This is a genomic window from Streptomyces griseorubiginosus, from assembly GCF_017614965.1.
GTDB lineage: Bacteria > Actinomycetota > Actinomycetes > Streptomycetales > Streptomycetaceae > Streptomyces > Streptomyces griseorubiginosus_B.
On record NZ_WVUG01000042.1, the window covers coordinates 1 to 41,608 of the forward strand.

Sequence of the window (41,608 nt, forward strand, 5' to 3'; positions counted from 1 at the left end):
CCCCCGAGCTCGTCCCCGTCGCCCACTCCCTCGGTCTGGCTGTCCCCCAGGGCGACGTACCGCAGATACCCGCTGTCGGTCATGAAGCCCCCGTCGATGCGTCATCAACCATGCGACTAGTCACCTATTCGCATTGTTGACTATAGCGTCGGTCGGCCCGCTCCGTCGGTCCGGGATTCCAAGGCGTGCAGCACGGCCACCATGTCCTCGCCGCCGTGCCCCTGCTCGACGGTCTCGCCGAAAAGCGTGTGGCAGATGTCGAGAAGGGGCGAGGCCAGGCCGGCCTTGCGGGCGGCCTCGGCGATCAGACGGTTGTTCTTCAGTACGTCGGAGGCGCCCGCCTGGACCGCGAAGTCCCGGGCCAGCAGCTTCGGCGCCTTCATCCGGGAGACCGCGCTGGCCATCGGACCCGCGTCGAGGACGTCCAGGAACAGCCTCCGGTCGAGGCCGTTCCGGTCGGCGAAGTGGAAGGCCTCCGTCAGACCGGTGACCAGGGTGATCAGGAACAGGTTCACCGACAGCTTCATCAGCAGCGCGTCCGGCACGGCACCGCAGTCGAACGTCTCACGGCACAGGGGCGCCAGCAGCGGCCGTACCGCCGCCACGGCCTCGCCGTCGCCGGCCAGCATCGCGACCAACTGCCCCTGTTCCGCAGGGACTCGGGAGCCGGACACCGGCGCCTCGACATAACGCCCGCCCGCCGCCCGCACGGCGTCCTGCAGACCGCCCGAGTACTCCGGCGCTGTCGTCCCCATGTGGACGACGGTGCGCCCCGCGACCCGCGCGGTGAAGTCCGGTGTGCCCCGGCCGAGGACGGCGTCGGTCGCGGCCTCGTCGGCGAGCATGAGGAAGACGACGCCCGCCCGGGCGAAGACCTCGGCGGGCTCGGCGGCGACCTCGGCTCCGGCGGCGCGCAAGGGCTCGCAGCGGTCCGGCGTGCGGTTCCAGACGAGGAGCGGTGTTCCCGCGCGGGCGAGGTTGAGCGCCATCGGGCGGCCCATCACCCCGAGACCGACGAATCCCACGTAGTCCACGATGCACCGCCGTTTCCGAGCCGCAGCTGCCACCTATGACCACGGTCACAGTCGAGCCGCAGCTGCCGACTATGACCGCGGTCATAGTAGCCGTCCCTATGACCGCGGTCATAGGGTGACCACCAAGACGCCGAGGGAGGTCGAGGGAGGTCGGGCATGGCGGAGTCCGAACGCGGGCCACGCGAGCGCATGGTCTTCAGCGCGGCCCAGCTCATCCGGCGCGAAGGCGTCGGGGCCACCGGCATGCGCGAGGTCGCCGCGCACGCCGAGGCCCCGCGCGGCTCGCTCCAGCACTACTTCCCGGGCGGAAAGGAGCAGTTGGTCAACGAGGCGGTGGGCTGGGCGGGCCGTTACGCCGGCAAGCGGGTCGCCCGTTTCCTCGCCGCGCTCGCGGAGCCGACGCCGAGCGGGCTGTTCGCCGAGATGGTGCGGCAGTGGACGGACGAGTACCGGACCGAGGGCTTCGCGGGCGGCTGCCCCGTCGCCGCCGCCACCGTGGACTGCGCCGAGTCCAGCACGTCCACCCGGGAAGCGGCGGCCACCGCGTTCGCCACCTGGACCGGGCCCGTGGCCGAGGCCCTGAGGGACATGGGCGTACCCGGCGAACGGGCCGGTGCCCTCGCCACGCTCATGATCAGCGCGCTGGAGGGCGCCATCCTCATCTCCCGGGCAGAACAGGACACCCGCGCCCTGACGACCGTGGCCCGGGAGCTGGGCCCCCTCCTCGACGCCGCTACCCACACCACCGGTTGACCGCTGCTCTCAACTGACCCTTACGCCACGGTCGTTGACCGGACTTCGGTTCCGCCAGCAGAATGGGCCCGCACCGTCTGAGAGCGCTCTCAGACGCGACCGTCACCTGCCCAGGGAGACCCATGACCGGCAGCCAAGGCCCCGGAATCAGCCGCCGTTCGCTCATCGGGACCGGAGTCGGCGCGGGCGCCGCCCTCCTCACCGCCGGGACCGGCACCGCCGAGGCGGCGAGCGGCCCCTCCGCCCCTCGCCGCGCCCTCTCCTTCCTCGCCACGGCCATGGACGCCTACCCGGACCACGGCACCGTCCGGCTGGCCCAGAGCTACACCGACCAGGCGGGCCTGTTCAGTACGGCGTTCACCTATGACAACGCCCTGGTGATCCTGGCGAACCTGGCCTCCGGCACGGCGGACGGCCGCACTCGCGCCACGGTCCTCGGGGACGCGCTGCTGTACGCGCAGGCCCATGACCCCGGCTACGACGACGGCAGGCTGCGCCAGGCCTACAACGTGGGCCCGTACACCTTCTACGACGGCTCGGCCCAGCCGGACGGGTTCGTCCGGGCGGACGGTACGGCCAACGTCGGCACCCAGTTCGGCTTCACCGGCACCGCGGTGGGCGACATGGCGTGGGCCGGCATCGCGCTCGGCGCCCTCGCCGGGCGGACCGGGGAGCGCCGGTTCCTGACCGGTGCCGTGCGGATCGGGGAGTGGATCGAGCGCACCGCCCGCACCGACGAGCCGCTCGGCGGCTACACGTTCGGGGTGAACGGAGCGGACGAGAAGCAGCCGTTCAGCTCCACCGAGCACAACACCGACCTGGTCGGTCTGTTCGGCAGGCTCGCCCGGCTGACCGGGGACCGGGTGTGGCGGGAGCGGCGGGCCTGGGCGAAGGCCTTCGTCGAGCGGATGTGGGAACCCGCCGGGGGCTTTTTCTACACCGGTTCCAACGACGGCGTGACGATCAACAGGTCGCCCGTCCCCGAGGACACCCAGACCTGGACCCGCCTCGCCCTCCCCTCCCCTGCCCACGCGCGCTCCGTGGACTGGGCGGCCACCCACCTCGCCGTGCTGGACACCGCCGACCGGCCCAACAGCACGGTGGGGGCAGGGCAGTCGTACGAGGGCGTCACCTTCAGTTCGGCCGGTCTGGTGGCGAACGAGGACGCGCCGATCGCCAGTGGGCAGCCGAAGCCCGACCGCAACGGCGTGTGGTTCGAGGGCACGGCCCATCTCGCGCTCGCCCTGCGCGACCGCCGGGCTCCCGGCGACGAGGCGCGCGCCCGGGGCCTGATCGCGTCCGTCGAGCGCGCCCAGGACCTGCTCGGCGCAGGTCAGACCCTCGGGTCGGTGGCGGTGGCCGAGCGGTCCGGGGTCGTCTCGGCCAGCAGCCCCCTCGACACCGGTTTCGGGTTCGGCTACTACCCCTACCGGCACACGGGCGCCACCGCCTGGTACCTGCTGGCCGTCGCACGCGCCAACCCGCTGCGGGCCTGAGTCAGTTCGCCGCCACGGTGCGCCCGGCCCGCGAGCGCATCAGCGGCTGGATACGGGTGCCGAAGTTCTCGATGCCTTCGAGGAAGTCGTCGAAGACGAGCATGATGCCCTTGGTGCCGGGGACTTCGGCGATCTCGTCGAGCATCCGGGCGACGCTCTCGTACGACCCGACGAGTGTGCCCATGTTGAAGTTGACGGCGCCTTCGGGGGCCACGATGGTGCGGGCGGTGGAGGAGTCGTCGGCGGTCGTGTCCGTGGCCGACTCCCCCGCCATGTAGGCGAGGGCCGCGTGGTCGGCGTGGTCGTGGTAGTCCTGCCACTTGGCCCGGGCCGCCTGGTCCGTCTCGTCCGCGATGACCATGAACAGGGAGAGCGCGCCGACGTCCCGGCCGCTGTCGCGGGCCGCCTCCGCCAGGGCGGCCGTGGTGTCGGCGAAGGCGAGCGGGGTGTTGACGCCGCTGCCCAGGACGAAGTTGTAGTCGGCGTGCTCGGCGGCGAAGCGGATGCCGGTGCCGCTCTGGCCGGCGGCGACGATGTCGATGTGCCCGTCCGCCGGGCGCGGGGAGAGCACGCAGTCGTCCATCTCATAGAACTCGCCCTTGAAGTTGCTGACGCCCTCGCGCCACAGCTCCCTCAGCACGGTGACGTACTCGACGGCCCGGGCGTAGCGGTTGCCGAAGTGCTCGTCGCCGGGCCACAGGCCCATCTGGCCGTACTCGCCGGGCGCCCAGCCGGTGACGATGTTGACGCCGAAGCGGCCGGGGGCGATGGAGTCGACCGTCACGGCCATGCGGGCGACGATGGCCGGCGGCAGGGCGAGGATCGGTGTCGAGGCGTAGAGCCTGATGCGGTCCGTCACGGCGGCCAGGCCCGCCATCAGGGTGAACGATTCGAGACAGTGGTCCCAGAACTCCGTCTCGCCGCCGAAGCCCTTGAGTTTGATCATCGACAGGGCGAAGTCGAGGCCGTGTTCCTCGGCCTTGCGCACGACCGCCTTGTTCAGCTCGAACGTCGGCATGTACTGCGGCGAGCTCTTGGATATGAGCCAGCCGTTGTTGCCGATGGGGATGAAGACACCGATGTCCATGCCGCTCCTCATGATCGGAAGCCTGCCCGTGCGAGGGCACGGTACACGGCCGAAATTTCAACAACTTGCCGTTGTCCGTTGGCTGTTGAGGAAGCAGAGTTGCGGGAGGCGGCCGGCCGGAATCCGTGAAGCAGGTTTCGATCGGAAACAGGAACGATAAGTTCCCACCATGAACGCGCGGCTCGCTCTTCTCGGCACGGTGTCTCCCGGTGTGACGGAGAGCGAGGTCTTCAGGCTGGCGCTCGGGCAGGCGGTGGGCGAGCTGAGCGGGCTCGGCGGCACCATGCACCTGCGCGGACCGATGTCGGCGCTGCGGCTGGTGTCCTCGGTGGGGTTGCCGCCCGCGCTCACCCGTTCCTGGGAGATCGTCGACCAGGAGGGCCCGCTGGCCCCGGCCCGCGCCCTCCAGCAGGGCGAGGGCGTCTGGGTGCCGCACTCCGCTCCCGGCACCCCGCCCGGACCGGTGTGGCCCGGCACGGGGCTCGCCGCCCTGCCGGTGTTCAGCGGGCGGCGCAGCATCGGCGCGCTGACGGTCCTGGCGGGCGACGAGGGCGAACCCACCTCGCGGCACTGGGACTTCCTGCGGGACGTGGTCGCCTGGACCGAGGACCGTATGGCCCAGGCCCCGCCGCCGTCCGGACCCGCGCAGCCCGAGCTGAACGGCGAGCGCCTGCGGCACGCCCTCAAGGAGGTCCAGGTCGGTTCCTGGGACTGGGACATCCGGGGCGGCGAGCTCATCTGGGACGAGGCGGCCCTGGAGCTGTACGGCACCCGGCCCGCCGACTTCACCGGGAAGATCGAGAACTGGATGCGGATCGTCCACCCCGACGACCTGGCACCGACCCTGGCGGCGGCCCAGCGGGCGATCCTCGACCACACCGTCTACGAGGCCGAGTACCGGGTACGGCGGCTGGACGGCACCTGGGGCTGGACCCAGGCGCGCGGCCGGGCCACGTACGACGAGAACGGCGAGCCGCTGCGGATGATCGGCGTGGGCTGGGAGAGCAACGAGTCGCGCACCGCCCGCGACGCGCTCAGCCGGGCTCTGCGGCACATGAGCGACGGGTTCATCGCGGTGGACGACGAGTGGCGGATCACCTTCGTCAATCTGGAGGCGGAACGTTTTCTGGGCTTCTCCGAGGAGGAGTTGTTCGGCCGGCTGCTGTGGGACCTGCCGGCCGCCCGGGACATTCCGGGGCTGCGCGCCGGATGCCTGGAGGCGGCGGCCGAGGAGCGGCCCGCCGGCTTCGACGTCCCCGTCCCGGACTGCGGGCGGCGGCTGCACCTGCGGCTGGTGCCCGGACCCGACGGACGCACCCTCTACTTCCAGGACGTCACCGAGAAGCGGCGGCTGGCGGAGGAACAGCAGGCGGCCGAACGCGACGCGGCCGAACGCTCGGCCCGGCTGGCGGAGCTGACCGCGGAACTGGCCAAGGCGACGACCTCCCAGGACGTGGTGGACGTGGTCGCCCGGCGGGTGCTGCCGGCGTTCGCCGCCGCGGGTCTGCTGGTTCAGGTCATCGAGTCGGACCGGCTGCACCACGTCGGGGCGGTCGGCTTTCCCGACGGCTTCGTCGACAGGCTCGACACGCGCCCCCGGACGGGACGCGGCGACCCGGCGTGGGACACGATCACCGCCGGGACACCGCTGTTCCTGTCCTCGTCGTCGGAGTTCGCCGCGCGCTACCCCGAGACCGCGCACCTGGCGGCCGTCGGCGGCAAGCGGTCCTGGGCCTTTCTGCCGCTGACGGCGTCCGGGCACACCTTCGGTGTCTGCGTGGTCGCCTTCGACCGGCCCAGGCTGCTCACCTACCAGGAGCGCGACCTGCTGACCACCATCAGCGCCCTGGTCGCCCAGTCGCTGGAACGGGCCCGTCTCTACGACGCCGAGCACACCCGGTCCCGCGAGCTCCAGCGCAGTCTGCTCCCCCAGGCCCTTCCCGACCTGCCGGAGTGCACGGCCGCCGCCCGCTATCTGCCCGCCGGGCCGGGCACGGACGTGGGCGGCGACTGGTACGACATCATCCCGCTGTCCGGCGGACGGGTCGCGCTCTGCGTCGGCGACGTCATGGGGCACGGTCTGCCGGAGGCGGCCACCATGGGCCGGCTGCGCACCGCCGTGCACACGCTGGCCGACCTGGAACTGCCGCCCGACGAGATCATGGGCCACCTCAACGACATCGTCGACGGCATGGGTGAGACCTCGTACGTCACCTGCCTGTTCGCGGTGTACGACGCCACCACCCGGGTCTGTTCCATCGCCCGCGCCGGACATCCGCCGCCCGCCCTGGTCCGCCCCGACGGCACCGTGCACTTCCCCGACCACGAGGCCGATCCGCCGCTCGGCGCCGCTGAACCGCCTTTCGACACCGTGGAGTTGGAGGTGCCGGAGGGCAGTCTGCTGGTGTTGTACACGGACGGTCTGGTCGAGTCGGCGAAGCGGGAGATCGACGAAGGGACGGCGGAGCTGGCACGGCTCCTGGGCACGGCCCACGCGGACGGCACGGCCCTGGATCTGGAGCGGCTGTGCGACACGCTGACGGCCGGTCTGCTGCCCGCCGGCCAGCGGGCCGCCGACGACGCCGCGTTCCTGGTCGCGCGGCTGCACGCGCTGCCCGCGGACCGGATGGCGTCCTGGTCGCTGCCCCTGGACCCTAAGGCGGCGGGCCAGGCCCGCCGCCATGTACGCGAGCAACTGGCCGCCTGGGACCTGGACGGCCTGACCGCCACCACCGAGCTGCTGGCCAGCGAACTCGTCGGCAACGTGGTGCGCCACGCCAAGGGCCCGGTGCGACTGCGGCTGCTGTACCGGGCGGGACTGGTCTGCGAGGTCTTCGACGGCAGTCAGACGATGCCGCGGATCCGGCGGGCGACGGAGACGGACGAGGGCGGCCGGGGGTTGCAGCTGATCGCGGCCCTGTCGGCGCGCTGGGGAGCGCGCTACACACCGACGGGCAAGTGCATCTGGGCCGAACTTCCGCTGCCGGACGGCTCGGACGAGGAGCCGGCCGACGCGATGGAGCTGATGTTCCTCGGCGGGGGTGACCTCGAGACGGACTGGGACGCGCTGCTGTGAACTCGGCGTCCACGAGACCGTTCCGGGCCGGCGCGGCACAATGGCCGTATGGTCGCCGAGGTCGTGGACGAGGCGGTACGGGTGCTGCCGGCGCCGCCGCTCAGGGGACTGGTCGGCTGGTACTCCGGCTACCGGCAGCGGGGCGTCCCCGCCGCCACGCACCGCGGGCTGCCCTCGCCCTGGCTGACGCTGATCCTGACCCTGGACGAGCCGCTGAGCATCGCCGCCCACCCCGACCCGGGCGCCGCGCCCGGCGACTACCCGACGCTGCTCGGCGGTCTGCACACCTCGCCCGCCCTCATCCGGATCCCCGGCCGGCAGTCCGGCATCCAGCTGGCGATCAGCCCGCTCGGCGCCCGCGTCCTGCTGGGGCTGCCCGCGGGCGAGCTGGCCGGGATCGACGTCCACGCCGACGACGCCCTGGGGCCGGACGTGCGCGAGGTGCACGGCAGACTGCGCGAGGCACCCGACTGGCCCGCCCGCTTCCGGGTCCTCGACGACTGGCTGCTGACCCGGCTGACACGCCACGACGGCACCCGCACGGCCGCGGCGCCCCTCACGGAGGCCTGGCGGCGGCTGCTGGCCACCGGCGGCCGGGTGCGCGTCGAGGAGCTCGCCGCCGTGACCGGCTACAGCGACCGCCACCTGCGCAACCGCTTCCGCGCGGAGATCGGCCTCACCCCCAAGGCGGCCGCCCGCGTCGTCCGCTTCGACCTGACCCGGCGCCGCCTCGCGCGGCGGCCGGACCGGCCCGACCTCGCCGCTCTGGCCGCCGACTGCGGTTACGCGGACCAGTCCCACCTCGACCGCGAGTTCGCGGCGCTGGCCTCGTGCACGCCGAGCGCCTGGCTGGCCCAGGAGTTCCGAAACATCCAATCCGGGCACCATCCGCCCGCGTGACGCTGAGGGGGTACGGCCGACTCAGGCTCCCCGCACCGAAAGGCACACCGTCATGACCGAGACCGCCAAGCAGCCGCCCGCCCCGCAGGTCTGGCCCACCCTGCGCGCCCGCGACGCCCGGGCGCTGATCCGCTTCCTGGTCGACGCCTTCGGCTTCGAGGAGACCGTCGTCTACGGCGACGGCGATCTCGTCGAGCACGCCCAGCTCAGCTGGCCCGAGGGGGGCGGGGTGATGCTGGGCTCGGTGCGCGAGAACCAGGATCCCGGCGAGGGCCCGACCCCGCCCGGCGCCTTCAGCGCCTATGTCGTCACCGCCGACCCGGACGCCGTGCACGCCCGTGCCAAGGCGGCCGGCGCCGACATCACCACCGGCCTCCACGTCACCGACTACGGCTCCCGCGACTTCGCCGCACGCGATCCCGAGGGCAACCGCTGGTACTTCGGCACGTACCGGGGCGAGCCGCGCTGAGTGGCGGTCTCAGGTCGCGGTGTAGCCGAGCTGGCGTCGCATGTACGGCGTCATCAGGGTCTTCGCCTTGGCCAGCACCGAGGTGCGGCCTCCCAGGACGGCGGTCTCACCGCCCGGGATGGGAACCGCCGTGACACCGTCGGCGGAGCCGAACGGGACGATCACCGGGGTGCGATGGAAGGGCCGGTACAGGCGCAGGTCCCTGCGGTGGCGTCCGGCGTCGTTCAGGTAGGTGCGGATGTTCCAGGCGGCGAGGTCGGCCTGGGCCAGCGCGGCCGGGGTGATCTTGAGCTCGGTGGCGTCGTTGACGTCGCCGACCGCGAAGACGTCCAGGCGTCCCCCGACGCGCAGCGTCCGGTCGACCTTGATGTGTCCGGCCTCGTTCAGCCAGTCGCCGTGGCCGCCCAGTCGCAGCCAGAGCGTGTTGGGCGTGGTGCCCGTCGCCCAAAAGGACAGGTCCGCGGCGATGACGTTGCCCCGGGCGTCGCGGTAGGTGCCGAAGTCGTTGCCGGGCGACATGAACGAGTCGAGGCGGACCTCGACGTCGTGCGACTCCAGCCAGGCGCGGGCGCGCCGGCCGGCGCGTGCGATGCCGGTCGAGTGCAGCAGTTCGGTGCCGGAGTGGGCGAGGGTGACCCGGGCGTCCGGGCGGGCCAGGCGTATCTCGGCGCTGAGTTCGACCCCGGAGGGCCCGCCGCCGACGACCAGGATGTGCTCGGCGTCGGCCACCTTGTGCTGGTGGCCGGCGAAGGCCTCGACCGCCTCGTCGGCGGTGCTGCCGACGAAGCGGGCCGGTTCGGGGTAGTCGGCGCCGGTGGCGATCACCACCACGTCGTACGGCAGCCGCTCCCCCGTGCCCAGCACCACCTGCCGCTCGGCGGTGTCGACACGGATCACCTTGCCCACGACGAACCGGCCGTGCTGCAGCAGCCGGTCGTAGGGGATGAACGGCGTCACGGACCACTCCGGGCGGACTCCGGCCCGCAGGGAGGCGATCCGGTGGAAGAACACCTCCTTGCGGTCCACGAGCGTCACCCGCGCCGTCCCGTCGAGTCGTTTCGCCACGCGCACGCCCGCGTAGCCACCGCCTATCACCACTACGTCGCCGTGCAGCACGCCGGGTCTCCTGTGCAAGTGGGGGGTGACGAGCGGCGCCCTCCGTCGGCTCCCCCGGCCACTCGAACTCGTGAGCAGACTAGCGCTTGAACTTTTGAGCAAATGGGGGGAATGTGTGTGCGTCGCGTGAAGTGATGGGGCGGGCTCGCCGCCGAACTCATCGTACGAGACAGGGGCGTTGGGCGTCGAAGGTCCAGCCGTCGATGAGATAGCGCATGCCGATCGCGTCGTCGCGCCCCGACAGCGCCTTCGCCCGGTACAACTCGTGGGCCGCCATGAGCCGTTCCCGGTCGAGGCGTACGCCGAGGCCGGGGGTGTCCGGCACGGCGACCTCGCCGCCGACGATCCTCGGCGGCTCGACGGTGAGCCGCTCCTGTCCCTCCTGCCAGATCCAGTGCGTGTCCAGCGCGTTGTACTCGCCCGGGGCCGCGGCTCCGCAGTGCGCCATCATCGCGAGCGAGATGTCGAAGTGGTTGTTGGAGTGGCAGCCCCAGGTCAGTCCCATCGCGTCGCACAACTGGGCCACGCGCACCGACCCCTGCAGGGTCCAGAAGTGCGGGTCGGCGAGCGGGATGGAGACGGACTGCAGCGCGAGCGCGTGGGTCAGCTGCCGCCAGTCGGTGGCGATCATGTTGGTGGCCGTGGGCAGCCCGGTGGCCCGGCGGAACTCCGCGAGGATCTCGCGGCCCGAGTAGCCGCCCTCGGCTCCGCAGGGATCCTCGGCGTAGGCGAGGGTGCCGACGAGCGGGCGGCACAGCTCGACGGCCTCGCGCAGGGACCAGGCGCCGTTCGGGTCCAGCGTGACGCGGGCTTCGGGGAACCGGTCCTTCAGCGCCCGTACGGCCTCGACCTCCTCGGCGCCGGGCAGGACACCGCCCTTGAGCTTGAAGTCCCGGAAGCCGTAGCGGTCGTAGGTGGCCTCGGCCTGGCGGACGATCGCCTCGGGGGTCAGCGCCTCCTCGTGACGGAGTCGGTACCACTCCACCTCGGCGTCCGGCGCGCGGTGGTAGTCGAGGTCGGTGCGGTCGGGGTCGCCGACGTAGAAGAGGTAGCCGAGGACGCGTACGGCGTCGCGCTGCTTGCCGTCGCCGAGGAGTGCGGCGACCGGGACCTCCAGGTGCTGGCCGAGGAGGTCGAGGAGGGCCGACTCGATCGCGGTGACGGTGTGCACGGTGGTGCGCAGGTCGAAGGTCTGGGCACCGCGGCCGCCCGCGTCACGGTCGGCGAACCGGGCCCGGACGGACCGGAGTACGCGTTTGTAGTCGCCGACCTGCGCGCCCAGCACGAGGTGTTCGGCGTCGCGCAGCGTCTGGGTGATCCTCTCGCCGCCGGGCACCTCGCCCAGTCCGGTGCGCCCTTCGGAGTCCTCGATGACGAGGACGTTGCGGGTGAAGTAGGGGGCGTGGGCGCCGGAGAGGTTGAGCAGCATGGAGTCCCGGCCGGCGACCGGGTAGACGGAGAACGTCGTGACGACGGGCTGGGGCATGGGCAAGTGCCTTTCTCGTGCGGGAGGTTGGCGATGAGGTGTCACACGTTGAGTGCGTCGAGCACCTGTTCAAGGACGAGCACGCCGCCCAGGCCGAGTATCGCGAGCACCGTCGTGTAGGTCGTCCGTGCCTTGATCGCGTCGATGACGGACAGGTTGAAGTACTCCTTGAACATCCAGAAGCCGGGATCGTTCACATGGGAGAACGCGATCGAGCCGCAGGAGACGGCGAGCACCATGACCTCGGGGTGGACGCCACTGCCGGCGAGCAGGGGCAGCGCGACACCGGAGGCGGTGACGACGGCGACGGTCGCGGAACCGAGGGCGACGCGGAGGATGGCGGCGATCAGCCAGGCCAGGATGATCGGCGAGATGGACCAGTGCTCGGTGGAGTCCCTGATGTAGTCGGAGATGCCGCCCTCGACCAGCACCTGCTTGAAGGCGCCTCCCGCGCCGATGACCAGCAGGATCATCGCCATGGCCTGGGCGGCCTCCCGGCAGGATGCGGCGACGTCCGCGAGGCTGCGCCCGATGCGCGGGCCGAGCGCCCAGATCGCCAGGAGCAGGGTGAGCAGCAGGGCGATCGGCGCCGAGCCGATGAACGCGACGAAGTGCAGCCACGGGCTCGATCCGGAGGTGGCCAGGTCGGTCACCGCGGCGCCCGCGATCAGCACGACGGGCAGCAGCGCCACGGCGAGCGACCAGCCGGTGCCGGGCAGTTCCTCCTCCTCGAAGACGCGCTCGCTGACCAGACCCTTGGGGACGGTCGGGTTCATCGCGCGCACGAACGGCAGCCGCGGCCAGACCAGGGCGACGAGGGCACCGGCCGGGACGGCGACGAACAGGCCGTAGAACAGGGTGAGTCCGACGGAGGCGTGGAAGGTGGCGGCGACGGCGGTCGGGCCCGGGTGGGGCGGCAGGAAGCTGTGCATGGTGGACAGCGCGATCGACATCGGCAGGCCCACCCACAGCAGGTTGGAGCGGGTGACGCGGACCAGGGTGAAGGCCACCGGCACGATGATGACGAAGGCCACCTCGTAGAACATGGTCACGCCGATGAGCATGGCGGTCAGCACCATGGCGACCTGGACCCAGCGCGGGCCGCAGACGTCGAGGATCCTGGTGGCGATGCGCTGGGCCGCGCCGGAGTCCCCCATCACCCGCCCGACCATGGCGCCGAGCCCGATGGTGAGCATCGTGTCGCCGATCTGGCCGCCGATTCCCTCGGACAGGACGTCCGAGATCTTCTCCAGGGGGATGCCCCGGACCACGGCCACCCCCACCGCCACCAGGAGCAGCGCGGCGAAGCCGTTCAGCCGGAGCTTCGTCATCAGGAACAGGAGGATCAGCACGCTGACCCCGACCACCACGAGCGGCATCTGTCAGTTCTCCCTTGAACTGCCGTTCATTCACTTGAACGAAGTCCTCGCATGAGGACGTCGTCTACATATGAGGACGGAGGCTAGGTTGATCGACACGGCCGGGTCAATGGGTGCGCACCGGTCGGCTCGGGCTGACGTGTCGTCAGCCGGTCCGGTACCAGAGGGATACGGCCAGACCGAGCCCCGCGAGCGCGATGGCGATCCGCAGCGGTTTCTCCGGCAGCCGCCGTACGACCACCGGGCCCACCCGGCTGCCGATCAGACAGCCGAGGCCGAGTGCCGCCGCCGCCCTCCAGTCGACCGGCGCGAGGAAGGCGTAGGCGACCGCCGCGGTGACGTTGGCGGCTCCGGTGGCGACGTTCTTCACGGCGTTGGTCACCCGGAGCGGCTCGTCCGCGGCGAGGGACAGCACCGCGAGCATCAGGACGCCGGCCGCGGCCCCGAAGTAGCCGCCGTAGAGCCCCACGAGGAGGACCGCGAGGATCAGCGGGAGCCGGCCGCGCAGGCCGTCCCGTGGCGGGCGTCGGTCGGCGAGCCGGCGCAGTGGTTCACGTACCAGAATCAGGACCGAGCCCAGGGCGATCAGCCACGGCACGACGTGCTCGAAGGCCGACGACGGCGTGCCCAGCAGCAGTGCCGCGCCGATGGAGCCGCCGACCGCCGAGAGGAGCCCGAGCCGGACCAGACGGCGGCGCTGTCCGCGCAGCTCCTCGCGTGAACCGGCCGCGGTTCCCAGGGTGTTGGTGAACAGCGCGACCGTGTTGGTGACGTTGGCGGCCACCGGCGGCAGACCGGCGGCCAGCAGCGCGGGATAGCTGAAGAGCGAGGCCAGTCCCGCGATCGATCCGGCGAGCCCGGAGGCGACGCCGGCCACGGCGAGCAGGAACACGGAGCCGGCCGACACGGGGCCCCCTCTCCAGTCGGTGAGCACGGAGGCCCCATCCTGCCCGGCGGACGTCCCATATGTAAGACGGTGTCTACATAGGGAGACGGCCTTGGGCTCCCTTCCACATCCACGCCGGAGTCAGCGGGACCGGCTCGGGTCGCTCCACGGAGGTCGTCAGCGTGATGCGCCTGCCCTCGGCCGCGGAGCGCAGCAGCGCGGTCATCGTCTCCAGGACGTGCAGGGCGACGTCCCCGCCGGCGCGGGGCGGGCGCCGGTCGTCGGCCCTGAGGAAGTCGAGCAGGCCGATGCCGCGGGCCGCGTCGGCGTAACCCGCCGAGGGTTCGAGGGTGCGCCAGTCGGTGCCGCCCAGCTCGAAGAGCCGTACTTCACCGTCGAAATGGTTGGGATCGGGGACGGCCAGGGTCCCCCTCTCGCCGTGGACCTCGATCGGGGCGGCGGTCGTGGTGACGCCGTCGAAGCTCGTGGTGAGGGTGGAGAGGGCGCCGCCGGCGTGTTCCAGGACGCCGGAGACATGACTGTCCACCTCGACCGGGATCCGCTCCCCCTGACGCGGCCCGGAGCCGATGACCCGCTCACCGCGCAGCCGGCTGGACGCGCCGGTCACCGTCCGCACCGGGCCCAGGAGTTGGACGAGCGCCGAGATGTAGTACGGCCCCATGTCCAGCAACGGGCCGCCGCCCGGCGCGTAGTAGAAGTCGGGGTTGGGGTGCCAGCGTTCGTGGCCCGGGGTGACCATGACCGCCGACGCCGCGAACGGCCGCCCGATCAGCCCGGCGTCGACGGCCGCGCGCGCCGTCTGGGTACCGGTGCCCAGGACGGTGTCCGGTGCGCAGGCCACACCGACTCCCGCCGCGGCGGCGGCGTCGATGACCGCTGTGCCGTCCTCGAAGGCACTGGCCAGCGGCTTCTCGGTGTAGACATGCTTGCCGCGGCCGATCGCGTCGAGGGCGATATCAGCGTGCGCGGCCGGGGTGGTGAGGTTGAGGACGGTGTGGAGATCGGGAGCGGCGAGCAGGTCCTCCACGCCCAACGCCTCGGTACCGGGCAGCTGTTGGGCGACCTCGGCCGCGCGGGCGGCGTCGAGGTCGGCGACCGCGGCGATCTGCACGTCGGGGTGCTCCGCGAGGGTGCCGAGGTAGGCCCGCGATATGACGCCGAGCCCTACGATGCCGATGCGGTGCGCGTCGCCCACAGCATTCCCCTCTCGATGACGGTACGCACGGCGGCGTCCTCCAGGACGTCGAGACTGTGTCCCGGCGTGGTGACGACGATGCGTCCCTCGCCCCAGCGCCGGGTCCAGATCGCCGGCGAGGTCACCGGACGGTGCCAGGGCTGCCAGGGCCGTACCGGATGGGTGGTGGTGGCGAGGACGTCGATGAGGTCGTCGTGGAGCACCCAGTACTGCTCGGTCTCCAGCTCGAAGTCCTCCAGCCCCGCGGTCACGGGGTGTTCGCGGCCGAGCTCCGTGAAGTGCACGGTGTGCGGCAGGAAGTTGTCGTCGGCCTCCCCGCGCCGAAGACAGGGCTCCTTGCCGGGGTGGGTCGCGAACTGGCCGCCGACCAGGTGGAGATAGTCGGAGGAGTCGCGGAAGGAGTCGGCGATCCCGCCGTGCCAGCCGGTGAGACCGGTCCCCGCGGCGACCGCCGCGCCGAGTCCGGCCACCTGCTCGTGAGTGATCTCCGCCATGGTCACGCATTGCACGATGAGATCGGTGACCCCCAACTCCTCGGCGTCGCCGTACACCTCGGTCGACTCCTCGACGCGCACGGCGTAGTCGTTGTCCTCGAGGAAGGGGATGAACAGCTCGGTCGCCTTGACCGGTTGATGCCCCTCCCATCCTCCGCGCACCACCAGGGCCCTCTTCCGCGCCACGTGCCGCTCCCTCTCCGGTAGTTGCCTTCGACGCAATGGGGCCTGCCCAGTCTGAACCACGGATGAACCGAAGATAGACTCGGGCGGCATGACCGTCTCACACCCGTTCACCCGCTACGTCGCGATCGGCGACAGCCTGACGGAAGGCGTCGGTGATCCCGCCCCGACGGGCGGGCCCCGGGGCTGGGCCGACCGGCTCGCCGAGACCCTCGCGCGGACGCAGCCGGGTCTGACCTACGCCAATCTGGCCGTGCGCGGAAAGACCAGCACCCAGATCAGGGCCGACCAGCTGTCCCCGGCGCTGGCGCTGCGTCCCGACCTGGTGACGGTGACGGCGGGCATGAACGACGTCGTACGGCGGCGCCACGACCCCGAGGCGGTCGCCGCGAACATCGAGGAGACGTTCGCCCGGCTGACCGCGTCGGGTGCCCACGTCGTCACGATGACCTTCCCCGACCTCGGCACGGTCTCCCCGGTCGCGCGCCGGGTGCGACCGCGCATCATCGGCCTCAACTCCCGGGTGCGCGAGATCGCGGGACGGTACGGCGTGTCGGTCCTGGACGTCTTCCCGCACTCCTTCACCGCGGATCCCCGCCTGTGGAGCGACGACCGTCTGCACGCGAGCCCGCTCGGGCACGCCCGGATCGCCGCCGGCATGGCCCACACCCTGGGTCTGCCGGGCCACGAGAACTGGGCGGAGCCGCTTCCCGCCCTGACCCCCGTGTCGGTGTTCCGCGCCCTGGGAGCCGATGTCCGCTGGGCGGTGGACCATGTCGGCCCCTGGGCATGGCGGCGCCTGCGCGGCCATGTACCCGGCGACGGTTTCGTGGCCAAGCGACCCGTGCCGAGCCCGGTGCTCCCCCAGCACGCGGGCTGAACCGCCCGGCCGGCTTCAACGGGAGCCGGTTCCGTCGCGCCGGGGCCGGGCCGCCAGGACCGCCACGTCGTCCTCGGCGTGCCGCGCACCCAGGCCGGTGAGGACGGTGTTCAGGATGTCCTCCACGCCGTCGCCGGGCCGGAACCGGATCCGGGCGAGCCGTTCCAGGGACACGTCGATGTCCTCGCCCCGCCGCTCGACGAGGCCGTCGGTGAACATCAGCAGCGTCTGCGTCTCGTCCAGGGCGCAGGTGGTGGGTTCGTAGCCCCCGAGCCCGGTGCCGAGCGGCGGTCCGACCGGCATCGGCAGAGCGACCGTCCCTCCGCGGCCACCGATCACCGTGGGCGGCAGATGCCCGGCACCGGCCAGCGTCACCCTGCCCCGGGCCGGGTCGACGCGGGCGATCAGACAGGTGGCGGGCCTGCGGTCCGGTGCGGCTGCGGCGATGTCGTCGAGCTGGCGCAGGATGCGCTGGGGCGGCAGATCGGCCGCGGCCAGGGAGCGCAGATCGGAACGGTACGCGGCCATGTCGACGGCGGCCTCCACGCCGTGTCCCATGACGTCGCCGACCACCAGCAGCGTGCGCCCGAAGTTCAGCCGTACCGTCTCGCACCAGTCACCGCCGACCAGGGCGCGCCGGCCGGCGGGCAGATAGCGGGTGGCCACGTCGAGGTTGGGGTGTGGACGTCCCGGTTCGGCACGCAGGGCGCGCTGCAGGTCCCCGGCGGTACGGCTGACACCGGCGTGGTCCCGGGCATGCCGGAGATGGGAGGCGGCCCGCTCCGCGAGAAGGGCGAGCAGCCGGGCCTCGGTCGGGGTGAAGGGTGCGCGCTCCCGGGCGCAGACGAGGGTGCCGTAGCGCAGCGCGCCGGTGGCCACGGGCACGCACAGCGCTGGACGTGACAGCCCGGGCGCCGTGGGACCGACCGGCGAGCAGGCCGGTGCTTCGGCCCACGAGTCCACCGTTTCCCGGGCGATCGCCGTGGCCCACCGGACGTCCGGCAAGGCGTCCGCCTCACCGGCGATCGCCCCGTACCCAGAGACCGTCGCGCCCTCGACCCGGACGACCGCGGCCGAGCAGCCGAAGCGGTCGGCGACCGCCCGGGTCAGCTCAGCGCAGGTCGTCTCCTCGTCGAGGGTCGTGCCGATGCCGGCCACCGCTGCCCGCAGCGTCTCCAGCACCTCGCCGACGGTGCCGCACGAGTCCGCCGCCGGGGACGCGTCCACCGGCGTGGCGGTGCGGAGCGACCGGATCAGCCGCACGACTCTGGACACCTTCAAATCGTGACAAACAGCGGCGCCACCCGCACAGCACTCGGCCCCACCGTCACCGCCGCCGCACGCTCCAGTCGAAGCTCCCCCGGCACACCGGCGCTCCGGACGCATCGACGACCTCGACCTCGGTGGACAGCCGGACCCTGTCGGTCTCACGCGTCCACAGCGGGCGCAGGGCGTCGCGGGCCTCGTCCGTCAGACGACAGGAGGCCAGGAGCCGTCCGCGCGCCGGGGCGAGGAACTCCAGGGAGGCGGCTCTGCCGAGCGGCACGACGCCCTCCATCTCACCGTCGTCGCCGCCGGCCGCGATGATCGCCGCCAGGCCGGTCGCGTCGATCAGGGCGACGAGCCCACTGGAGTGCAGCGAGCCGATGACGTTGGCCAGCTCCGGAGGCGTCCGCAGCGCCACCTCGGCCGCGGCGTCGGCGGCGCGGACGACCTCGATACCGGCGGTGCGATGCGCGGGTATCGGCTCCAGCAGCGTGCGGGCCAGCGCGGTCCTGTCCATGGCCGCAGCCTCGCACGGGCCGCTGGCCGGGAGGTGTCCACGAGGACAACAGCCCCCTCGTCGCGTCACGTGATCGACGCCACACGGGCATCGATGTTCAAAATTTGAAGCATATCGGCTATGGTCTGTCCATCAGATTCAAATTTGAACAAGCCGTCGCCCTCGGGAGATGCCATGACCGCCCACGCCCCAGCCGCCTCCGTCCGCACCCGCGTCACCATCCCGCTGCGCTTCCCCGACGGCTACGAAGTCACCACCGAGACCGTCACCTTCCACGGGCTCGTCGACGGCAAGGAACACGTGGCGCTTGTCCTCGGTGATCCCGCCGCGGCCCCGGCGCCGCTGGTACGGATGCACTCGGAGTGCCTGACCGGGGACGTCTTCGGCTCCGCCCGCTGCGACTGCGGACCCCAGCTGCGCGAGGCCGTCGAGCGCATCGCCGAAACCGGCGGCGTCCTGCTCTACCTGCGTCAGGAAGGCCGCGGCATCGGCCTGTACAACAAGCTCGACGCCTACGCCCTGCAGGACGCGGGCCTGGACACCTACGAGGCCAACACCGCCCTGGGCCTGCCCGAGGACGCACGCGACTACACCGCCGCCGCCCAGATGCTCGGCGCGCTCGGCGTCACCGGACTCGACCTGCTCACCAACAACCCCGACAAGGCGGGCCAGTTGCGGGCCCTCGGCGTCGACGTCCGCCTCGTGCGGCCCACCGGCGTCCACACCACCCCCAGCAACCTGCGCTACCTCGACGCCAAGGTCCGCCGTACCCACCACACCCTCGACCTGCCCCTGGTCGCCGGCCTCGCCGGCTGACGCCCTCACCCCGGAGGCACACCATGCCCACGTCCCACGGCCGCGCCGCCACCGACGCCGCCCCGCGCTACGCCAAGCAACTCGCCTCGCACTTCGGCCGGAAGATCCCCACCGAGGAGCTGCCCGAAGGGCGCCACCGCCTCACCTTCCAGCAGACCGACGTCCTGCTGGAGCCCGCGCAGGACCACCTGCTGATCCGGGTGACCGCGCCCGACGCCTCCACGCTCACCACCATCCAGGACGTCGTGGCCGGCCACCTCGAACGCTTCGGCCGCCGCAACGAGTTGACGGTCGTCTGGGAGCAGTCATGAAGGCGGTCACGATCGACGGCTTCGGCGCCGAGCCGCGCCTCACCGACCTGCCCGTGCCGCAACCGGGCCCGGGAGAGCTGCTGGTACGCCTCCACGCGGCCGCGCTGAACCCCTTCGACTGGAAAGTGGCCGACGGCGCCCTCAAGGACGCGGTCGAGCACCACTTCCCCCTCGTCATGGGCTCCGACGGCGCCGGAGTGGTCGAGCGCATCGGCGAGGGCGTCAACCGCTTCCGCCTCGGCGACACCGTCTACGGCCAGTTCATGGACGTGGCCCGGGGACACGGCTCGTACGCGGAGTACGCCCTGGTCCCGGAGGACGGCAGGCTGGCCCGCATACCCGAGGACCTGCCGTTCGGTGTCGCCGCTGCCCTGCCGACCGCCAGCGCCACCGCCTACCAGGCCATCGAGGCGGCCCGGCTGGACACGGGGCAGATCATCCTCGTCAACGGCGCCTCCGGGGGTGTCGGTCAGTCGGCGGTCCAGTTCGCCGTCCACGAGGGCGCACGGGTGCTGGCCACCGCCGCCCCCGACATCGCCGGCCACCTCCGCGACCTCGGCGCCCACGAGACCCTCGACTTCACCGCGGCACCCGTCGCCGAGCAGGTGCTGGCCGCGCACCCGGACGGCATCGACGCCGTCCTGGACCTGATCACCCACCCCGGCGGAGACATCGACGCCTTCGCCGCCCTGCTCAAACCCGGCGGCCGGCTGATCAGCACCAACCACGCCGCCGACCCCGAGGCCCTGGCCGCCCGTGAGATCCACGGCGTCAACCTCTCCAGCAGTCCGAGCCAGGCCGAACTCGCGGCCCTCGCCGACCTCGCGGCCGCCGGAAAGCTCCGCGTCACCGTCGACGCGGAGATCTCCCTGGCCGACGCCCCCGCCGCCGTGGCCCGCGCCCGCTCCGGCCACGCCCGCGGCAAGACGGTCATCCTGCTCTGAGCCGTACGGTCACCCTGCTCTCAGCCCCACGGTCATCCGCGGCCCGGCTCCGCGTACTCGCGGTCCTCGCACTCCCCCTCGACGACGTCCCGCCTGTTCCGCCACCGGGGCACAGGAGTCGAGGTCCCGCGCGGGACGTAGACGTCCCCGCTCAGGCGGCGCAGCGGTGTCACCCGGCTGCGGATCCGTGACGTTCCACTGGTGTTCATGGTCCCACCCTGCGTCGCGGGAGCCGGCGCAACCAGGTCCCTCCCGCACGCAGGATCACCGGTCCCGGTAGCGGCACCACCACCGTCAGCGGGAATACGCGGGCTCCCGGCGCACGACCCAGCCGTACACGACCACCGAGCACAGGGCCGCGAACGCGCACCACGTCGACACGAACTCCAGCCGCCAGAGCGCCCAGCACACCAGCGCCCCCACCCCGGCCAGCAGACCGAGTCCGCGCACCCATCGGTCGGTGGCCAGCAGCAGCGCGCCCACGGTGGCCAGCAGATACCCCGCCACGAGCACACCCCCGTGCGTCAGCCCGAGCACGTAACCGACGGTGTGGCCCCGGATCTCGGCGCGGACGGGACGGGTGGCGATGGCGTACGACAGCGCTGCGGCGGTCGCGACCCCGCTCGCCACGGGAACGGCGAGCCGGGCCCGGGCCTGTCGCGGACCCGCGCACAGCACGGCGAACGGCACCCACACCGCCAGCAGCGGAAAGGCGATCACCGCCCAGGCGACGGTGGCCGGACCGGTGCCGCCGCCGGCATGCCAGACCCACGCCTCGACCAGCTGATGGCCGCCCAGCAGCAACGGCAGCGCGGCCAGCGGCAGTTCACGCAGCCGACGTACCCGCGCCACACAGACGGCGCCGACGCCGGCGATCCCGGCGCCGGCGACGAGATCGGCCGTCGCGCTCCAGCACATGGCTCCACTCTGACCTCGACCGTGCCGCGCCGCCACGGCGGGACACCTGTGTGCGTACCGGTGCTCAGTCCGCCGGCGGCGGCCCGCTGGTCCCGCGTACCACCAGCTTCGGGTCCAACACGGCTTCCCGGGGCTCCAGTTCGGGTTCCTCCAGCCGCTCCACCGCGAACCGCACCGCGTGTTCGGCCATCAGCACCGCGTCCTGCCGTACGGTCGTCAGGCCGATCGGCATCAGATGCGAGAGGTGGCTGTCGTCGTATCCCACGACGGACATGTCCCGGGGGACCTCGACTCCGGCCCGGGTCAGCGGCATCAACAGGCCCATCGCGCACCGGTCGTTGCCCGCCAGGACGGCGGTGGGCAGGGGCAGGCCCCGGTCGCGCTCCTGAAGCAGCAGACGTCCGGTCTCGATGCCGGACTCCTCGGTGTGGTCGCCGGGCAGGACCCGCGCCTCCTCCTCCAGCCCGTGCCGGCGCATCGCCGCCCGGTAGGCACGCCGCCGTTCGGCCGACCCCGGTCCCCGGCCGCCGTCGATGTGCAGGATCCGGCGGTGGCCGAGTTCGACCAGATGGTCCATGGCCTGACGGACGCCCTTGCCCTCGGCGGAGTGGACGAAGTCCACGTGGGCGTGCGGGACCCGGCGGCTGACGGAGACGGCGACCGTGCGGCGCCCCAACTGGGCCAGGAAGGCGGGCTCGGCGAAGGAACCGAGGAGGATCACCGCCTCGCAGCGGTGACTGAGCAGCGCCTCGACGGCCTTCTCCTCGCTGCGGCCCCGGGTGGCGCCGGAGAGCAGGACCTCGTAGCCGAGCCGTTCGGCCTCGGGGTAGATGCCCTCGATCAGGTTCGTGTGGAAGGTCTGCTGGACGGTGAACATGACGCCGAGCGTGCGGCTGCGGCCACGCGCCAGCAGCCGGGCCGCGCTGTCGGGCCGGTAGCCGATCTCGTCGGCCACCCGCAGCACCCGCTCCCGGGTCTCCTCGCTCGCGCCCGGCTGGTTGCGGAACACGATCGAGACGAGCGCCCGCGAGACGCCGGCCTTCTCGGCGACGTCCGCCATCGTGGGCCGCTGCTTGCCCGATGCTTCCACCTGTGACCACCCTCCGACGCCGCCCACCCTATTGGCATGACCTTGGGCTGAGGACATCGTACCCGGCTAGCGCGCACTAATAGAGCGCGCGAGTGAAGGGTCGGACCATCGCCTGCACCATGAAGAGCGTCACCATCTTGACCGGTGACGCACCTCATGCGAGTCTGAGTCCCACGGCGGACCGAAGAACTCGATCCGCCAAGCGAACAGCGGAGGTTGACCGTGGAGATCCAGAGCACCCCGGACAGCGCTGCGGCCGCGCGTCACGCACGGTTCGGCACATTGCCCGAGCGCATCCGCTACGAGGACATGACCGAGGAGAAGGCGGCCACACCGCACGACCCGGCGCGGGAGGCCTACAACCCCGAGGGCGCCTGGATGTCCTTCTCCTGCCTGGCAGCGGACCTCGGCCTGTGAGACGCCTGCGCCGACCGGGGATTCATCACCTGTCAGGACGGTGATGTCGATGCACTAGTGCCAGTTGCTGATCCTGACGTCCTGGGGTGCCGGGTCGCCCTTTCCCGTCTCGACGAGCTTCTTGAGGCTCATCAGGAAGGTCGCCCACTTGGTGCTGCAGTGGTACATGAACTCCACCGGCTCCCGCCAGCCTTCGTGCCGGAAGAGGACGATCGTGTAGCCGCCCTCCTGCTTCAGGTCGAAGCGGATGTGGGTGCCGACCCATTCCTCGGGACCGTCGACGACCTCCCAGCGCACCAGCTCGCGGGGCCGGGCCTCCAGGACCTTGATGTCGAAACCGCCGGGCTCGAAGCGGAACCGGACCACTCCCCCGGTCTCGGGGTCGCCGTCGGTGTCCTGGGTCCACCAGTTCGCCAGCCCGTCGATCGTGGTCAGGGCCGCGTAGACCTCGTCGGGAGACGAGGTGACGCCGATCCTGTGCAGGATGTCCACCATGTCGATATCTCCTTCTCGGATGCTTCTCGGGCGCCCTCCGCGCTCGCGCGCGGTCAGCGCTCCTGGTTACGGCGCTGGATCGCCTCGGCGATCCGCTTGATGCGTTGGAGGCGGGCGTCCCAGGCGGCGCCGACCGCTGACAACTGGGCGACGGCCCGGGCGAGTTGGGCTTCGTCGACCCGGTAGAGACGCTCGCGTCCGGACGGGGTGACATGGACCAGTCCGACCCGGCCGAGCACGAGGAGGTGCTTGGCCACGGCCTGCCGGGTGACCGGCAGTCGCTCGCTGAGCGTGGTCGCCGTACCGCCGCCGTCGGCCAGCAGCAGATCGAGCATCCGCCGGCGTATGGGGTCGCCCACCGCCGACCAGAGTTCGTCGTCGACGGCGGCGCTCACGGCGTCGACACCACCCGGTCGACGTAGGTGACGAGCCGCGGCAGGAAGTGGTCCCAGCCCGTGACGTGCTCGCGGTAGCGCTCTTCGAGTACGGCGGCCTCCCAGCCGTTCTCCCGGAAGCCGCCCTCGGAGAACCGCAGCAGCGTGCCCGTGCCGGAGGGGACCAGGTCGAAGGTCACCAGCAGCGAGTTGTCGACCGACGCGACCTCGCCCTCCTCGTACGCCCACCGGAAGGAGAAGCGCCGGGGCGGGTCGGCCTCCAGCACCGTGAGAGGTACGACCTTCGCCGCCGGGGTCGTTCGGTCGCCGAACACGACGACCCCGGTGGCCCCCGGCTCCGGCTTGAGCTCCGCCTCGTCCGGCCACCACTGCTGGAGGTGTTCGGGCGTGCTGATCACCTCGTAGACGACCTCGGGTGCGGCCTCCACGTAGATCTCGCGCTCGATGCTGCCGTACTCCATCCGCCCTCACTCCATTCGCAACCTTTGGTTGCACATCAGCGTACGCCCGGAGCGACGAACACGCAACCATTCGTTGCGCGACGGCCCCGTCAGGACAGCGGGGGCGGCGGCAGTTGGAGGTGGCGCACATCCTCGGGGACGGGCCCGCCGGGGCGGAACAGGGGGGCCGACTCGCCGTCCGCGGCCGTGGCCGGCGCGTCGGTCAGGCGCATGCGGTCGCGCAGGCGGCCGTAGAAGTCGGCGGGGCTGAGCCTGACCAGGCGCAGCGGCTCGGGTGCCGCGATCACGCCGATCCAGTCCCCGGGTTCGAGGACGCCGCGCGGCTGGCCGTCGACGCTGACGGCGGCGCGCCCGGAATGGGGCAGCACGCGCAGGGCGATCGGCTCGTCGGCGTTGGCGATCACCGTGCGGTTGAACGTCATGTGCGGGGCGACCGGCGTGAACACCACCGCGCGCATCCGGGGCGAGAGCACCGGCCCCCCGGCCGCGAAGCTGTAGGCGGTCGAGCCCGTGGGGGTGGCGACGATGAGACCGTCGGCGGAGTACGAGGCCAGCAGCCGGCCCGCGATGTAGACGCCGACGGCCACCTGGCGGTCCCGGGCCAGCTTCTCCACCACGATGTCGTTGAGCGCGGTGACGTCCAGCGCCACGCCCCAGGAGTCGTCGGCAGCGGACCGCGGCGGTGGCGGCGGCAGCGCGGGGCCCCGGCCGTAGCACAGGATCTGCTCCATGTCGGAGGGCATCTCCAGCGGCCTGGACGCCCGCATCGTCAGGGTCATCCGCTCCTCGCACTCCGAGCGCCCGGCGTGCACGGCGTCCAGCGCCCGTTCGACCTCGGTGACCGGGGTCTCGGTCAGGAAGCCGACCTTGCCGAGGTCGACGCCGAGGACCTGGATGTTCTTCTTGGCCGCGATACGGGCGCCGCGCAGGAAGGTGCCGTCCCCGCCGAGGGTGACGATCAGGTCGGGACTGCCCGCGGCCCGCATCTCCTCCCAGCCGCTTCGGCGGCTGCCCTGTCCCTGCCACACGTCGATGTCCACGCAGCCGATGTCGCGCCGCGCGCACCATTCGCGCACGGCCTGCGCTCCCGACACCGCCTCGGGACGTCCTTCGTGCACGACGAGTCCCAACCGGCTGATCGGCATGTCGTCTCCCGGGCTGCCGTGGTCTGTCTGCGGGCTCTGTGACATGGTCACAGCTTTCGCAGGCGCCTGCCATGAGGCGTACGGACAAGCACTCCCCAGGCCCTGTCGGGTCATCTGTGTTCGAGATGACCGACATCTGGGATCATCGCCACAGGTGCGGAAGCTTCCTTCCGGCATCGGTGCTGAAACCCCACGAGCGCCGACGCAGCCGCTCGCCGAAGCTTTCCGTCCCGAGACCGAGAAGGCGGCCATGTCCCCGGATACCGGCTCCATTCGTTCAAACACAGCTCCAGCTAAGGACGACCTCGCGCCGGCGTCCGGCGTGCCCGGCAGGCTCGTCGCGCTGCTGGCCGTCGCCTCCGGGCTGACGGTCGCCAACCTGTACTACGCCCAGCCCCTGCTCTCGACGCTGCGCTCGGTCTTCCACACCGGTACGGCGACCGTCGGCCTGATCATCACCGTCACGCAGATCGGGTACGTCGCCGGGATGCTGCTGCTCGTGCCGCTCGGTGACCGCGTCGAGAAGCGGCGCCTGGTGACCGTCCTGCTGGCCGTCACCACCCTCGCGCTCGTCGCGGCGGGTACGGCGACCGGGTTCGCCGTGCTGCTGGGCGCGTCCCTCATCGCCGGGGCCACCTCGGTGGTGGCGCAGATCCTGGTGCCGTTCGCCGCGGGGCTGGCCCCGGACCACGCGCGGGGCCGGATCGTGGGGCGGGTGATGAGCGGCCTGCTCACCGGGATCCTGCTCTCCCGGACCCTGAGCAGTCTGGTCTCCGACGCCGCGGGCTGGCGGGTGGTCTACCTGGGCTCCGCCGCGCTCATGGCGATCCTGGCCGTGACCCTGCATCTGACGCTGCCGGAGCACGCGCCGACCACGGCGGCGCCGTACCACCACGTCCTGCGCTCCACCGTCCGCCTGGTGCGCACGCACCCCGCGCTGCTGCGCCGCGGGCTCTACCAGGCGGCGATGTTCGGCGCGTTCAGCGCCTTCTGGACCACGGTGTCCTTCCTGCTCACCGGACCGGAGTACGGCTACTCCGCGATCGGCGTGGGGCTGTTCGCGCTGGTCGGTGCGGCGGGCGCGGCCGTGGCGCCGCTGGCGGGCCGCTGGGCCGACCGGGGGCTGGCCCGGCCGGTGACCGGGATCGCGTTCGGGGTCGGCGCCCTCGCCTTCGTGCTGGCCGGGTTCGGACAGCACGCGATCGTGCTGCTCGCGCTGGCCGCCGTCCTGCTCGACACGGCCGTGCAGACCACGCTCATCGTCGGGCAGCACACCATCTACCGGCTGGACCCGGCCGCCCGGGCCCGCCTCAACAGCGCCTTCATCGCCGTCTTCTTCGCGGGCGGCGCACTGGGCTCGCAGCTCGGCTCGGTGGCCTACCACGCGGCGGGCTGGAACGCGGTCACCGCGCTGGGCGCCGTCCTTCCCGTCCTCGCCCTGCTGTACTGGCTGACGGAGCGGCGCGCCCGCTGAACCGTCAGGCGGGCTGCCAGAGTTCGATCCGGTTGCCGTCGGGATCGGTGACCCAGCCGAAGCGGCCGACGCCCTCCATGTCCTGGGTCTCCGGGTCCACGTCCGCTCCCTTGGCGCGCAGCTGCGCGAGCATGGCGTCCAGGTCGCGGACCCGGAAGTTCAGCATGGTCTGCTGGGTGCGGGAGCCGAAGTAGTCGGTCCCGGACTCGAAGGCCGCGAACACCGTGTCCCCGGGCTCCTGACGCCACAGGCCGTGCTCGTCGGTGTCCAGGCCGAGGCAGTCCCGGTACCACGCGCTCAGGGCCTGCGGGTCACCGGCCCGCAGGAAGTATCCGCCGATTCCCAGCACACGTTCCATGGCGCCATCCTGCCAGGACCGGGCGTCTCCCGCCGGGTGAACTCCCGGTCCCGGCCGGTCAGGTGATGTGCCGCAGCAGCGCGGCGACCGCCGGTGGCACGGGGCCGGGCGGACGGGCCAGCAGGACGTCCCAGTGCGGGGCCTGCCGGGTGAAGCGGCGCAGGGTCAGATCCGGGAAGCGGGCGGCGATCGACTCCGGCATGACGCAGACGCCGAGGTCGTGCCGTACCAGCTCGGCCGCGGCCACGATGTCGTTGACCTCGAACACCGCGCCGCGCTCCACCCCGGCCGACCGGTAGGCCCGGTCCACGGCCTGGCGGACGGCCCATCCGGGGGCGAAGTCGACGAACGGCAGGCCGGCGGTCTCGGCGAGGGTGACCTCGTCGGGGCGGGCGAAGGACCGCGCGGGCGCCGCCGCCAGCACCATCTCCTCACGGGCCAGCACCTTGGTCACCAGCCCCCGTTGCTGCTGCCGGTCGAAGGCCACGACGGCGAGGTCCACCGATCCGTCGCGCAGGGCCTGCCGGATGTCGACGACCGCGGCCTGCCGCAGCCGGACCACGACCCTGGGGTGCTCGGCGCGCAGCGCGGTCAGCGCCCGGTGCAGGTCCGCCCACACGCCCTGCATCGTGCCGACCGTGATCCGCCCGCGCAGTTCACCGCGTGCGGCGGCGGCCGCCTCGCGGGCCTGCTCGGCCGCCCGCAGCGCGGCACGCGCCGCCGGCACGAACTCCTCGCCCGCCGCGGTGAGCGTCACCCGGTGCGTGGTGCGGTCGAACAGCCGGATGCCGAGCTCCTTCTCCAGCTCGCGCACGGTGCCGGAGACCGCCGACTGCACCACGTGCAGCCGTCGGGCGGCCGCCGTGAAGCCGCCCTCCTCGGCGACCGCGACGACGACCTCCATCTGCCGAAGGTCCATTCCCTCTCCCCACGCATCGCTCCACGGCCACCGACGTGCCCCCGATCATCGCACCCACGGCGGGGCCGCACCCCGTCCCGCCACCGCTGATACCCGCAGGGCATGACAGCGGCCCGAAGAGGTCTTGGACGCCCCGCCGCGACCGCCCGCACGCTGAAGCCGACGTATTCGACACCCCCTTGAGGAGCACATCCGATGAAGGTCTTCCTGACCGGCGGGTCCGGTTACATCGGCAAGGCGACGATCACCGCACTGATCCGGCACGGGCACACCGTGGAGGCGCTGGCCCGCAGCGAGGACGCGGCCCGTACGGTCGGCGGGCTGGGGGCCGTACCGGTGACCGGCGGTCTCGGCGACCTCGACGTGCTGAACGCCGCCGCGGCCCGCGCCGAGGCCGTCGTCCATCTGGCGCAGGCCGACACCGGGGAGGCCGATCTCGCGGCGGCCGGTGCCCTGCAGGACGGGATCGGCTCCGGCACGTACGTCCACACCGGCGGGACGTGGGTGTACGGCGACACGGACGGGGTGGCCGACGAGACCGCGCCGTGGAACCCGCCGCCGGTGGTCGCCTGGCGCCGCCCGGTCGAGGAGGCGGTCCTGCGGCGGGCGGAGCGCGGCGGGCGCCCGGTCGTCGTCCAGCCCGGCCTGCTGTACGGCGGGGAGAACCGCCTGATCGACCTGTTCTTCACCGCCCCCGGCAGGCGGGCGGGCGCCATCCCCTGCATCGGCGACGGCGGCAACCACTGGGCGCTGGTCCACGTCGACGACGTGGCGGAGCTGTACGTCGCCGCGCTCGGGGCCCCGGCGGGTTCGGTGTACGTCGGCGTGGGCGGGGTGAACCCGACGGCGAAGGAGGTGGCCCTGGCGCTGAGCCGGGCGGCGGGCATCGCGGGGAAGACGGTCTCGATCTCCCTGGACGAGGCACGTGAGCGCATGGGCGTCATCGCCGACGCCTTCGCCCTCGACCAGCGCTTCACCCCGGCCCGCGCCCGCACCGAGCTGGGCTGGACGCCGGTCCACACGGACCCGCTCGCCGATCTCGAACGCGGCTGAGCGGATCAGCGGGCGGCGGGAACCGGCTCGCGCACCATGAACACGTCCACCGGATCCTCGCTCTCGACCCGGAAACCATGCCGTTCGTAAAGCCGTTGGGCGGGGCTGCCCCGCAGCACGTTCAGCCGGATCGGCGCGTCGTCGCGGTCGTGCCGTTCCAGAAGCGTGCTGAGCACGGCCGAGCCGATGCCCCGGCCCTGGAGCGCGGGGTCCAGGTAGAAGTGCTCCAGCCAGTGGGCGTCCTGGGCGGGCCGCAACGCCACGCAGCCGGCGAAGGCGCCGCCGACCTCGATCACCCAGGTGTGCGCCGGGACGAACCCGTCCCGCAGCCGCTGCCGCACGCGGTGTTCGTCGTACCGGCCGAGCCGTTCCAGGTCCCGTCGCATGACCTGCGCCCGCAGCTCGGCCACCGCGTCGACGTCCGCCGCCGAAGCCGGCCGCATCTCCCAGTCCGCCATGATCGGGATGCTATCCGGCCGCTCCTCGGCCGCCGTCGGGCCGGTTCTGCCGCGCGAGAGCGAGGGCGATCTCCACGAAGTCGCGGATCAGGGGCGAGCGGCGGACCGCCGTCCACGCCAGGCACACCTGGCTGGGCCCGATGTCCTCCACCGGGACGGCGACGACGTCGGGCCGCGGGTAGAAGCCGGCCGTGGACAGCGGGAGCACGCACACCCCGGCCCCCGCGGCGACGAGTTCCAGCTTCTCCTCGACATGGCGGATCGGCGGGTTCCCGGGCCGGTCGGCCCGGCGCGGTTCCAGCGCCACGTCACGCCATTCGGGTACCGCCTCCGGGTCCTGGAGCAGGTGCTCTGCGGCGAGGTCGGAGACGGTGACGGCCTGCTTGTCCGCCAGCCGATGTCCGACGGGGAGCATGACCACCCGCGGCTCTTGGAACAGCGGGCGTACCTCCAGGCCCTGCTGGTCGACGGGCAGCCGGACCACGCTGACGTCGGCCCGCCCGTCCCTGAGCACCTCGACCTGGTCGTCCCAGCTGGTGCGCAGGAGGCGGACGCCGAGATCGGGACGGCGGGCCGTCAGCGCGCGGACCTCGGCGGTCACGGTGATGCCGGGCATGAAGCCGATGGTGAGGGTCGGCACGCCGGTGGCGGCGTTGGCGGCCCTCCTGACCAGTGCCTCGGCGGAGGCGAGGAGTGAGCGGGCGTCCTGAAGGAGCTGCTCGCCGGCGACGGTCAGCTCGGTGCCGCGGTGGTCCCTGCGGAGCAACTGGACGCGCAGCTCGTCCTCCAGCGCGCGGATCTGCCGGGAGAGCACCGGCTGGGCGATGTGCAGCCGCTCCGCCGCGCGCCCGAAGTGCAGCTCCTCGGCCACGGCCACGAAGTAGCGCAGCTTGCGCAGGTCCACGTCCATGGGTCACCGCCCTTCCTAGGCCAGGATCTCCTGTTCGGCCACCGACGCGGCATGTCCTCGCACATGGTCGAGGAACCGCCCGGAACTCGGCGGGAGGGTGCGGGAGGTCAGCCAGGCGATGCCGATGTCCCGGGCCGCCTCCACGTCGGTGACCTGGAGGTAGGACGGTCCGCCGGCGGGCGCGGCGGCGTGCGGGCGTGGGACGAGCGCGACGCCCAGGCCCGCGCCGACCAGGCCGCGCAGGGTGGCGACCTCGTCCCCCTCGAAGCCGACCCGGGGGCTGAAACCGGCCTCGCCGCACAGTGCCTCGGTCACCGAGCGCAGGCCCTGCTCGTGCCGCAGCAGGATGAAGGGCTCCTCGGCGACCTCGGCCAGCCGGGCCCGGCGCCGCTGGGCCAGCCGGTGCCCGGGCGGCACGGCCAGCCACAGCGGTTCGACCAGCAGACGGCGCCAGGTGATCAGGGGGTGGCCGGGGTCGCCGGCCGTGAGGAGCAGGTCGGCGGTTCCGTCCAGCAGGGAGGCGACGAGGACGGCCTCACTCCCCTGGCGCAGTTCGAACCGGGAGAGCGGGAACCTCTCCCGGAAGCCCGTGATCAGCGGGGGCAGCAGCCAGGTGCCCAGCGAGTGCAGGAAGGCCAGCGGGATCAGGCCCGTTTCGGGGGACACGGTCTCGTGGACCGCGCGCAGCCCGCGGTCGAGGCGCTCCAGTGCCGCGTCCGCGTGTTCCTTGAAGGCGCGTCCGGCCGGTGTCAGCCGCAGTACGCGCCCCACCTGCTGGAAGAGCTCGGCGCCGAGCTCGTGCTCGAGGCGGCGCAGCGCCCGGGAGAGGGCCGGCTGGGTCATGTGCGCCTCCTCCGCGGCCTGGGTCACCGTCACACCGTCGGCGACCGCGACGAAGCAGCGCAGTACCTGCACGTCCATGCGATCCATGTTACTCATGCATGGGTTTCCCGGTATCGAGTCATTGGACGCATGGAAGTTCGGGGGTCACTCTGGGGAGAGACAGGGCGACCGGCGGGTCGCGATCCGGACACGTCATGGAGCGACGATGAGTACCCAGTGGAAGCCGCAGGCCAACCGGTTCGAGACCTCGGCGCGCGGCCGGGCCGTCCTGGCCGATCCCCGCCTCAACCGCGGTACGGCCTTCACCGAGCGGGAGCGCCGGGACCTGGGTCTGGACGGACTGATCCCGCCCCGCGTGCTGACCCTGGACCAGCAGGCCGACCGGGCCTACGGCCAGTACTCCGCCCAGCCCACCGACCTCGCCAAGCACGTCAACCTGGCGGCCCTGCACGACCGCAACGAGGTGCTGTTCTACCGTCTGCTCAGCGACCACCTCTCGGAGATGCTGCCGATCGTGTACACGCCGACGGTCGGCACGGCCATCGAGCGGTACAGCACCGAGTACCGGCGTCCGCGGGGCATCTACCTGTCGGTCGACGCCCCCGAGGACATGGAACGCGCCCTGCGCGCCTCGGGGCTGGGCGCCGAGGACGTCGACCTGGTCGTGGCGACCGACGGCGAGGCCATCCTGGGCATCGGAGACTGGGGCGTTGGCGGCATCGACATCTCGGTCGGCAAGCTCGCGGTCTACACGGCCGCGGCCGGGATCGACCCCGCCCGCACCCTCGCCGTCGTCCTCGACGTCGGCACCAACCGCAAGCAACTCCTCGACGACCCGCTCTACTTGGGCAACCGTCATCCACGGGTGGACACGGAGACGTACGACGCCTTCATCGAGCGCTACGTCACCACCGCCGAACGCCTCTTCCCCGCCGCGCTGCTGCACTTCGAGGACTTCGGGCCCGCCAACGCGCGCCGCATCCTGGACCGTTACCGGGGCGAGCACTTCGTCTTCAACGACGACGTCCAGGGCACGGGCGCGGTCAACCTCGCCGCGGTGCTGTCCGGCGTACGGGCCAGCGGGATGCCGCTGCCCGAGCATCGGGTGGTGGTCTTCGGCGCCGGTACGGCGGGCATGGGCATCGCCGACCAGCTGCGGGACGCCATGGTCGCGGAGGGGCTGAGCCGCGAGGAGGCCACTGCCCGCTTCTGGGCCGTGGACCGCTACGGGCTGATCACCCGCGCCCAGGAGGGACTGCGCGACTTCCAGGTTCCCTACGCCCGTTCCGCCGACGAGGTCGCCGACTGGCGGCGGGACGACCAGGTCCAGGGCATCTCGCTGGAGGAGGTCGTCCGGCGAGTGCGGCCGACCGTGCTGATCGGCACCTCCGGCCAGGGCGGTGCCTTCACCGAGGGCATCGTGCGGGAGATGGCCGGGCACACCGAGCGCCCGATCATCCTGCCGATGTCCAACCCGACCCGGCTCGCCGAGGCGGTGCCCTCCGAACTCCTGGACTGGACGGACGGGCGGGCGCTCGTCGCGACGGGCAGCCCGTTCGAGCCGGTGACCAGCGGCGGGGTGACCTACGAGATCGGTCAGGCCAACAACGCGCTGATCTTCCCCGGCCTCGGTCTCGGCGCCGTCGTCGCCCGCGCCACCCGCGTCACCGACTCCATGCTCTCCGCCGCCGCCCACGCCGTCGCCGAGCAGGTCGACTCCACGGACCGGGGTGCCTCCCTCCTCCCCCACACCCGGGACCTGCGGCGCACCTCCGCCGCCGTGGCGGTCGCCGTGGCGCGGGCGGCCGCCGAGGCCGGTGTCGCCCGCGAGACCGTCGGCGACGGCATCGAGGAGCGGGTGCGCCGGGCCATGTGGGAGCCGGTGTACCGGCCGGTGGTGGCGGTCTGAGGTGCCGGGGACAGAGATCACCATGAGCAGCGGGACCATCGACCGCGGGCCCGGCAGGAGGTTGTTCGCGGCGACGAGGGCCGTCGTGAGCGAGGACGACAGGCTCGTCCCTCCGCTGCTGATGCTGACCCTGCTCAGTGGTGTGATCGACGCGGTCAGCCTGCTCGGTCTCGGCCATGTGTTCGTGGCGAACATGACCGGCAACCTCGTCCTCGTCGGCCTGTCGCTCACCGGCGCGCCCGGGTCCGCGCCCGCGGGTCCGCTGGTCGCGCTCGGCGGCTTCGTGGTGGGCGCCCTGCTGGTACGTGCGGTGGCGCCGCGCCGGGTCGGCCATCGCACGCTCCTCGGCGTCTGCGCCGCGCTGGAGGCGGCCCTGTTCGTCGCGGCGGCCCTGGTGTGGTCGTACGACGACGTCGCGGTGCTGCCGATCCTGCTGGGCGCGGTGGCCCTTGGCATGCAGAACGCGGCGGTACGACGGCTCGGCCTGGCCGGCCTGACCACCACGGTGATGACCAGCACCTTGACCGGCCTGGTCGCGGGCCGGGCCGAGGAGCGCACCGCGTCGACCTCCCGCCGGCAGGCGCTCAGTGTCCTCACCCTGGTCGCGGGTGCCGCGCTGGGCGCGGTGACCGTGCGGTCGGCCGGCACGCCCTGGACGCTGACGGCGGTCGCCGTGCTCGCGGTCGTGGTGGCGGTCACCGTGCTCGTGGGCCCGTCCGCCCAACGGGACGGATGAGCCTCGCTCAGCCCGCGTTGGGCCGGGCGAGACCGATGTCGTACGCGAAGATCACCGCCTGGATGCGGTCGCGGGCGCCTATCTTCGCCAGGACGCGGCCGACGTGGGTCTTCACGGTGGACTCGGAGAGCACGAAGTGCGCGGCGATCTCGCCGTTGGTCCAGCCCTTGCCGATCGCTTCGAGGATCTCGCGTTCGCGGTCGGTGAGGCTCGTCAGTCTCGGGTCCTCGTCCGGATCGCGGCCGGTGGCCGGCCGGTTCCGGGCGTACTCGTCGAGGATGCGGCGGGTGAGGGCGGGCGCGATGACGGCGTCGCCTGCGGCCACCGCGCGGATGCCGGCGAGGAGTTCCTCGGGGCGGGCGTCCTTGAGGAGGAAGCCGCTGGCTCCGGCGCGCAGGGCGGCGTGGACGTACTCGTCGAGGTCGAAGGTGGTCAGCACCAGGATGCGGGAGCGGTCGCCGGCGGCGACGATGCGGCGGGTGGCCTCGATGCCGTCCATGCCGGGCATCCGGACGTCCATCAGGACGACGTCGGGGCGCAGTTCGGCGGCCTTGCGGACGGCCTCGGCGCCGTGCGCGGCCTCGCCGACCACGTCGGTCTCGGGGACCGACTCCAGCAGGATGCGGAAGCCGTAGCGCTGCAGCGGCTGGTCGTCGACGATGAGCACGGTCGTCACTCGGTACCGCCCTGGGGAGTGAGGTCGAGGGTGGCCCGGACGCTCCAGCCGCCGCCGGGTGCCGGGCCGGCGCTCACGTCGCCGCCGTAGAGAGCCGCCCGTTCGCGCAGCCCCACCAGGCCGTGTCCTTCCTCGCCCGGCGGTCCGGGCAGCAGCGCGGGGCCGGTGTCCTGGACGCGGATGGTCAAGGAGGTGTCCTCCACGAGGATCGCCAGGTGGACCCGGGTGTCGGGGCCGGCGTGCTTGAGGGTGTTGGTGAGGGCTTCCTGCACGATCCGGTACACCGTCAACTGCACCCCGCCGTCGAGGGTTTCCACGTCCCCGGCGGTGCGGTAGACGACCTCGAGACCGGCGGCGCGCACCCCGGCGCACAGGGCGTCGATGTCGGCGAGTCCGGGTTGCGGGCTGAGCGCGGGCTCGGCGCCGGACGTGCCCGCGCTCTCGCGCAACACGCCGAGCACCCGCCGCAGTTCGCCCAGCGCCTGACGGCCGGTGTCACCGATGAGCTCCAGAGCTTCCTTGCCGCGTTCGGGGGCCAGGTCGGTGGCGTATCTGCCGGCGTCGGCGAGGGTGATGATGACGGACAGGTTGTGGCCGACGATGTCGTGCATCTCGCGGGCCACCCGGGCCCGTTCCGTGGCGACGGCCAGCCTGCCGCGCTGGTCGCGCTCGATCTCGAGGCGGGCCGCCCGCTCGCGCAGACCGGCGAGCTGAGCCCGGCGGATGCGGACCGTCAGCCCCAGCGCGAGGGCCGCGGTCGCCGTGCTCAGCAGGAAGAACAGTGCGTCCCACACCGACACCGCGTGCGACACGCGCAGCGCGACCACGGTCAGGGCGCCCGCCATGACCGCGCAGGCCCAGGGCAGTTGTCGAAGCCGCCCGTGCAGCACCAGGCTGTAGAGGGCGATGAACAGGGCGAAGTCCGCGCGCAGTCCGGCGCCCAGGGACCACTGCAGCAGGAAGACGGCCGTGATGACGCCGAAGGTCATCAGCGGCCGTCGCCGCCGCCACAGCAGCGGCAGCACCAGTCCGACCTGCACCGCCAGCATCGCTGGCAGGGGCAGGTCGGTGAGGGCGAGGCGGAGCCGGTGCGGTCCGTCGTCGTCCGTGGTGGCGCCGATGGCGTGCAGCAGGTCCGGCACGCAGAACAGCAGGAAGACCAGGACCACGACCGCGGTGTCCAGCACCCACGGCCGCGCCCGGTCGGCCTGCCGCAGCCGCTGGCCGGTCCGGGCGAGCCGGGCGACCAGCGGCCCCAGCCCGCCGGCGTCGTCGAAGGTCACGGATGTCACCCGTCCATGGTGCAGGCGCTCAGACGTCGCTGCGCACCAGCCGGTAGGCCGCGCCGGCCAGCGCGAGGACCGTCCAGCCGAGGAAGACCCAGAGTCCGGCGCCGGGCGAGAGGCTGGTGGCGTCGTGGGTGAGGGCGTACATCGACTGACCGGCGTTGCTCGGCAGGTAGGGGCTGATGTTGTCCTGCCAGGAGCTGGGCAGCAGCGTCACCAGGCCCGGGATCAGCATGAGCGTGGCGACCAGCACCGAGATCCCGCCGGCCACCGAGCGCAGCAGCATGCCCAGGGCCGCGCCGATCACCCCGACCAGGCCGAGGTAGAGCCCGGCGCCGAACAGGGCACGGACGACACCGGCGTGGGAGAGGCTCATGGCCGCCGGCGTGCCGGAGACGATGCCGCTGCCGATCTGGAAGGTGACGAACGCGCCGATCGTGCCGACGACGAGCACGACCACGCCGTACAGGGCGGCCTTGGACCACAGCACGGGCAGCCGGCGCGGCACCGCGGCCAGCGTCGAGCGGATCATGCCGGTGGAGTACTCGCCCGCGGTGACCAGGACACCGAGGACGCCGAGGGCCAGCTGGGCGAAGTCCGTGCCGAACAGGGACAGTTCGACGCCCGTCCGGCTGGCGAAGTCCTTGTCGAGGGTGCCGGAGTCGTACCCGGACTTGTAGCGGGCGGTGGCGATCAGCCCGAAGGCGACGAGGAACAGCAGCCCGAGCCCCAGCGTGATCCAGGTGGAGCGCAGGGACCACAGCTTGGCCCACTCCGAGCGCAGCACTCCCGCCGTGGTGACCCGGTAGGCGGGGCGTTCGGAGGTGGTGGTGGGCGGTGTCTCGGTGGTCGCGGTGATGGTGGTCATGCCGCCCTCCCGGGGGTCTCGATGGCGGTCGTGGTGCCGTGGTACTCCACCGCGTCCCTGGTCAGGTCCATGAAGGCCTGCTCCAGCGACACCGTGCGGGAGCTGAGCTCGAACAGGGCGATGCCGTGCTCGGCCGCCTTCAGGCCGATCTCGCGGGCGGTGATCCCGGTGACCTGGAGTTCTTCGGAGCCGATGTGTCCGGTGATGTCGACGCCGGGTCCGGCCAGCACCTCCCGCAGCCGCGCCGGGTCCTGGGTGGCCACCGTCACGGTGTCGCCGCCGGCCTGGCGGACCAGGTCCGAGACGGTGGTGTCGGCCAGCAGCCGGCCCCGTCCGACGATGATCAGGTGGTCGGCGACGAGGGCCATCTCGCTCATCAGATGCGAGGAGACGAAGACCGTACGGCCCTCCTCGGCGAGCGAGGTCAGCAGGTTGCGGATCCACAGCACGCCCTCCGGGTCGAGCCCGTTGACCGGCTCGTCCAGCATGACCGTCTGCGGGTCGCCGAGCAGGGCGGCCGCGATGCCGAGCCGCTGCCCCATGCCGAGCGAGAAGGCGCCGGCCCGCTTCCGGGCCACACTGCCCAGTCCCGCGAGATCGATGACCTCGTCGACGCGGGCGCGCGGGATGCCGTGGGTCAGGGCCAGTGCCTTGAGGTGGTTGTAGGCCGAGCGGCCCGGGTGGATCGACTTCGCCTCCAGGAGCGCGCCGACCTCCTGAAGCGGCGCGCGGTGCTGGGCGTAGCGACGGCCGTTGACCGTCACGGAACCGCTGGTCGGGGCGTCCAGCCCGACGATCATGCGCATGGTGGTGGACTTGCCCGCGCCGTTGGGTCCCAGGAAGCCCGTCACCGTGCCCGGCTTGACGACGAAGTCGAGCCCGTCCACGGCCGTCTTCTCCCCGTACCTCTTGGTGAGCTGCTGTGCCTCGATCATCCGCGTGCTCTCTCTCGGTCCGCGGCACCCGTCGGCCGCCGCACCTCACACGCTAGGGAACCGGACCGTCCGATCCGGTGGTACCGCGGTTCGATCTACGCCGGGCGGGTGGTACCGGGGTACTACGCGGGGTTGCGCCCCCGGGGTCGGTCGCCTTCGGCGTTCAGCACGAGATCGAGCAGTCCGGGAAAGCGCGCCTCGAACTCCTCGCGGCGCAGCCGGTTGACCCGCCGGGGCCCCTCGTCGCGCTGCTCCACCAGGCCGGCACCGCGCAGGACGGAGAAGTGGTGGCTGAGCGCGGCCTTGCCGACCGGCACGTCGAAGCTTCCGCAGCTGCGGCTCCAGTCGGCGCAGCCCGCGAGTTCGCGGATCAGCTGCAGGCGCACGGGATCGGCCAGCGCGGACAGCGCGGTGAGCACGGAGACGTCCTCGGGATCGGTGTGCACCGGTGCCGCGCGGTGACCGCCGCCCACAGCCTGCTTCGCCATGCCCCTCTCCCCGTCCCCCGTCGTCCCGTCCACACCGCTTGCCGAGTGTTCGATGAATATCTTACAGTCCCAGTGTTCGCTTTCCATTGAACACTGGCCGATGAAGACGGACCGAGAGGCGGGGACGACCCATGCGCGCAGTCGAGTTCCAGGAGTACGGCGGCCCCGAGGTACTGAAGGTCGTGGCGGCCGACATCCCCGAACCGCTGGCCGATCAGGTGACCATCGACACGGCCTATGTCGGCGTGAACTTCGCGGACCTCAAGGCACGCGCCGAGGGCTACCGGGTGCCGTCGCTGCCCTTCCGCCCCGGTCTGGAGGTCTCCGGCCGGGTCCGGGCCGTCGGCGAGGGCGTCGAGGGTCTGCGTCCCGGCCAGGAGGTGGTGGCGCTCGTCGAGGGCGGGGCGTACGCGGAGGTCGTCCTCGCCGAGCCGGCCACCGTCTTCCCGCTCCCCGAGGGCCTGGACCTGCGGACGGCGGCCACGCTGCCCACGGTGCTGCCGACGGCGCACGCCCTGCTCCACGAGGTGGGCCGGCTGCGCGCCGGGGAGAGCGTGCTGGTGCACGGCGCGGCCGGCGGTGTCGGCACGGCGGCCGGACAGCTGGCCCGGGCGGCCGGCGCCGGCGCGGTCTACGGCGTGGTCTCCTCCGTGGGCAAGGCCGAGCACGCCCTCAAGCACGGCTACGACGAGGTGTTCACCGCCGGCACCTTCGCCGAGGACGTCCGCCGAGCGACCGGTGGCAGGGGCGTCGACCTGATCCTCGACCCCGTCGGCGGGGACACCCTGCGTCGGGGCCTCGAAGCACTGGCCGTCTTCGGACGCCTGGTCTCCTTCGGCAACGCGAGCGGAGCCGAGCCGTGGCGGGTGGGCCAGCAGGAGCTGTATCCGTACGGCAGCTCCGTCGCCGGATTCTCCATCCTCAGCCTGGCCCGGTCCGCGCCCGAGGAGCTGCGCTCCCTGACCGGGCGAGCCTTCCGCAAGGTCACCGACGGCACGGTGAGCCTTCCCGTCACCGCGGAGTTCGCGCTGTCGGACGCGGCCGAGGCCCACCGTCTGATGGGCGGGCGCACCTCCACGGGCAAGCTGCTGCTGCGCACCACCGACTGAGCGGCGCCCGCGGTCAGCCGGCGTGGCGGCGGACGGCGCCGATGAGGCGGTCGACGTCCTCCGGGGTGGTGGCGAAGGACGTGACGAGGCGGACGACGCCTGGCTCCCAGCGGTCGTGGTAGAAGGCGTAGCCGTCGCCCAGGAGTCCGTCGATGACCTGACGGGGCAGACGGCAGAAGAGGATGTTGGCGTCGGCGGCACCGAGCAGTGCGACGTCGGGCACGGCCTTCAGGCCCTCCTGGAGACGGGCCGCCATGGCGTTGGCGTGCGCCGCGTTGCGCAGCCACAGGTCGTCGGTGAGGTAGGCGTCGAACTGGGCGGCGTGGAAGCGCATCTTGGCGGCGAGCTGGCCGGCGCGCTTGGCGCGGAAGGACAGTTCGGCGGTGAGTGAGCGGTCGAAGACGACGATCGCGTCGGCGGTCATGGTGCCGTTCTTGGTGGCCCCGAAGGACAGCAGGTCGACGCCGGCCCGCCAGGTCACGTCGGCGGGCGCGCAGCCGAGGGCGGCGACGGCACCGGCGAAGCGGGCACCGTCCATGTGCAGACGCAGCCCGGCGTCCTTGGTGATCGACCCCAGGGTGCGTATCTCGTCCGGGGTGTAGACGGCACCGGTCTCGGTGGCCTGGGTGACGCTCACCACGGAGGGCTCCACGCTGTGCACGTCCCCGGCCTTGTGGCGTACGGCGGCGCGCAGCACCTCGGGATCGATCTTGGCGTCGGATCCACCGAGCCCCACGAGCTTCGCGCCCGCGGTGTAGAACTCGGGAGCCCCGCACTCGTCGTTGTTGATGTGGCTGTCCCGATGGCACAGCACGCTGCCCCAGGGCGGGGTGAGAGCGGCGAGGCTGAGCGCGTTGGCGGCGGAGCCGGTGGAGACCAGCAGGACGTCGACGTCCCGCTCGAACACCTCGCACAGCCGGCGCCGGACCGTGGCCGTGATGTCGTCGGCGCCGTAGGGCAGGGCCTGGCCCGCGGCGGCCCGGCTGACGGCCTCGAGGACCTCCGGGGAGGCGCCGGCGGTGTTGTCGCTGCTGAAGACGCGGGCTGCGGGAGGAGCGGTGCTCATGGTGGTGTCCTTACGGTCCGTCAGGTGCGGGGGTGTTCGGTGACCGCGGGTCGCGCTCGCCCCGGGTCCGCGGCCTCGATGAGCTGGCGCAGGGCGCCGAAGTAGACCTCGTGATCGGTCACGGCTGGCACGATCGCGGCGAGGTGGGCGGTCAGCGCGGGGAACCGGTCCGGGTCGAGGGCGGCCAGGGCGGTGCGGGTGGCCACCCGGGCGGGTCCGGGGTCGCGGTGGTCGACGAAGCCGGCGCTGCCGAGGGTGAGCAGATACATCCGCCGGTACGCGGTGATCGCCTCCCGCGGGGTCATGCCGGCGGCGAGACTGTCGGCGAGTTGCGGCTCGGCCAGCCGGGCGAGCAGATTCGGGCCGAGCCACGGGCGCGTCCCGCGCAGGGCGAGCAGGCCGGGATGGGCCGCCAACAGCTCGTACAGCGCGGTGAACCGGGCCTCGGTGGCGGCGGCCCACTCGGTACCGGGCTCGACGTCGGGCAGCTTGGCTGCCACCTGGTCGACGCACAGGTCGAGCAGTCCCGCCAGGTCAGTACAGCGCCGCTGGAGGGAGGCGAGCGAGATCTCCAGCCGCACGGCCAAGGCCCGGAAGGTCAGTGCCTCGGGCCCGCCTTCGTCGACGAGCCCGAGGGCGGCTTCGGCGATGCGCTCAGGGGTCGCGCGGTCGAGAGCCGCGGAGTGGCGGGGCATGCGGGTCAGTGTACGGTACGGCGTATCGATCTGGTGGGTCGCACATCCACCCCCGTTACCCGGGCAGCAGTACCGCATGAAGCCCCAACCGCGTTTCACGCTGGCCGCGACCACCCTCGACGCACCGAACGCCCGCGCGCTCGCGCACTTCTACCAGGGCCTGCTGGGCTGGCCGATCCGGAAGGAGGAGCCGGACTGGGTGGAGATCGCGCCGCCCGACGGCGGCCAGGGGCTGTCGTTCCAGACCGAGCCTCTCTTCACCCGACCCCAGTGGCCCTCCACCCGCTCCGACCAGCAGATGATGATGCACCTGGACATCGAGGTGACGGATCTCCCGTCAGCCGTCGAGCACGCCCTGGCGCTCGGAGCCACCATGGCGGACTTCCAGCCCCAGCACGATGTACGCGTGCTGTACGACCCGGCCGGCCACCCCTTCTGCCTCTTCACGGCCGACGGCCACGACGCCTGAGATCCGACCGCCATGACCTCCGGGCCGGTGATGTCTCAACGACGGCTGTCCGGCCTGCCCATGCCCTCGGTGAGGTCAGTGGTGCGGGGGGTTGCGGCGTGGGGTGATGACGGCGTTGGGCAGGGC

Annotated in this window: 45 protein-coding genes and 1 pseudogene; 16 read left to right on the forward strand and 30 right to left on the reverse strand. The window is 72.4% G+C overall.

Annotation, left to right across the window (positions count from 1 at the left end; all coding sequences use genetic code 11):
* Together GRC12_RS45485 and GRC12_RS11170 are read right to left on the reverse strand one after the other, a co-directional pair.
* Positions 1–83 (reverse strand): annotated as a pseudogene (locus GRC12_RS45485) (SGNH/GDSL hydrolase family protein); the annotation flags it as partial.
* A 57-nt stretch (positions 84–140) separates the two neighbouring features.
* Positions 141–1,034, reverse strand: coding sequence for an NAD(P)-dependent oxidoreductase (locus GRC12_RS11170; protein ID WP_208779047.1), 894 nt, complete (start codon positions 1,032–1,034; stop codon positions 141–143).
* Between the two features lie 156 nt (positions 1,035–1,190).
* Between GRC12_RS11170 and GRC12_RS11175 the strand changes: the two genes are divergently transcribed.
* The gene (locus GRC12_RS11175; protein WP_208779048.1) at positions 1,191–1,787 is read left to right on the forward strand and encodes a TetR/AcrR family transcriptional regulator; all 597 of its coding nucleotides are present in this window, start codon (positions 1,191–1,193) and stop codon (positions 1,785–1,787) included.
* A 122-nt stretch (positions 1,788–1,909) separates the two neighbouring features.
* Positions 1,910–3,283: a Tat pathway signal sequence domain protein gene (locus tag GRC12_RS11180; protein ID WP_208779049.1), complete on the forward strand. Its 1,374-nt coding sequence runs from the start codon at positions 1,910–1,912 to the stop codon at positions 3,281–3,283.
* Between the two features lies 1 nt (position 3,284).
* Here GRC12_RS11180 and rutA read toward each other — a convergent pair whose 3' ends face one another.
* Complete coding sequence (gene rutA / locus GRC12_RS11185) at positions 3,285–4,370, reverse strand: pyrimidine utilization protein A (protein ID WP_208779088.1); 1,086 nt, start codon at positions 4,368–4,370, stop codon at positions 3,285–3,287.
* Between the two features lie 169 nt (positions 4,371–4,539).
* Between rutA and GRC12_RS11190 the strand changes: the two genes are divergently transcribed.
* From GRC12_RS11190 to GRC12_RS11200, 3 genes are read left to right on the forward strand one after another with little or no spacing between them, the layout of a single operon-like run.
* Positions 4,540–7,446, forward strand: a complete 2,907-nt coding sequence (locus GRC12_RS11190) for a SpoIIE family protein phosphatase (RefSeq protein WP_208779050.1) — start codon at positions 4,540–4,542, stop codon at positions 7,444–7,446.
* A 48-nt stretch (positions 7,447–7,494) separates the two neighbouring features.
* The gene (locus tag GRC12_RS11195) at positions 7,495–8,346 is read left to right on the forward strand and encodes a helix-turn-helix domain-containing protein (RefSeq protein WP_208779051.1); all 852 of its coding nucleotides are present in this window, start codon (positions 7,495–7,497) and stop codon (positions 8,344–8,346) included.
* A 52-nt stretch (positions 8,347–8,398) separates the two neighbouring features.
* Positions 8,399–8,815, forward strand: a complete 417-nt coding sequence (locus tag GRC12_RS11200) for a VOC family protein (protein WP_208779052.1) — start codon at positions 8,399–8,401, stop codon at positions 8,813–8,815.
* 9 nt (positions 8,816–8,824) lie between these two features.
* Here the strand turns inward: GRC12_RS11200 and GRC12_RS11205 are convergent, their stop codons facing one another.
* The 6 genes from GRC12_RS11205 to GRC12_RS11230 form a co-directional block, all read right to left on the reverse strand.
* Positions 8,825–9,931 (reverse strand): NAD(P)/FAD-dependent oxidoreductase, encoded by a 1,107-nt coding sequence (locus tag GRC12_RS11205; RefSeq protein ID WP_208779053.1) that lies wholly within the window; start codon positions 9,929–9,931, stop codon positions 8,825–8,827.
* 157 nt (positions 9,932–10,088) lie between these two features.
* On the reverse strand, positions 10,089–11,417 hold the full coding sequence (locus GRC12_RS11210; protein ID WP_208779054.1) for an enolase C-terminal domain-like protein: 1,329 nt from the start codon (positions 11,415–11,417) through the stop codon (positions 10,089–10,091).
* A gap of 41 nt (positions 11,418–11,458) precedes the next feature.
* Entirely contained in the window at positions 11,459–12,796 is a 1,338-nt protein-coding gene (locus GRC12_RS11215; RefSeq protein WP_208779055.1) for a gluconate:H+ symporter, read from the reverse strand.
* A 145-nt stretch (positions 12,797–12,941) separates the two neighbouring features.
* Positions 12,942–13,703, reverse strand: a complete 762-nt coding sequence (locus tag GRC12_RS11220) for a sulfite exporter TauE/SafE family protein (RefSeq protein WP_208779056.1) — start codon at positions 13,701–13,703, stop codon at positions 12,942–12,944.
* Positions 13,704–13,776: 73 nt separating this feature from the next.
* Entirely contained in the window at positions 13,777–14,898 is a 1,122-nt protein-coding gene (locus GRC12_RS11225; RefSeq protein WP_208779057.1) for a Gfo/Idh/MocA family protein, read from the reverse strand.
* A complete protein-coding gene (locus tag GRC12_RS11230; RefSeq protein ID WP_208779058.1) occupies positions 14,868–15,578 on the reverse strand; it encodes a ThuA domain-containing protein in 711 nt (236 codons plus the stop codon). Before GRC12_RS11230 ends, GRC12_RS11225 begins: the two co-directional genes overlap by 31 nt.
* A gap of 88 nt (positions 15,579–15,666) precedes the next feature.
* Between GRC12_RS11230 and GRC12_RS11235 the strand changes: the two genes are divergently transcribed.
* Positions 15,667–16,455 (forward strand): SGNH/GDSL hydrolase family protein, encoded by a 789-nt coding sequence (locus GRC12_RS11235; RefSeq protein WP_208779059.1) that lies wholly within the window; start codon positions 15,667–15,669, stop codon positions 16,453–16,455.
* Between the two features lie 15 nt (positions 16,456–16,470).
* Here GRC12_RS11235 and GRC12_RS11240 read toward each other — a convergent pair whose 3' ends face one another.
* A complete protein-coding gene (locus GRC12_RS11240) occupies positions 16,471–17,730 on the reverse strand; it encodes a PP2C family protein-serine/threonine phosphatase (RefSeq protein ID WP_208779060.1) in 1,260 nt (419 codons plus the stop codon).
* A 52-nt stretch (positions 17,731–17,782) separates the two neighbouring features.
* Positions 17,783–18,238, reverse strand: coding sequence for a PaaI family thioesterase (locus tag GRC12_RS11245; protein ID WP_208779061.1), 456 nt, complete (start codon positions 18,236–18,238; stop codon positions 17,783–17,785).
* A 174-nt stretch (positions 18,239–18,412) separates the two neighbouring features.
* Between GRC12_RS11245 and GRC12_RS11250 the strand changes: the two genes are divergently transcribed.
* The 3 genes from GRC12_RS11250 to GRC12_RS11260 are packed head-to-tail and all read left to right on the forward strand — an operon-like array spanning position 18,413 to position 20,309.
* On the forward strand, positions 18,413–19,054 hold the full coding sequence (locus tag GRC12_RS11250; RefSeq protein WP_208779062.1) for a GTP cyclohydrolase II: 642 nt from the start codon (positions 18,413–18,415) through the stop codon (positions 19,052–19,054).
* Between the two features lie 23 nt (positions 19,055–19,077).
* Positions 19,078–19,365, forward strand: a complete 288-nt coding sequence (locus tag GRC12_RS11255; protein WP_208779063.1) for a DUF2218 domain-containing protein — start codon at positions 19,078–19,080, stop codon at positions 19,363–19,365.
* Positions 19,362–20,309 carry an NADP-dependent oxidoreductase gene (locus GRC12_RS11260; RefSeq protein WP_208779064.1) on the forward strand — a complete coding sequence of 316 codons (948 nt, stop codon included), beginning with the start codon at positions 19,362–19,364 and terminating at the stop codon, positions 20,307–20,309. The genes GRC12_RS11255 and GRC12_RS11260 overlap by 4 nt, the downstream gene beginning before the upstream one ends.
* Positions 20,310–20,341: 32 nt before the next feature.
* Here GRC12_RS11260 and GRC12_RS11265 read toward each other — a convergent pair whose 3' ends face one another.
* From GRC12_RS11265 to GRC12_RS11275, 3 genes are all read right to left on the reverse strand, one after another.
* Positions 20,342–20,518, reverse strand: coding sequence for a hypothetical protein (locus tag GRC12_RS11265; protein ID WP_208779065.1), 177 nt, complete (start codon positions 20,516–20,518; stop codon positions 20,342–20,344).
* Between the two features lie 85 nt (positions 20,519–20,603).
* Positions 20,604–21,227, reverse strand: coding sequence for a DUF6629 family protein (locus tag GRC12_RS11270; RefSeq protein WP_208779066.1), 624 nt, complete (start codon positions 21,225–21,227; stop codon positions 20,604–20,606).
* Between the two features lie 64 nt (positions 21,228–21,291).
* Entirely contained in the window at positions 21,292–22,287 is a 996-nt protein-coding gene (locus GRC12_RS11275) for a LacI family DNA-binding transcriptional regulator (protein WP_208779089.1), read from the reverse strand.
* Between the two features lie 252 nt (positions 22,288–22,539).
* On the opposite strand from GRC12_RS11275, the gene GRC12_RS11280 reads away from it, so the two are divergent.
* Entirely contained in the window at positions 22,540–22,734 is a 195-nt protein-coding gene (locus GRC12_RS11280) for a hypothetical protein (RefSeq protein WP_208779067.1), read from the forward strand.
* A gap of 54 nt (positions 22,735–22,788) precedes the next feature.
* Here GRC12_RS11280 and GRC12_RS11285 read toward each other — a convergent pair whose 3' ends face one another.
* From GRC12_RS11285 to GRC12_RS11300, 4 genes are all read right to left on the reverse strand, one after another.
* A complete protein-coding gene (locus GRC12_RS11285; RefSeq protein WP_208779068.1) occupies positions 22,789–23,229 on the reverse strand; it encodes an SRPBCC family protein in 441 nt (146 codons plus the stop codon).
* A 53-nt stretch (positions 23,230–23,282) separates the two neighbouring features.
* The gene (locus GRC12_RS11290; RefSeq protein WP_208779069.1) at positions 23,283–23,624 is read right to left on the reverse strand and encodes an ArsR/SmtB family transcription factor; all 342 of its coding nucleotides are present in this window, start codon (positions 23,622–23,624) and stop codon (positions 23,283–23,285) included.
* Complete coding sequence (locus GRC12_RS11295) at positions 23,621–24,085, reverse strand: SRPBCC domain-containing protein (protein ID WP_208779070.1); 465 nt, start codon at positions 24,083–24,085, stop codon at positions 23,621–23,623. Before GRC12_RS11295 ends, GRC12_RS11290 begins: the two co-directional genes overlap by 4 nt.
* Positions 24,086–24,174: 89 nt before the next feature.
* Positions 24,175–25,230 (reverse strand): NAD(+)/NADH kinase, encoded by a 1,056-nt coding sequence (locus GRC12_RS11300; protein WP_208779071.1) that lies wholly within the window; start codon positions 25,228–25,230, stop codon positions 24,175–24,177.
* Positions 25,231–25,552: 322 nt separating this feature from the next.
* Between GRC12_RS11300 and GRC12_RS11305 the strand changes: the two genes are divergently transcribed.
* Positions 25,553–26,704, forward strand: a complete 1,152-nt coding sequence (locus tag GRC12_RS11305) for an MFS transporter (RefSeq protein ID WP_308286525.1) — start codon at positions 25,553–25,555, stop codon at positions 26,702–26,704.
* A gap of 4 nt (positions 26,705–26,708) precedes the next feature.
* Here the strand turns inward: GRC12_RS11305 and GRC12_RS11310 are convergent, their stop codons facing one another.
* Together GRC12_RS11310 and GRC12_RS11315 are read right to left on the reverse strand one after the other, a co-directional pair.
* Entirely contained in the window at positions 26,709–27,062 is a 354-nt protein-coding gene (locus GRC12_RS11310) for a VOC family protein (protein ID WP_208779072.1), read from the reverse strand.
* A gap of 58 nt (positions 27,063–27,120) precedes the next feature.
* Positions 27,121–27,981: a LysR family transcriptional regulator gene (locus GRC12_RS11315; RefSeq protein WP_208779073.1), complete on the reverse strand. Its 861-nt coding sequence runs from the start codon at positions 27,979–27,981 to the stop codon at positions 27,121–27,123.
* 195 nt (positions 27,982–28,176) lie between these two features.
* On the opposite strand from GRC12_RS11315, the gene GRC12_RS11320 reads away from it, so the two are divergent.
* Positions 28,177–29,034: an NAD-dependent epimerase/dehydratase family protein gene (locus GRC12_RS11320; protein ID WP_208779074.1), complete on the forward strand. Its 858-nt coding sequence runs from the start codon at positions 28,177–28,179 to the stop codon at positions 29,032–29,034.
* Between the two features lie 5 nt (positions 29,035–29,039).
* Here GRC12_RS11320 and GRC12_RS11325 read toward each other — a convergent pair whose 3' ends face one another.
* Genes GRC12_RS11325 through GRC12_RS11335 form a run of 3 tightly spaced genes read right to left on the reverse strand, consistent with a single transcriptional unit; the run spans position 29,040 to position 31,323 of the window.
* Positions 29,040–29,492: a GNAT family N-acetyltransferase gene (locus GRC12_RS11325; protein WP_208779075.1), complete on the reverse strand. Its 453-nt coding sequence runs from the start codon at positions 29,490–29,492 to the stop codon at positions 29,040–29,042.
* Positions 29,493–29,502: 10 nt separating this feature from the next.
* Positions 29,503–30,402 (reverse strand): LysR family transcriptional regulator, encoded by a 900-nt coding sequence (locus GRC12_RS11330; RefSeq protein ID WP_208779076.1) that lies wholly within the window; start codon positions 30,400–30,402, stop codon positions 29,503–29,505.
* A 15-nt stretch (positions 30,403–30,417) separates the two neighbouring features.
* Complete coding sequence (locus GRC12_RS11335; RefSeq protein ID WP_208779077.1) at positions 30,418–31,323, reverse strand: LysR family transcriptional regulator; 906 nt, start codon at positions 31,321–31,323, stop codon at positions 30,418–30,420.
* 127 nt (positions 31,324–31,450) lie between these two features.
* Between GRC12_RS11335 and GRC12_RS11340 the strand changes: the two genes are divergently transcribed.
* Both GRC12_RS11340 and GRC12_RS11345 read left to right on the forward strand, forming a co-directional pair.
* Positions 31,451–33,154: an NAD-dependent malic enzyme gene (locus GRC12_RS11340; protein WP_208779078.1), complete on the forward strand. Its 1,704-nt coding sequence runs from the start codon at positions 31,451–31,453 to the stop codon at positions 33,152–33,154.
* A gap of 22 nt (positions 33,155–33,176) precedes the next feature.
* Positions 33,177–33,890, forward strand: coding sequence for a YoaK family protein (locus GRC12_RS11345; protein ID WP_208779079.1), 714 nt, complete (start codon positions 33,177–33,179; stop codon positions 33,888–33,890).
* A 7-nt stretch (positions 33,891–33,897) separates the two neighbouring features.
* Here the strand turns inward: GRC12_RS11345 and GRC12_RS11350 are convergent, their stop codons facing one another.
* The 5 genes from GRC12_RS11350 to GRC12_RS11370 form a co-directional block, all read right to left on the reverse strand.
* Positions 33,898–34,566, reverse strand: a complete 669-nt coding sequence (locus GRC12_RS11350; protein WP_208779080.1) for a response regulator — start codon at positions 34,564–34,566, stop codon at positions 33,898–33,900.
* Positions 34,563–35,858 carry a sensor histidine kinase gene (locus GRC12_RS11355; protein WP_308286526.1) on the reverse strand — a complete coding sequence of 432 codons (1,296 nt, stop codon included), beginning with the start codon at positions 35,856–35,858 and terminating at the stop codon, positions 34,563–34,565. Before GRC12_RS11355 ends, GRC12_RS11350 begins: the two co-directional genes overlap by 4 nt.
* 19 nt (positions 35,859–35,877) lie before the next feature.
* Positions 35,878–36,720, reverse strand: coding sequence for an ABC transporter permease (locus tag GRC12_RS11360; RefSeq protein ID WP_208779081.1), 843 nt, complete (start codon positions 36,718–36,720; stop codon positions 35,878–35,880).
* A complete protein-coding gene (locus GRC12_RS11365) occupies positions 36,717–37,655 on the reverse strand; it encodes an ABC transporter ATP-binding protein (RefSeq protein WP_208779082.1) in 939 nt (312 codons plus the stop codon). The genes GRC12_RS11360 and GRC12_RS11365 overlap by 4 nt, the downstream gene beginning before the upstream one ends.
* A gap of 122 nt (positions 37,656–37,777) precedes the next feature.
* Entirely contained in the window at positions 37,778–38,143 is a 366-nt protein-coding gene (locus GRC12_RS11370; RefSeq protein ID WP_208779083.1) for an ArsR/SmtB family transcription factor, read from the reverse strand.
* A gap of 131 nt (positions 38,144–38,274) precedes the next feature.
* Here GRC12_RS11370 and GRC12_RS11375 point away from each other — a divergent pair, with 131 nt between their 5' ends.
* Positions 38,275–39,252, forward strand: coding sequence for a quinone oxidoreductase family protein (locus GRC12_RS11375; RefSeq protein ID WP_208779084.1), 978 nt, complete (start codon positions 38,275–38,277; stop codon positions 39,250–39,252).
* 13 nt (positions 39,253–39,265) lie between these two features.
* On the opposite strand, the gene GRC12_RS11380 is transcribed toward GRC12_RS11375, so the two are convergent.
* Positions 39,266–40,318 (reverse strand): threonine aldolase family protein, encoded by a 1,053-nt coding sequence (locus tag GRC12_RS11380; RefSeq protein ID WP_208779085.1) that lies wholly within the window; start codon positions 40,316–40,318, stop codon positions 39,266–39,268.
* Positions 40,319–40,338: 20 nt separating this feature from the next.
* On the reverse strand, positions 40,339–41,013 hold the full coding sequence (locus GRC12_RS11385) for a TetR/AcrR family transcriptional regulator (RefSeq protein ID WP_208779086.1): 675 nt from the start codon (positions 41,011–41,013) through the stop codon (positions 40,339–40,341).
* Positions 41,014–41,089: 76 nt separating this feature from the next.
* Between GRC12_RS11385 and GRC12_RS11390 the strand changes: the two genes are divergently transcribed.
* Positions 41,090–41,482 carry a VOC family protein gene (locus tag GRC12_RS11390; protein ID WP_208779087.1) on the forward strand — a complete coding sequence of 131 codons (393 nt, stop codon included), beginning with the start codon at positions 41,090–41,092 and terminating at the stop codon, positions 41,480–41,482.
* Positions 41,483–41,608: the final 126 nt, after the last annotated feature.

Excerpts from the sequence above, each read along its gene's own strand:
- GRC12_RS11255 (WP_208779063.1), top strand. The coding sequence starts at position 19,078 with ATGCCCACGTCCCACGGCCGCGCCGCCACCGACGCCGCCCCGCGCTAC.
- GRC12_RS11260 (WP_208779064.1), top strand. The coding sequence starts at position 19,362 with ATGAAGGCGGTCACGATCGACGGCTTCGGCGCCGAGCCGCGCCTCACC.
- GRC12_RS11295 (WP_208779070.1), bottom strand. The coding sequence starts at position 24,085 with ATGGAGTACGGCAGCATCGAGCGCGAGATCTACGTGGAGGCCGCACCC.
- GRC12_RS11345 (WP_208779079.1), top strand. The coding sequence starts at position 33,177 with ATGAGCAGCGGGACCATCGACCGCGGGCCCGGCAGGAGGTTGTTCGCG.
- GRC12_RS11270 (WP_208779066.1), bottom strand. The coding sequence starts at position 21,227 with ATGTGCTGGAGCGCGACGGCCGATCTCGTCGCCGGCGCCGGGATCGCC.
- GRC12_RS11330 (WP_208779076.1), bottom strand. The coding sequence starts at position 30,402 with ATGGACGTGGACCTGCGCAAGCTGCGCTACTTCGTGGCCGTGGCCGAG.
- GRC12_RS11390 (WP_208779087.1), top strand. The coding sequence starts at position 41,090 with ATGAAGCCCCAACCGCGTTTCACGCTGGCCGCGACCACCCTCGACGCA.
- GRC12_RS11360 (WP_208779081.1), bottom strand. The coding sequence starts at position 36,720 with ATGACCACCATCACCGCGACCACCGAGACACCGCCCACCACCACCTCC.
- GRC12_RS11235 (WP_208779059.1), top strand. The coding sequence starts at position 15,667 with ATGACCGTCTCACACCCGTTCACCCGCTACGTCGCGATCGGCGACAGC.
- GRC12_RS11320 (WP_208779074.1), top strand. The coding sequence starts at position 28,177 with ATGAAGGTCTTCCTGACCGGCGGGTCCGGTTACATCGGCAAGGCGACG.
- GRC12_RS11210 (WP_208779054.1), bottom strand. The coding sequence starts at position 11,417 with ATGCCCCAGCCCGTCGTCACGACGTTCTCCGTCTACCCGGTCGCCGGC.
- GRC12_RS11200 (WP_208779052.1), top strand. The coding sequence starts at position 8,399 with ATGACCGAGACCGCCAAGCAGCCGCCCGCCCCGCAGGTCTGGCCCACC.
- GRC12_RS11365 (WP_208779082.1), bottom strand. The coding sequence starts at position 37,655 with ATGATCGAGGCACAGCAGCTCACCAAGAGGTACGGGGAGAAGACGGCC.
- GRC12_RS11380 (WP_208779085.1), bottom strand. The coding sequence starts at position 40,318 with ATGAGCACCGCTCCTCCCGCAGCCCGCGTCTTCAGCAGCGACAACACC.
- GRC12_RS11285 (WP_208779068.1), bottom strand. The coding sequence starts at position 23,229 with ATGGTGGACATCCTGCACAGGATCGGCGTCACCTCGTCTCCCGACGAG.
- GRC12_RS11245 (WP_208779061.1), bottom strand. The coding sequence starts at position 18,238 with ATGGACAGGACCGCGCTGGCCCGCACGCTGCTGGAGCCGATACCCGCG.
- GRC12_RS11340 (WP_208779078.1), top strand. The coding sequence starts at position 31,451 with ATGAGTACCCAGTGGAAGCCGCAGGCCAACCGGTTCGAGACCTCGGCG.
- GRC12_RS11175 (WP_208779048.1), top strand. The coding sequence starts at position 1,191 with ATGGCGGAGTCCGAACGCGGGCCACGCGAGCGCATGGTCTTCAGCGCG.
- GRC12_RS11215 (WP_208779055.1), bottom strand. The coding sequence starts at position 12,796 with ATGCCGCTCGTGGTGGTCGGGGTCAGCGTGCTGATCCTCCTGTTCCTG.
- GRC12_RS11335 (WP_208779077.1), bottom strand. The coding sequence starts at position 31,323 with ATGGACGTGCAGGTACTGCGCTGCTTCGTCGCGGTCGCCGACGGTGTG.
- GRC12_RS11370 (WP_208779083.1), bottom strand. The coding sequence starts at position 38,143 with ATGGCGAAGCAGGCTGTGGGCGGCGGTCACCGCGCGGCACCGGTGCAC.
- GRC12_RS11265 (WP_208779065.1), bottom strand. The coding sequence starts at position 20,518 with ATGAACACCAGTGGAACGTCACGGATCCGCAGCCGGGTGACACCGCTG.
- GRC12_RS11315 (WP_208779073.1), bottom strand. The coding sequence starts at position 27,981 with ATGGACCTTCGGCAGATGGAGGTCGTCGTCGCGGTCGCCGAGGAGGGC.
- GRC12_RS11275 (WP_208779089.1), bottom strand. The coding sequence starts at position 22,287 with ATGGCGGACGTCGCCGAGAAGGCCGGCGTCTCGCGGGCGCTCGTCTCG.
- GRC12_RS11375 (WP_208779084.1), top strand. The coding sequence starts at position 38,275 with ATGCGCGCAGTCGAGTTCCAGGAGTACGGCGGCCCCGAGGTACTGAAG.
- GRC12_RS11250 (WP_208779062.1), top strand. The coding sequence starts at position 18,413 with ATGACCGCCCACGCCCCAGCCGCCTCCGTCCGCACCCGCGTCACCATC.
- rutA (WP_208779088.1), bottom strand. The coding sequence starts at position 4,370 with ATGGACATCGGTGTCTTCATCCCCATCGGCAACAACGGCTGGCTCATA.
- GRC12_RS11300 (WP_208779071.1), bottom strand. The coding sequence starts at position 25,230 with ATGCCGATCAGCCGGTTGGGACTCGTCGTGCACGAAGGACGTCCCGAG.
- GRC12_RS11385 (WP_208779086.1), bottom strand. The coding sequence starts at position 41,013 with ATGCCCCGCCACTCCGCGGCTCTCGACCGCGCGACCCCTGAGCGCATC.
- GRC12_RS11180 (WP_208779049.1), top strand. The coding sequence starts at position 1,910 with ATGACCGGCAGCCAAGGCCCCGGAATCAGCCGCCGTTCGCTCATCGGG.
- GRC12_RS11310 (WP_208779072.1), bottom strand. The coding sequence starts at position 27,062 with ATGGAACGTGTGCTGGGAATCGGCGGATACTTCCTGCGGGCCGGTGAC.
- GRC12_RS11325 (WP_208779075.1), bottom strand. The coding sequence starts at position 29,492 with ATGGCGGACTGGGAGATGCGGCCGGCTTCGGCGGCGGACGTCGACGCG.
- GRC12_RS11190 (WP_208779050.1), top strand. The coding sequence starts at position 4,540 with ATGAACGCGCGGCTCGCTCTTCTCGGCACGGTGTCTCCCGGTGTGACG.
- GRC12_RS11195 (WP_208779051.1), top strand. The coding sequence starts at position 7,495 with ATGGTCGCCGAGGTCGTGGACGAGGCGGTACGGGTGCTGCCGGCGCCG.